The 57,243-nt window shown below is 71.7% G+C and carries 53 protein-coding genes (2 of these 53 only partly in view); 12 read left to right on the forward strand and 41 right to left on the reverse strand.

What is annotated here, in order from left to right:
* Positions 1-3,924, reverse strand: the 5' portion of a protein-coding gene (gltB, locus tag KZ829_RS09920) for a glutamate synthase large subunit (RefSeq protein ID WP_220143536.1). Its footprint begins 660 nt before the window's first position; the window shows 3,924 of its 4,584 coding nt (coding positions 1-3,924); the start codon lies at positions 3,922-3,924; its stop codon lies off the left edge, out of view.
* A gap of 163 nt (positions 3,925-4,087) precedes the next feature.
* Here gltB and KZ829_RS09925 point away from each other — a divergent pair, with 163 nt between their 5' ends.
* Complete coding sequence (locus KZ829_RS09925; RefSeq protein WP_220143537.1) at positions 4,088-4,960, forward strand: GNAT family N-acetyltransferase; 873 nt, start codon at positions 4,088-4,090, stop codon at positions 4,958-4,960.
* Positions 4,961-5,342: 382 nt separating this feature from the next.
* Here the strand turns inward: KZ829_RS09925 and KZ829_RS09930 are convergent, their stop codons facing one another.
* From KZ829_RS09930 to trpC, 5 genes are all read right to left on the reverse strand, one after another.
* On the reverse strand, positions 5,343-6,530 hold the full coding sequence (locus KZ829_RS09930) for an FAD-dependent oxidoreductase (RefSeq protein WP_220143538.1): 1,188 nt from the start codon (positions 6,528-6,530) through the stop codon (positions 5,343-5,345).
* 5 nt (positions 6,531-6,535) lie between these two features.
* Positions 6,536-7,606: a prolipoprotein diacylglyceryl transferase gene (gene lgt, locus KZ829_RS09935; protein ID WP_220143539.1), complete on the reverse strand. Its 1,071-nt coding sequence runs from the start codon at positions 7,604-7,606 to the stop codon at positions 6,536-6,538.
* Positions 7,607-7,683: 77 nt separating this feature from the next.
* Positions 7,684-8,481, reverse strand: a complete 798-nt coding sequence (trpA, locus tag KZ829_RS09940; protein ID WP_220143540.1) for a tryptophan synthase subunit alpha — start codon at positions 8,479-8,481, stop codon at positions 7,684-7,686.
* Entirely contained in the window at positions 8,478-9,719 is a 1,242-nt protein-coding gene (gene trpB, locus KZ829_RS09945) for a tryptophan synthase subunit beta (RefSeq protein ID WP_220143541.1), read from the reverse strand. The genes trpA and trpB overlap by 4 nt, the downstream gene beginning before the upstream one ends.
* Before the next feature lie 73 nt (positions 9,720-9,792).
* On the reverse strand, positions 9,793-10,596 hold the full coding sequence (gene trpC / locus KZ829_RS09950) for an indole-3-glycerol phosphate synthase TrpC (RefSeq protein WP_183218337.1): 804 nt from the start codon (positions 10,594-10,596) through the stop codon (positions 9,793-9,795).
* Positions 10,597-10,984: 388 nt separating this feature from the next.
* Between trpC and KZ829_RS09955 the strand changes: the two genes are divergently transcribed.
* Complete coding sequence (locus tag KZ829_RS09955) at positions 10,985-11,251, forward strand: hypothetical protein (protein WP_183217489.1); 267 nt, start codon at positions 10,985-10,987, stop codon at positions 11,249-11,251.
* A gap of 8 nt (positions 11,252-11,259) precedes the next feature.
* On the opposite strand, the gene KZ829_RS09960 is transcribed toward KZ829_RS09955, so the two are convergent.
* The 3 genes from KZ829_RS09960 to hisI all read right to left on the reverse strand — a co-directional run bounded on the left by KZ829_RS09960 (position 11,260) and on the right by hisI (position 13,737).
* A complete protein-coding gene (locus tag KZ829_RS09960) occupies positions 11,260-11,802 on the reverse strand; it encodes a Trp biosynthesis-associated membrane protein (RefSeq protein WP_220143542.1) in 543 nt (180 codons plus the stop codon).
* Positions 11,803-11,875: 73 nt separating this feature from the next.
* The gene (locus KZ829_RS09965) at positions 11,876-13,384 is read right to left on the reverse strand and encodes an anthranilate synthase component I (RefSeq protein WP_220143543.1); all 1,509 of its coding nucleotides are present in this window, start codon (positions 13,382-13,384) and stop codon (positions 11,876-11,878) included.
* On the reverse strand, positions 13,381-13,737 hold the full coding sequence (hisI, locus tag KZ829_RS09970; RefSeq protein ID WP_183217484.1) for a phosphoribosyl-AMP cyclohydrolase: 357 nt from the start codon (positions 13,735-13,737) through the stop codon (positions 13,381-13,383). The genes KZ829_RS09965 and hisI overlap by 4 nt, the downstream gene beginning before the upstream one ends.
* Positions 13,738-13,986: 249 nt before the next feature.
* Between hisI and KZ829_RS09975 the strand changes: the two genes are divergently transcribed.
* Entirely contained in the window at positions 13,987-15,519 is a 1,533-nt protein-coding gene (locus KZ829_RS09975) for a hypothetical protein (RefSeq protein WP_220143545.1), read from the forward strand.
* 125 nt (positions 15,520-15,644) lie between these two features.
* On the opposite strand, the gene KZ829_RS09980 is transcribed toward KZ829_RS09975, so the two are convergent.
* Entirely contained in the window at positions 15,645-16,379 is a 735-nt protein-coding gene (locus KZ829_RS09980) for a DUF2470 domain-containing protein (protein ID WP_220143546.1), read from the reverse strand.
* Between the two features lie 70 nt (positions 16,380-16,449).
* Here KZ829_RS09980 and rpsD point away from each other — a divergent pair, with 70 nt between their 5' ends.
* Positions 16,450-17,058 carry a 30S ribosomal protein S4 gene (gene rpsD / locus KZ829_RS09985; protein ID WP_220143547.1) on the forward strand — a complete coding sequence of 203 codons (609 nt, stop codon included), beginning with the start codon at positions 16,450-16,452 and terminating at the stop codon, positions 17,056-17,058.
* A 109-nt stretch (positions 17,059-17,167) separates the two neighbouring features.
* On the opposite strand, the gene KZ829_RS09990 is transcribed toward rpsD, so the two are convergent.
* Both KZ829_RS09990 and KZ829_RS09995 read right to left on the reverse strand, forming a co-directional pair.
* Positions 17,168-18,928: an ABC transporter ATP-binding protein gene (locus KZ829_RS09990; RefSeq protein ID WP_220143548.1), complete on the reverse strand. Its 1,761-nt coding sequence runs from the start codon at positions 18,926-18,928 to the stop codon at positions 17,168-17,170.
* Entirely contained in the window at positions 18,925-20,688 is a 1,764-nt protein-coding gene (locus tag KZ829_RS09995; RefSeq protein ID WP_220143549.1) for an ABC transporter ATP-binding protein, read from the reverse strand. Before KZ829_RS09995 ends, KZ829_RS09990 begins: the two co-directional genes overlap by 4 nt.
* A 116-nt stretch (positions 20,689-20,804) precedes the next feature.
* Here KZ829_RS09995 and KZ829_RS10000 point away from each other — a divergent pair, with 116 nt between their 5' ends.
* Positions 20,805-21,431: a TIGR03085 family metal-binding protein gene (locus tag KZ829_RS10000; protein ID WP_220143550.1), complete on the forward strand. Its 627-nt coding sequence runs from the start codon at positions 20,805-20,807 to the stop codon at positions 21,429-21,431.
* A gap of 66 nt (positions 21,432-21,497) precedes the next feature.
* A complete protein-coding gene (locus tag KZ829_RS10005; protein ID WP_220143551.1) occupies positions 21,498-22,775 on the forward strand; it encodes an APC family permease in 1,278 nt (425 codons plus the stop codon).
* A gap of 13 nt (positions 22,776-22,788) precedes the next feature.
* Here KZ829_RS10005 and KZ829_RS10010 read toward each other — a convergent pair whose 3' ends face one another.
* On the reverse strand, positions 22,789-23,664 hold the full coding sequence (locus tag KZ829_RS10010; RefSeq protein ID WP_220143552.1) for a carbohydrate kinase family protein: 876 nt from the start codon (positions 23,662-23,664) through the stop codon (positions 22,789-22,791).
* A 162-nt stretch (positions 23,665-23,826) separates the two neighbouring features.
* Between KZ829_RS10010 and KZ829_RS10015 the strand changes: the two genes are divergently transcribed.
* Positions 23,827-25,650 (forward strand): AMP-dependent synthetase/ligase, encoded by a 1,824-nt coding sequence (locus KZ829_RS10015; protein ID WP_220143553.1) that lies wholly within the window; start codon positions 23,827-23,829, stop codon positions 25,648-25,650.
* Positions 25,651-25,861: 211 nt separating this feature from the next.
* The gene (locus KZ829_RS10020; RefSeq protein WP_220143554.1) at positions 25,862-26,305 is read left to right on the forward strand and encodes a pyridoxamine 5'-phosphate oxidase family protein; all 444 of its coding nucleotides are present in this window, start codon (positions 25,862-25,864) and stop codon (positions 26,303-26,305) included.
* A 255-nt stretch (positions 26,306-26,560) separates the two neighbouring features.
* Here KZ829_RS10020 and yczR read toward each other — a convergent pair whose 3' ends face one another.
* Positions 26,561-28,015, reverse strand: a complete 1,455-nt coding sequence (gene yczR, locus KZ829_RS10025; RefSeq protein WP_220143555.1) for a MocR-like transcription factor YczR — start codon at positions 28,013-28,015, stop codon at positions 26,561-26,563.
* A gap of 59 nt (positions 28,016-28,074) precedes the next feature.
* Here yczR and yczE point away from each other — a divergent pair, with 59 nt between their 5' ends.
* The gene (yczE, locus tag KZ829_RS10030; RefSeq protein WP_246635329.1) at positions 28,075-28,737 is read left to right on the forward strand and encodes a membrane protein YczE; all 663 of its coding nucleotides are present in this window, start codon (positions 28,075-28,077) and stop codon (positions 28,735-28,737) included.
* Positions 28,724-29,152: a hypothetical protein gene (locus KZ829_RS10035; RefSeq protein WP_220143556.1), complete on the forward strand. Its 429-nt coding sequence runs from the start codon at positions 28,724-28,726 to the stop codon at positions 29,150-29,152. Before yczE ends, KZ829_RS10035 begins: the two co-directional genes overlap by 14 nt.
* Positions 29,153-29,176: 24 nt before the next feature.
* On the opposite strand, the gene hisF is transcribed toward KZ829_RS10035, so the two are convergent.
* Together hisF and KZ829_RS10045 are read right to left on the reverse strand one after the other, a co-directional pair.
* Entirely contained in the window at positions 29,177-29,938 is a 762-nt protein-coding gene (gene hisF, locus KZ829_RS10040) for an imidazole glycerol phosphate synthase subunit HisF (RefSeq protein ID WP_220143557.1), read from the reverse strand.
* The gene (locus tag KZ829_RS10045; protein WP_220143558.1) at positions 29,935-30,819 is read right to left on the reverse strand and encodes an EamA family transporter; all 885 of its coding nucleotides are present in this window, start codon (positions 30,817-30,819) and stop codon (positions 29,935-29,937) included. The genes hisF and KZ829_RS10045 overlap by 4 nt, the downstream gene beginning before the upstream one ends.
* Positions 30,820-30,892: 73 nt before the next feature.
* On the opposite strand from KZ829_RS10045, the gene KZ829_RS10050 reads away from it, so the two are divergent.
* Complete coding sequence (locus KZ829_RS10050; protein WP_220143559.1) at positions 30,893-31,801, forward strand: LysR family transcriptional regulator; 909 nt, start codon at positions 30,893-30,895, stop codon at positions 31,799-31,801.
* Here KZ829_RS10050 and priA read toward each other — a convergent pair.
* Genes priA through hisD form a run of 7 tightly spaced genes read right to left on the reverse strand, consistent with a single transcriptional unit; the run spans position 31,767 to position 36,659 of the window.
* Positions 31,767-32,486 (reverse strand): bifunctional 1-(5-phosphoribosyl)-5-((5-phosphoribosylamino)methylideneamino)imidazole-4-carboxamide isomerase/phosphoribosylanthranilate isomerase PriA, encoded by a 720-nt coding sequence (priA, locus tag KZ829_RS10055; RefSeq protein ID WP_220143560.1) that lies wholly within the window; start codon positions 32,484-32,486, stop codon positions 31,767-31,769. The genes KZ829_RS10050 and priA overlap by 35 nt on opposite strands.
* Positions 32,487-32,503: 17 nt before the next feature.
* Positions 32,504-32,821 carry a hypothetical protein gene (locus KZ829_RS10060; protein WP_220143561.1) on the reverse strand — a complete coding sequence of 106 codons (318 nt, stop codon included), beginning with the start codon at positions 32,819-32,821 and terminating at the stop codon, positions 32,504-32,506.
* Positions 32,818-33,435, reverse strand: coding sequence for an imidazole glycerol phosphate synthase subunit HisH (gene hisH / locus KZ829_RS10065; protein WP_220143562.1), 618 nt, complete (start codon positions 33,433-33,435; stop codon positions 32,818-32,820). Before hisH ends, KZ829_RS10060 begins: the two co-directional genes overlap by 4 nt.
* Positions 33,435-33,596, reverse strand: coding sequence for a CG2302 family histidine operon protein (locus KZ829_RS10070; protein ID WP_220143563.1), 162 nt, complete (start codon positions 33,594-33,596; stop codon positions 33,435-33,437). Before KZ829_RS10070 ends, hisH begins: the two co-directional genes overlap by 1 nt.
* The gene (gene hisB / locus KZ829_RS10075; protein ID WP_183217445.1) at positions 33,593-34,204 is read right to left on the reverse strand and encodes an imidazoleglycerol-phosphate dehydratase HisB; all 612 of its coding nucleotides are present in this window, start codon (positions 34,202-34,204) and stop codon (positions 33,593-33,595) included. The genes KZ829_RS10070 and hisB overlap by 4 nt, the downstream gene beginning before the upstream one ends.
* Complete coding sequence (locus KZ829_RS10080; RefSeq protein ID WP_308285416.1) at positions 34,201-35,355, reverse strand: histidinol-phosphate transaminase; 1,155 nt, start codon at positions 35,353-35,355, stop codon at positions 34,201-34,203. The genes hisB and KZ829_RS10080 overlap by 4 nt, the downstream gene beginning before the upstream one ends.
* A complete protein-coding gene (gene hisD, locus KZ829_RS10085) occupies positions 35,352-36,659 on the reverse strand; it encodes a histidinol dehydrogenase (RefSeq protein WP_220143564.1) in 1,308 nt (435 codons plus the stop codon). Before hisD ends, KZ829_RS10080 begins: the two co-directional genes overlap by 4 nt.
* A 121-nt stretch (positions 36,660-36,780) precedes the next feature.
* Here hisD and KZ829_RS10090 point away from each other — a divergent pair, with 121 nt between their 5' ends.
* Positions 36,781-37,476 (forward strand): LON peptidase substrate-binding domain-containing protein, encoded by a 696-nt coding sequence (locus KZ829_RS10090; RefSeq protein ID WP_220143565.1) that lies wholly within the window; start codon positions 36,781-36,783, stop codon positions 37,474-37,476.
* 148 nt (positions 37,477-37,624) lie between these two features.
* On the opposite strand, the gene KZ829_RS10095 is transcribed toward KZ829_RS10090, so the two are convergent.
* The 18 genes from KZ829_RS10095 to KZ829_RS10180 form a co-directional block, all read right to left on the reverse strand.
* Positions 37,625-38,443 (reverse strand): DUF2567 domain-containing protein, encoded by an 819-nt coding sequence (locus tag KZ829_RS10095; protein WP_220143566.1) that lies wholly within the window; start codon positions 38,441-38,443, stop codon positions 37,625-37,627.
* A 30-nt stretch (positions 38,444-38,473) separates the two neighbouring features.
* A complete protein-coding gene (gene dnaE, locus KZ829_RS10100; protein ID WP_220143567.1) occupies positions 38,474-42,010 on the reverse strand; it encodes a DNA polymerase III subunit alpha in 3,537 nt (1,178 codons plus the stop codon).
* 60 nt (positions 42,011-42,070) lie between these two features.
* Positions 42,071-43,633, reverse strand: coding sequence for a MinD/ParA family ATP-binding protein (locus tag KZ829_RS10105; protein ID WP_220143568.1), 1,563 nt, complete (start codon positions 43,631-43,633; stop codon positions 42,071-42,073).
* Between the two features lie 179 nt (positions 43,634-43,812).
* Entirely contained in the window at positions 43,813-44,820 is a 1,008-nt protein-coding gene (locus tag KZ829_RS10110) for a hypothetical protein (RefSeq protein WP_220143569.1), read from the reverse strand.
* Positions 44,821-44,837: 17 nt separating this feature from the next.
* Positions 44,838-45,722: an RluA family pseudouridine synthase gene (locus KZ829_RS10115; protein WP_246635408.1), complete on the reverse strand. Its 885-nt coding sequence runs from the start codon at positions 45,720-45,722 to the stop codon at positions 44,838-44,840.
* Positions 45,723-45,763: 41 nt separating this feature from the next.
* Positions 45,764-46,360 (reverse strand): signal peptidase II, encoded by a 597-nt coding sequence (gene lspA, locus KZ829_RS10120; protein ID WP_220143571.1) that lies wholly within the window; start codon positions 46,358-46,360, stop codon positions 45,764-45,766.
* The gene (locus tag KZ829_RS10125; RefSeq protein ID WP_220143667.1) at positions 46,333-46,755 is read right to left on the reverse strand and encodes a TraR/DksA family transcriptional regulator; all 423 of its coding nucleotides are present in this window, start codon (positions 46,753-46,755) and stop codon (positions 46,333-46,335) included. Before KZ829_RS10125 ends, lspA begins: the two co-directional genes overlap by 28 nt.
* 311 nt (positions 46,756-47,066) lie before the next feature.
* Positions 47,067-47,369: a DUF167 domain-containing protein gene (locus tag KZ829_RS10130; protein WP_220143572.1), complete on the reverse strand. Its 303-nt coding sequence runs from the start codon at positions 47,367-47,369 to the stop codon at positions 47,067-47,069.
* A complete protein-coding gene (locus KZ829_RS10135; protein WP_220143573.1) occupies positions 47,366-48,163 on the reverse strand; it encodes a hypothetical protein in 798 nt (265 codons plus the stop codon). Before KZ829_RS10135 ends, KZ829_RS10130 begins: the two co-directional genes overlap by 4 nt.
* 32 nt (positions 48,164-48,195) lie before the next feature.
* Positions 48,196-49,011: a DivIVA domain-containing protein gene (locus KZ829_RS10140; RefSeq protein WP_183217424.1), complete on the reverse strand. Its 816-nt coding sequence runs from the start codon at positions 49,009-49,011 to the stop codon at positions 48,196-48,198.
* Between the two features lie 43 nt (positions 49,012-49,054).
* Positions 49,055-49,360, reverse strand: coding sequence for a YggT family protein (locus KZ829_RS10145; protein WP_183217422.1), 306 nt, complete (start codon positions 49,358-49,360; stop codon positions 49,055-49,057).
* Positions 49,361-49,402: 42 nt separating this feature from the next.
* Positions 49,403-50,218, reverse strand: a complete 816-nt coding sequence (locus KZ829_RS10150) for a cell division protein SepF (RefSeq protein WP_183217420.1) — start codon at positions 50,216-50,218, stop codon at positions 49,403-49,405.
* A gap of 231 nt (positions 50,219-50,449) precedes the next feature.
* The gene (locus KZ829_RS10155) at positions 50,450-51,157 is read right to left on the reverse strand and encodes a YggS family pyridoxal phosphate-dependent enzyme (RefSeq protein ID WP_220143574.1); all 708 of its coding nucleotides are present in this window, start codon (positions 51,155-51,157) and stop codon (positions 50,450-50,452) included.
* Positions 51,158-51,194: 37 nt separating this feature from the next.
* On the reverse strand, positions 51,195-52,319 hold the full coding sequence (gene ftsZ / locus KZ829_RS10160) for a cell division protein FtsZ (RefSeq protein WP_220143575.1): 1,125 nt from the start codon (positions 52,317-52,319) through the stop codon (positions 51,195-51,197).
* 294 nt (positions 52,320-52,613) lie between these two features.
* Complete coding sequence (locus KZ829_RS10165; RefSeq protein ID WP_308285417.1) at positions 52,614-53,378, reverse strand: cell division protein FtsQ/DivIB; 765 nt, start codon at positions 53,376-53,378, stop codon at positions 52,614-52,616.
* Between the two features lie 5 nt (positions 53,379-53,383).
* On the reverse strand, positions 53,384-54,820 hold the full coding sequence (gene murC / locus KZ829_RS10170; protein WP_220143576.1) for a UDP-N-acetylmuramate--L-alanine ligase: 1,437 nt from the start codon (positions 54,818-54,820) through the stop codon (positions 53,384-53,386).
* Positions 54,821-54,845: 25 nt separating this feature from the next.
* Complete coding sequence (gene murG / locus KZ829_RS10175; protein ID WP_220143577.1) at positions 54,846-55,949, reverse strand: undecaprenyldiphospho-muramoylpentapeptide beta-N-acetylglucosaminyltransferase; 1,104 nt, start codon at positions 55,947-55,949, stop codon at positions 54,846-54,848.
* Positions 55,949-57,243 carry the 3' portion of an FtsW/RodA/SpoVE family cell cycle protein gene (locus tag KZ829_RS10180; protein ID WP_220143578.1) on the reverse strand. It continues 139 nt past the right edge of the window, so 1,295 of the gene's 1,434 nt are visible here — the last part of the coding sequence; its start codon lies off the right edge, out of view; its stop codon occupies positions 55,949-55,951. The genes murG and KZ829_RS10180 overlap by 1 nt, the downstream gene beginning before the upstream one ends.

Genomic DNA, 57,243 nt, shown 5'->3' on the forward strand with positions numbered 1-57,243 from the left:
GAAGGAGATGGTGTCGTCGGGCAGGCCGTTGCCGCCGAAGCGGCGGCTGACCTCGCCGCCCAGCATCGCGCCGACGCTGCGCTGGTCGTTGCGGGTGGTCAGTTCGGCGTGGACCGGCAGGCCGTCGGTAAGGGCCGGCTGGGCCAGGGCGATGAGCTGGTTGTCCAGCGCCTTGTCGAGGCCGTGGTCCTGGGCGACGACGCCGCGGCGGGCGGCGCCCTCGGGCAGCTCCGGCACGTACAGGACCGGGGCCAGGTCGAGGCCCTTGGCCTTCCAGTGGTCGACGGCCTGGACCACGTTGAGGACCTCGGCGTGGCCGATGGCCTCGTCGATGCTGCGGAAGCCCAGCTCGGCCAGGATCTCGCGGACCTCTTCGGCGAGGAACATGAAGAAGTTCTCGACGAACTCCGGCTTGCCGGTGTAGCGCTCGCGCAGCACCGGGTTCTGGGTGGCGATGCCGACCGGGCAGGTGTCCAGGTGGCAGACGCGCATCATGATGCAGCCGGAGACGATCAGCGGAGCGGTCGCGAAACCGAACTCCTCGGCGCCGAGCAGCGCGGCGACGACCACGTCGCGGCCGGTCTTGAGCTGGCCGTCGACCTGCACGGTGACGCGGTCGCGGAGCTTGTTGAGCAGCAGCGTCTGCTGTGCCTCGGCCAGGCCCAGCTCCCACGGAGTGCCGGCGTGCTTGAGCGAGTTCAGCGGGGACGCGCCGGTGCCGCCGTCGTGGCCGGAGATCAGGATGACGTCGGCCTTGAGCTTGGCCACACCGGCGGCGACCGTGCCGACGCCGATCTCGCTGACCAGCTTGACGTGCACCCGCGACATCGGGTTGACCATCTTGAGGTCGTGGACCAGCTGGGCCAGGTCCTCGATGGAGTAGATGTCGTGGTGCGGCGGCGGCGAGATGAGGCCGACGCCCGGGGTGGCGTGCCGGGTCTTGGCGATCCACGGCCACACCTTGTTGCCGGGCAGCTGGCCGCCCTCGCCGGGCTTCGCGCCCTGCGCCATCTTGATCTGGAGGTCGTCGGCGTTGACCAGGTATTCGCTCGTCACACCGAACCGGCCGGAGGCGATCTGCTTGATCGCGGAACGGCGCTCCGGGTCGTAGAGGCGCTCGACGTCCTCGCCGCCCTCACCGGTGTTCGACTTGGCGCCGAGCCGGTTCATGGCGATGGCCAGGGTCTCGTGCGACTCGGCGGAGATGGAGCCGTAGCTCATCGCGCCGGTGGAGAACCGCTTGACGATCTCGCTGGCCGGCTCGACCTCGTCGATCGGGACCGCGGTGCGGTCGGAGTCGAAGCGGAACAGGCCACGCAGGTGACCGGCCTCGGCCGACAGCTCGTTGACCTTGTCGGTGTAGCGCTTGAAGACGTCGTACTGCTTGCTGCGGGTGGCGTGCTGGAGCAGGAAGACGGTCTCCGGGTTGAACAGGTGCAGTTCGCCCTCGCGGCGCCACTGGTACTCGCCGCCGACCTCGAGGCGGCGGTGCGCCCGCTCGGCCCGGTTCGCCGGGTAACCCTTCTCGTGGCGGGCCTTGACCTCCTGGTGGATGCCGTCGAGGCCGACGCCGCCGATCCGGCCGGAGGTGCCGGAGAAGTAGCGCTGGAGCAGCTTGTTGTCCAGGCCGACGGCCTCGAACACCTGGGCGCCGCAGTACGACGACACGGTCGAGATGCCCATCTTGGACATGATCTTCAGGACGCCCTTGCCGAGCGCCTTGACGTAGTTGCGGACCGCCTTGCGCGGGTCGACGCCGACCAGGCCGCCGGTGGCGATCAGGTCGTCGACGCTCTCGAACGCCAGGTACGGGTTGACCGCGGCGGCGCCGTAGCCGATCAGCACGGCGGCGTGGTGCACCTCGCGGCAGTCGCCGGACTCGACGACCAGCGCCACCTGGGTACGCGTCTGCTCGCGCACCAGGTGCTGGTGGACCGCGGCGGTGAGCAGCAGCGACGGGATCGGCGCCAGGTCGGCGTTGGAGTCGCGGTCGGACAGCACGAGGATGCGCACACCGTCCTCGATGGCCTCCGACACGTGCCGGCAGATCTGGGTGAGCCGGGCCTTGATGCCGGCCGCCCCGTCGCGCAGCGGGTACAGCCCGGAGACCCGGACCGCCTTGAAGCCGGGCAGGTCGCCGTCCTCGTCGATGGACAGGATCTTGGCGAGCTCGTCGTTGTCGATCACCGGGTACGGCAGGACGATCTGCCGGCAGCTGGCCGGGCCCGGGTCCAGCAGGTTCGCCTCGGGGCCGATGGTCGTCGACAGGCTGGTCACCAGCTCCTCGCGGATGGCGTCCAGCGGCGGGTTCGTCACCTGGGCGAACAGCTGGTGGAAGTAGTCGAACAGCAGCCGCGGCCGGGTGGAGAGCGGCGAGATCGGGGTGTCGGTGCCCATCGAGCCCAGCGGCTCGGCGCCGGACCGCGCCATCGGCGCCACCAGGATCTTGAGCTCCTCCTCGGTGTAGCCGAACACCTGCTGGCGGCGGAGGACCGAGTCGTGGGTGTAGATGACGTGCTCGCGGGCGGGCAGGTCCTCCAGCTCGATCAGGCCGGCGTGCAGCCAGTCCGCGTACGGCTCGGCGGCGGCCAGCTCGGCCTTGATCTCGGCGTCGTGGACGATGCGGCCGGCCGCGGTGTCGACCAGGAACATCTTGCCCGGCTGGAGGCGGCCCTTGGCGACGACCTGCTCCGGCTCGAAGTCGATGACACCGGCCTCGGAGCCGAGTACGACCAGCCCGTCGGCGGTGTGCCACCAGCGGCCCGGGCGCAGGCCGTTGCGGTCCAGGACGGCGCCGATGACGGTGCCGTCGGTGAACGCCACGGCGGCCGGGCCGTCCCACGGCTCCATGAGGCTCGCGTGGAACCGGTAGAAGGCGCGGCGGGCCGGATCCATGTCCGGGTCGTTCTCCCACGCCTCGGGGATCATCATGAGCACCGAGTGCGGCAGGCTGCGGCCGGCCAGGTGCAGCAGCTCGAGGACCTCGTCGAAGCTGGCCGAGTCGGACGCCTCGGGCGAGTTGATCGGGAAGAGCCGCTTGATGTTGCCCGGGATCCGCTTCGACGACAGCAGCGCCTCGCGGGCCGCCATCCAGTTCTTGTTGCCGCGGATCGTGTTGATCTCACCGTTGTGGGCGATCAGCCGGTACGGGTGCGCCAGCGGCCACGACGGGAACGTGTTGGTGGAGAACCGGGAGTGCACCAGCGCGATCGCGCTGTCCACCCGGTCGTCGGACAGCTCCGGGAAGAACGCCGGCAGCTGCTCCGGGGTGAGCATGCCCTTGTAGGTGATGGTCCGCGAGGACAGCGACGGGAAGTACGCCGGGACGCCGCGCTGGGAGGTCTCCCGCTCGGCCTGCTTGCGGACGCAGAACGCCACCCGGTCCAGCTCCAGCCCGGACAGCTGCTCGCCGGCGGGGCCGGCGGGCGCGTCGACGAGCCGGTGCGCGGCCAGGAACACCTGGCGGATCGTGGGGCGGGCGTCCTCGGCGGTGGCGCCCAGGTCGGACGCGTCGACCGGCACGTCACGCCAGCCGAGCACCTCGCCGCCCTCGACGAGCACGTACTTCTCGAAGACCTTGATCGCACGGACCGCATCGTCGGGGTCCGTGGGCAGGAAGACGAGACCGGTCGCGTACTGACCGGCGGGCGGCAGCTCGAAGCCGACGGTCGCGCGGTAGTAGGCGTCCGGAACCTGGATCATGATGCCGGCGCCGTCACCGGTGTTCTGCTCGGCGCCGCGGGCGCCCCGGTGATCGAGCCGGATCAGCGCGGACAGACCCTTGGCCACCACATCGTGGGAGCGACGGCCGTGAATGTCGGCAACAAATGCGACACCACAGGCGTCTCGCTCCGACTGAGGGTCATAAAGCCCCTGGGGGTGCGGATATGCCACCGGGCCTCCTGTCGTCACTGGTGTTTCCATCTGAGGTCGGGACGACGTCGGCCCTGCAAAGTCTCTTGAGTCTACGTTAAGAGCCTCTGATCTCCGCCAGATGCGGATTGATCACACCTCGTACCGATCCTGCGCACCGATCGGCGGACGAACTGAATAGCACAGCAGGCGCATCGACCGGTAGTCTCGCGCGATGGCGCCAGTGGATTCCGACCTCTTCGACCGACTCGAGCGGTTCTACGACGCTTTGCCCCGCCCCTGGGCGCGGGTCGAGGAGTTCGGCACGCTGGTTCTCTTCGTCCGCGACGGTGAGGGCTGGCCCTACTATGCCCGCCCGGTCCGGGGTTCGCACACCCCTTCCGCGGCTGACCTCACCGCGGTCCGGCGCCGCCAGCGTGAGCTGGGGTTGCCGGAGACCTTCGAATGGGTTCACGAGACCACGCCCGACCTGCTCGCGGTGGCCCGCTCGGCCGGGCTGGACGTGCTGCTCGCGCCGCTGCTGGTGCTCGATCCGGCGGCCCTGGTGCCGGACCTGCCGCTGCGCGGCGCCACCACCCGGCTGCTCGATCCCGCCGCGCCCACGTTCGCCGCCGACCTGGGCGCCTCCCGGGCGGTGGCCCGCCTCGGCTTCGCCGCCCCGGCCTACCAGGCGCCCCTGGAGTCGGCGGAGAACGTGCTGCTCATCGGGGGTGCCGGCCCGGCCGAGCGGGACGCCGCGCCGCCGCCCACCGCGGAGGCGGTGCGGCACGCCCGGGAGCTGGCCGCCACCGGCGATTTTGTGACGGTGGTGGCCGAGACGCCGGAGGAGGGCATCGTGGCGACCGCGACCAGCCAGCGCCGCGGGGACGTCGCCGAGATCGTCGGGGTGGCGACCCTGCCGTCGGCGCGGCGCCGGGGCTACGCCTCCCAGCTCACGGCCACACTCGCCGGGCGGCTGGTGGCCGGCGGGACGCACCTGGTGTTCCTCTCCGCGGGCGACGACGACGTGGCGCGGCTCTACACCCGGGTCGGTTTCCGGCGGGTGGGCACGGCCTGCGTCGCCGAACCGGCCGCCGCGCCTCTCTGACGGTCAGCGCGAATCCCTCACACTTCCCAACATCTGGTACGCAGTAAGTGGCTATCTCAGGATCAGCCCTTACCGGATGGAGGCTCCCGGCCGCTCCGGGCCCAGGGAAACGACTGTTTCCAACAGGTCACAGGAAATGTGAGATCTTCCATCCTCCCGCGTCCTGCAATCTGAGCGTGCGACCCGGCCGGCTCTCGGAGCTGTCTCGAGCGCTGACAACCAGCCCGAACCACCGCTTCGCCCCGGCGGGCGCGTTACGGCCGGGACCCGGCAAAGGCTCGCGGTGCGCCACGGAACGGACGGGAATGCGTTTGTTAACGCTCACACGCGTACCGGAATAGGGGTTGGAAAAGAATGGGACGCGAGAAGGGAGAGAAATCCCTCAGTCCGGTGGGGTCCAGTCGGCGACCGGATCCAGATGACGGCCCAGCATTCGCGGGCGCATGTGATTGAGCGCGGCGTCGCGGGCGCGCAGCGCGAGCCGGCCGCGGGCCTGAACCACCGCGGACATCCGCCGGTTCTGCCGGACCACCGTGGTGGTGCGCGGGCGGCGCACCCGGCTGTACGTCTCGACGGCCGCGACGAGTTCCTCGCCCGGCCCGGCCGAGGCGGTCAGCGAGCGCAACGTCGCCACGTCCTCGAACGCCAGGCACGCGCCCTGACCCAGATGGTGCGGCATGGCGTGGGCGGCGTCACCGATCAGCACCACCCCACCGGAACCCGCGGCGAAACCGTAGGCGCGCGGCAGCGGCCGCAGCTCCCGGACGCCCTGCGGAACCAGATCCTCCGGCCGGGTCGCGTCCAGCAGCGCGCCGACCGGCTCGTGCCAGCCGGCGAACCAGCGGCGCAACAGGGCCAGCTGGGTGGCCGGCGACTCGGGGCGCGCCGCGCCGGCGGCCGTCGCCACCCAGTAGACACCGCCCCGGCCGGCGGCCCGGTCGCCGAGCGGGATCGCCACGAACCGGTAGCCGGCGCCGAGCGTCTCCCCGCCGAGGCTGCGGTCACCCTCCAGCCGCGGCACCCGGAACCCGGGGATGACCGCCTGCCAGGCGGCGAACCCGGAACCGACGGCCACCGCCTCGGGCGCCACCGCGGCACGGACCCGGCTGTCGATGCCGTCCGCGCCGACCAGCAGGTCCGCCTCGATCATGGTGCGGCCGTCGCCGACCACGGGCCGCTGCCGTGGGCCCACCCGGACCGTGGTCGCCTCGAAACCGGTGCGGATCTCGGCGTCCCCGAGACCCGCGACCAGCGCGTCGAACAGATCCTCCAGGTGCACGGCCGCCGGGGCCGGGCCCGCGCCGGGCCGGGTCCGGGGCGCGACCAGCCACTGCCCGTCCGGGCGGCGCACGCCACCGTCCGGCAGCGGCGACGCGATCGCCGTCCAGCCGCCGTCCGGATCCAGCGCCTCCAGGGCCCGCAGGCCGGTGGGCCAGAGCACCACCGCGGCCGGCGGCGCGGCCACCCGCTCCGCGCGTTCCAGCACGGTCACCCGCCAGCCGGACCTCGACAGCGCGCCCGCGGCGGCCAGGCCGGCCATCCCGGCGCCCACCACCACGGCCGTACGCATTCCGGTCAGCTTTCGTCGGAAGAAGGGGTGTCGCTGACCGTCGCCGGCACCGTGACGTTCTTCTCCGCGGGCGGCAGGATGCCGGTGCTCTGGTACTCGTCGAACCGCTCCCGGCTGACCACCTGGTAGGCGATCGGCATCTTGCGGGCGGCATCCTTCTCGTCACCGGTCACGTCGACCTGCGAGACGTCGCTCTCCGGCGCGCCGGACGGCTCGGGGGCGGTCTCCGGGGCGTCGATCGGCACCACGTACTCGCGGGGGCCCTTCACCACGAGGAAGTAGATCAGCGCGCCCACGAAGACGACGATCGAGACGAACACGTTGAGACGGATGCCGAAGAAGGTGTTCGCCTCGTCGACGCGCAGCATCTCGATCCACAGGCGGCCGGCGGTGTAGGCCATCACGTACAGCGCGAAGGCCCGGCCACGGCCGAACTTGAACTTCCGGTCCAGCAGCCAGACCAGGGCGGCGACACCGAGGTTCCAGATCACCTCGTACGCGAACGTCGGGTGGTAGAGGTCCGGCTTGGTCACCGCCTCGCCGTCGATCACCGTGGCGTGGCCCGGGTTCGCCGAGTCCATCTCGTGCACCTCGAGGCCCCACGGCAGGGTGGTGACCTTCCCGTACAGCTCGTTGTTGAACCAGTTGCCGAACCGGCCGATCGCCTGCGCCACCGGCAGCGCGGGCGCGAGGGCGTCGGCGAAGACACTCAGCGGCAGGCCGATCTGGCGCGACGCGATCCAGGCGCCCACCGCGCCACCGGCGACCGCGCCCCAGATGCCGAGGCCGCCCTCCCAGATGTAGAGGGCCCGGACCGGGTCACCGCCGGCGCCGAAATACTCCTGCGGGGAGGTGATCAGGTGGTAGATCCGGGCGCCGATGATGCCGAACGGCACCGCCCAGACCACCATGTCCAGCGAGGTCCACGGCGCCACCCCCCGGTGGCGCAGCCGCTGCTCCATCAGCAGGGTCGCGACGACCATGCCGGCGATGATGCAGAGCGCGTACGCCCGGATCGGGAACCCGAGGAGGTGCCACACCGACTCGGTGGGACTGGGGATGGCGGCGATGTTCACGGGTGCACACGCTACCGCTGGAGAACCGATATGTGATGCCCAGGGCACCGGCTATTTCTCGCCGGTGCCCTTCTCGCTCAGCGGTCCCGGACGCCTTCGGCCAGTTCGGCGCTCAGGGCACGCAGATCGCGCAGACCGGTGGCCCGGTCGGGCGCCTCCAGCACGGACCGGATCAGGGCGCTGCCCACGATCACGCCGTCGGAGAAGGCGGCCACCTCGGCGGCCTGCCTGCCGTTGCCGACGCCCAGGCCGACACCGACCGGCATCTCCGGGTCGATCGACCGGATCCGGGCGACCAGCTCGGGGGCCTGCGACGACACCGCCTTGCGGGCGCCGGTGACGCCCATCAGCGCGGTGGCGTAGACGAAGCCCCGGCAGTTCTCCAGGGTCATCGCGATCCGCTCGTCGGTCGACGACGGCGCCACCAGGAACGTCCGGTCGATCCGGTGGGCGTCGGACGCGGCGATCCACTCGGCCGCCTCGTCCGGGATCAGGTCCGGCGTGATCATCCCGGTGGCCCCGGCCGCGGCCAGGTCCCGGGCGAACGCGTCGACACCGTACTTCTCGATCGGGTTCCAGTAGGTCATCAGCACGACCGTGGCGCCCGCGGACGCCACCGCCTCGATGATCTTCAGGGTGTCCCGGGTGCGGACGCCGTTGGCGAGCGCGATGTCGCTGGCCTTCTGGATGACCGGGCCGTCCATCACCGGGTCCGAGTACGGCAGCTCGACCTCGATCACGTCGCAGCCGGCCTCGTGCATCGCGATCATCTGCTCGATGCTGTGCTCGACCGTCGGGAACCCGGCCGGCATGCAGCCGACCAGCACCGACCGGTTCTCCGCCTTCGCCTTCGCGAACGTCTGCGCGATACTCACGTGTTCTCCCCCGGTACGACCGTCTCCACCTGGTCCAGCAGGCCGAAGTAGGCGCCGGCGGTGTGCACGTCCTTGTCGCCGCGACCGGACAGGTTCACCACGATCGTCGGGGTCCGGCCGAGCTCCTCGCGCAGCCGCGGGGCGATCTTCGCGGCGCCGGCCAGGGCGTGCGAGCTCTCGATCGCCGGGATGATCCCCTCGGTACGGCAGAGCAGCTGGAACGCGGCCATCGCCTCGGCGTCGGTGACCGGCTCGTAGACCGCCCGGCCGGTGTCGTGCAGCCAGGCGTGCTCCGGGCCGACACCCGGGTAGTCCAGGCCCGCCGAGATCGAGTGCGACTCGATGGTCTGGCCGTCGTCGTCCTGGAGCAGGTAGGTGCGGTTGCCGTGCAGCACGCCGACCGACCCGCCGGTGATCGACGCCGCGTGCCGGCCGGTCTCCATCCCGTCGCCGCCGGCCTCGAAGCCGTACAGCCGGACGCTCTCGTCGGGCACGAAGGCGTGGAAGATGCCGATCGCGTTCGATCCGCCGCCCACGCACGCGGCCACCCCGTCCGGCAGCCGGCCGAGCTGCTCCAGGCACTGGGCCCGCGCCTCGACGCCGATGCCGCCCACGAAGTCACGCACCAGCTCCGGGAACGGGTGCGGCCCGGCCGCCGTCCCGAGCAGATAGTGGGTGGTATCGACGGTGGAGACCCAGTCGCGCAGCGCCTCGTTGAGCGCGTCCTTCAGGGTGCGCGAGCCGTTGGTCACCGGGATCACGGTGGCGCCGAGCATCCGCATCCGGGCCACGTTCAGCGCCTGCCGCTGGGTGTCGGTCTCGCCCATGTAGACGACGCACTCCAGATCCAGCAGGGCGGCCGCGGTCGCGCTGGCCACGCCGTGCTGGCCGGCGCCGGTCTCGGCGATCACCCGGGGCTTGCCCATCCGCTTGGCGAGCAGCGCCTGGCCCAGCACGTTGCGCACCTTGTGCGCGCCGGTGTGGTTCAGGTCCTCCCGCTTCAGCAGGATCTCCGCGCCCAGCGCCTCGGACAGCCGGGTCGCCCGGTACAGCAGCGACGGGACGGCCGCGTAGTTGAGCAGCAGGTCCTGGAAGCGGGCCTGGAACTCCGGGTCCCGCTTCGCCGACCGGTACGCCGCGTCCAGCTCGTCCAGCGCCTTGATCAGCGCCTCGGGCACGAACCGTCCGCCGAACCGGCCGAAGTGCCCGGCCAGGTCCGGCAGACTCGGCGCGGTCATGACGCGACGGAGCGCAGCGGAGACGCGTTATGACCGCGCGCGCTCTGGTTCATGGTCTTCTCCAATGATTCAGTCATCGAACGGGCCTCGGGGTCGCCGGGTGGTTGCCGGCGTTGACCAGCTCGGCCACCGCGTCGCGCGGCGACTTCTGGGTCACCAGGCCCTCACCGACCAGCACCGCGTCGGCGCCGGCCGACGCGTACCGGATCAGGTCGTGCGGGCCTCGCACACCGGACTCGGCGATCTTCACGACGTTCTGCGGCAGGCCGGGCGCGATGCGCTCGAACACCGACCGGTCCACCTGAAGGGTGCGCAGGTCCCGGGCGTTGACGCCGATGACCTTCGCGTTCGCCTCCAGAGCCCGATCCGCCTCCTCCTCGTTGTGCACCTCGACGAGGGCCGTCATGCCCAGCGACTCGATGCGCTCGAGGAGGCCGACCAGAACGTTCTGCTCCAGTGCGGCGACGATCAGCAGGACCAGGTCGGCACCGTGCGCGCGGGCCTCGTGCACCTGGTAGCTGGAGACCACGAAGTCCTTGCGCAGGACCGGGATCCGCACCGCGGCACGGACCGCGGCGAGGTCGTCGAGCGAGCCGCCGAACCAGCGGCCCTCGGTGAGGACGCTGATGCAGCGGGCACCGCCGGCCGCGTACTCCCCGGCCAGCTCGGCCGGGTCCGGGATGTCGGCGAGTGCGCCCTTGGACGGCGACGCCCGCTTCACCTCGGCGATCACCGCCACCCCCGGCTTGCGCAACGCCGCGTACGCGTCGATCGCGGGCGGCGCCGCCGCCGCGAGCTCACGCACCTTCTCCAGGGGCATCGCCGCCTGCCGCGCCGCTACGTCCTCGCGGACGCCGGCGAGGATCTCCTCGAGCACGTTCTGCGAAGCCGCTCCGCGCGCGGGTCCGCCACTGCCCGCTTCCGCCTGATCGGATGTCACCTAATGACTCCCCTCTCCGGGTGTCTTCGGCCTGATGCTAGGAGGTGACAGGGGGTGACGGCCTCCTGGGGGTATGGCGCGCCTCACGGAATGGACTCCGGCATAATGCCAGGCTGCCCCGCGCCGATGTCTCATCCCTCACATGGTGACGCCGCTCGCGCCCCGCTGTACTGGGGAACCTCCTCCATTCGGCCGATGCCACTCCACGTTGACACGGGTGTCACCGTGCGGAAATAGGACTCGGCCATCATGTGACTCGGGCAGACTTGTCCCGGCGCCGTCAGGACGCCGTCAGCCAGCCGGACGATTGATGCGGAGTCGACCCATGGCCACCGACATGCTGAACCAGCCGATGAATTTCGCCGCCGTCTCACGGGTCCTGGTGTCCGTCGCGGCCGAGGTCGCCACCGGGGTGCAGCGCGCCGTCGTCGGATCGGACAACGTGCGGACCGCGCGCGACAACGCGTGGGACGCCATCCAGGCCGACCGGGCCCGGGCCGCGGCCCGCGCGGAGACCGCCCGCGCGGTCGCCGCCATGATCGCCACCCGTCCGGCGTCCCGGCCCCGCCGCGCCCGCTCGCTGGCCGTCTGACCTGACTCTTACGGGTGATCCGGGCCCCGCGCGGTCGGATCATCCCCCCGATCGAGGGCGTCCCACAGTTCCCGGGTTCCGTCCATCGGCTCCGCGGCGGTGGGTGCGGCGCGCTCGTACCGGGCGGACATGGCCGGCCAGAGATGGCCGTGCCGCGCCGCCAGCAGGCCGCCCACCCCGACGGCCGCGCCGCCCAGCACGCACAGCACCGGCCAGATCGAGCCGGCCGTCCCGGCCGCGCCGGGGTCGAGCGTGACCCGGGCCAGCACGGCGCCCGCCACGATTCCCGCCGCCGCCCCGATCAGCAGCACACCGAGCAGCCGCCGGGCCACACCGCGGGTGGCCAGCAGCGCGCCCGTCCCGGCGAGCGCCACCACGGCCAGGCCGATCAGCCAGGGCTCCACGTCGGCGCCGGTCTGCTCGGTCCGCAGATCGGACAGGCCCGGCCGCCGCTCCACCTGGACCGCCCACACCCGGGTGGCCGCGTAGAGCGCGAGACCGGCCCCGGCCAGGCAGGACACGACCGCGGCCAACGGACCCCTACGGCTCATCGCGGCGCCTCCGCTGCGCTCCGGCGCCGCGACGAGAGCTGCACTGAGCTGACCGATTCGCTCGCAAGCTCGCTCATCTGGCGGCGCGCAGGGTTTCGGCCGAGGCTATGGCGGCCAGCACGGCGGCGGCCTTGTTGCGGGTCTCCTGCTCCTCGGCGGCCGGGTCGGAGTCGGCCACGATGCCGGCGCCGGCACCCACGTACGCCACCCCGTCCTTGATCAGCGCGGTCCGGATGGCGATGGCCATGTCCATGTCCCCGGCGAAGCCGAAGTAGCCGACCGTCCCCCCGTAGAGACCACGCCGGGTCGGCTCCAGGCTCTCGATGATCTCCATGGCCCGGACCTTCGGCGCCCCGGACAGGGTGCCGGCCGGGAACGTGGCGGCCAGCGCGTCGAACGCCGACCGGTCCTCGCGCAGCCGCCCGGTAACGGTCGACACGATGTGCATGACGTGGCTGTACCGCTCGATCCGGGCGAACTCCGGCACCTCGACGCTGCCCGGCTCGCAGACCCGGCCCAGGTCGTTGCGGCCCAGGTCGACCAGCATCACGTGCTCGGACCGCTCCTTCGGGTCGGCCAGCAGCTCGGCGGCGAGCGCCGCGTCCTGTTCCGGGGTGGCGCCGCGCCAGCGGGTGCCGGCGATCGGATGCAGCAGCGCCGTCCGGTTCGCGCTGACTTTGAGATGCGCCTCCGGCGACGAGCCGACGATGTCGAAGTCGTCGAAGCGCAGCAGGTACATGTAGGGACTCGGGTTGGTGGCCCGCAGCACCCGGTAGACGTCCAGCGGGTCGGCGTCGGTGGGCCGCTCGAACCGCTGCGCCACCACGATCTGGAAGCACTCGCCGGCCCGGATCGCCTCCTTGGCCTCCTCGACCGCCTTCTGGTACTCCCCCGGCAGGGTGCGGCTGACCGGCTCCCCGGCCGGGCGGCGCTCGACCGTGGACACCATCGGCGGCGTGGGCCGCGACAGCGCGGTGGTCATCGCGTCCAGCCGGCCGACCGCCTGGTGGTAGGCCGCCCGCCGGGCCGCGTCGTCGGCGTCCTCCGGCAGCACCGCGTTGGCCACCAGCAGCGCCGAGCCCTCGTGATGGTCCAGCACCACCAGGTCGGTGGCCAGCATCATGCCGAGCTCGGGCAGCCGCAGATCGTCGGCCGCGGTGGACGGCAGCCGCTCGAACCGGCGGACCAGGTCGTAGCCGAGGTAGCCGACCATGCCCCCGGTCAGCGGCGGCAGAGCGCCGTCGGCGGCCGGGCCACCGGTCAGCGCGGCCACCGTCTCGCGCAGGGCCACGACCGGATCACCCCCCAGGGGTACGCCGTCCGGAGGAGTACCGAGCCACTCCGCCTGGCCGTACCGCTCGACCAGGGTGGCCGCGCTGCGCACTCCGACGAACGAGTACCGGGACCAGGCCAGGCCCTGCTCCGCCGACTCGAGCAGGAAGGTGCCCGGGCCGCCGGCCAGCTTGCGGTAGACGCCCACCGGGGTCTCGCCGTCGGCCAGCAGCTTGCGGGTGACCGGGACGACCCGGCGCCTCGTGCCGACGAAAGCCGCCTCGTCGGGGACGGTCACTCCGCTGGTCACTGTGCCTCCAACAGATCGTCGGTGAAGCAGGTGTGGGTGCCGGTGTGGCAGGCGGCGCCGGTCTGCACCACGGTGACCAGCAGCGCGTCGCCGTCGCAGTCCAGCGAGACGCCCTTGACGTGCTGGTGGTGGCCGGAGGTGGCGCCCTTCACCCAGTACTCCCCGCGGCTGCGCGACCAGTAGGTGGCGCGGCCGGTGGTCAGCGTGCGGCGCAGCGCCTCGTCGTCCATCCAGGCGAGCATGAGCACGTCGCCGGTGCCGTGCTCCTGCACGATCGCCGCGACGAGACCGTCGGGCGTGCGCTTGAGGCGGGCGGCGATCGCCGGGTCGAGGATGGTCTCAGCTTCGGGCACGGACTGGATTCTCCCCCATCGTCTTCGCATCCTGTAACGACCCGCTCCAGGGCCCACGATCCGGTAACCGGGGATGTGCGGGACGATCCGGGGCGGTACCGTCGCCGGGAGCGCCCGCCCTGCTCCACCACAGCGGCATACGGCAATCCCGGCGGGCGCCGCCTCGCGACGGGAGTGGTGAACCCCATGGAGCCGACGTCCAGCCAAGACAACACGCGGCCCTCGCACGGCCTCGCACGGTTCTGGCAGGTGCGACCGGATACGGACGATCCGGTGGCCCCGGAGCCGCCCCTCGCGCCCGAGCCCCTGGAGACGCCGGCCGATCTGCTCACCGGGTCGAAGCTGGGCACCTTCCGCAGCCGTCCCATCCCGCCACTGGCGCCGATCGCCTCGGCGGGCGGCCCGGCAGACCCGTTCGGGCTGAACCGTGCGGCCGCCCGGAGCGGGTCCGCCGGCGGCCGTCCGGCACCCGCTCCACCGGCCCGGGAAAGGCACGGCGATCCTGATCACTCAGTGCCTCCGGACGACGGGCCGGAGCCGCCGCAGGACGTAGAGTCCTCCGAGCCCGAGGGCGTCGGGGGCTTCGGCCTCGGCGGGCGTGCCGGGAGACTCCTCTTCGGCGGCCGGGACGGCGACGATCCCGCGACGGTGGCGGAGGACGGCGACGAGGAGCCCGAGGCCTCCCCGGACGGCCAGGAGCCGGCCGGCGAGGCGACGGCGGACGCCGACGCCGATCAGGACGCCGCCGAGGTGGCGGAACCCAGCGACGAGAACGGACGTGAGGACATGAACGGACGGGCAGGGGCGCCCGGCTACGCGCAGGCCGCCGACGCGGTCGCGGACACGGCGGCCGAGGAGACGCCGGGCCAGGTCCCGGCGGAGCCGCAGCGGCCCGCCGCCGGCTGGGCCAGCGTTCCCGGCACCGTGCAGCCGGTCACGCCGATCTCGGGCGGGCCGGTCTCCGGCGCCCCGGTGTCGCCGGCCTACGCGCCGAACCCGTACACGGTCGCCGACTTCACCCCGGACCATCCGGCCGGCACCCTGCATCCGGTCTCCGGCCAGCCGGGCGGCCCGGAGGGTCAGAGCGCCGAGCCCGCCGATCCGGCGGTGCCGGCCCCGGTGTCGCCGGCGCAGGTGCAGATCCCGGCCACCCGGCCGCCGGCGGAGGACACCTCCGGCTACCCGGACCTGCCGCCGGCCACCGACGGCGGCTTCGGCTTCGCCTCGTCCGGCTACAGCCTGGGCCGGCCACCGGAGGCGTACGGCGTGGCCTCGGTCACCCCGGCCGCTCCCGCCCCGCCGGAGTTCCCGTCGTTCGCCGGCGGTGACGCCCTGGGCGGCCTCACGGTGAGCATCCCGGGCCTCCGCGCCCGGGAGGAGACGGTCGTCGAGGAGCAGATCCCGTCGGCGCGCCGCTCGGCCAGCCTGGAGGACATCGAGCCGGTGCGCCGCGCGGGCCGCCGGGCCCGTGAGGAAGAGGAGGAGCCGGCCGCCGAGGAGTCACGGCCGGTGATCGGCCGGACCGTCTGGGACGAGGACGCGGCCCGGCACTTCCGGGCGGCGTGGCACGAGGTGAAGGCCGAGTTCGTCGACGACCCGGAGCGGGCCCTGACCCGGGCGCACGACCTGCTCACCGACGCGGTCAACGAACTGACCGAGGTGCTGCTCGCCGAGCGCGACGAGCTCGACCCGCTGCGCGGCACCGGCACGCCGGACACCGAGAGCATGCGGATGGCGATGCGCGGCTACCGGGAATTCCTGGACCGGATCCTGTCCCTGTGACGGGAATCGCGGAAGAGTAAGGGCCCTGCCACCCGCGGCACCGGGTGGCAGGGCAGAGGCCGGGCTCCCACGGCCTGACGGCGGCAGAAGGTTGGGCCGCGGGAGCCCGCCTCGTTCAGGGGTCCTCAGGCCGCGTTGTCGCAGCAGCGGCGGCAGAGGACCGGGTGCAGCAGGTGTGCCAGGTCGTGCCGGTCGGTGACCGGGCGGGGGAAGGCGAGGCGGGCGCTGCGGCCGCCCATGCGGACCAGGAAGCCGTAACGGTCCATCCGTACGACCTTGGGCTCGTCGCCCGGGCGGGCGGCCTCACCCAGCTGACGGCGTACGTAGTCGCTCATCTCGGCCATGTGGTGATCGGCCAGATCGGCGATCAGATCGAACTCGACGGTCCGCAGCGGGTCCGGGGTCGCCTCGGCGTAGTCGTCCGGGTCGATCTCGACGAGCTTGTCGTTGCGCTCGTGACGGACCTCGGCGACCTCCATCCGGTAGAGGCGCTGACCGTCGCCGATGTCCAGCAGGTCGCCGCAGGCGTCGGTGTCGGCGTAGTCCAGGGCGGCGACACGGGCGTCGTCACCGGACAGTTCGGCGGCCCAGCCGGAGACCCAGATCCGGCCCAGCGAGGGCGAGGACGCCATCGGCGGGACGTCCCGAATGTCCAGGACCAGGGCGGTGTCGTCGTTGCCCTCCTGTGGGCGCAGAGCGCCGGCGAGGGTACCCTCGCTAGGCACTAGCAGAAGCACGCGTCCCTGTGCATCGGTGACGTGCCGGACCGGAATCGGGCCGGGACGGCAGGCGATGTGGGCGACGGCGGGCAGGTGACCGGCGGCGAGCGTGCGGGCGATCTCGGCGGGACTGGGTTGCATGACGAGCACCTCCGGGCACCGGTTAGGCTTACCTAAGTTAGGCAAGGCTTACCGTAACAGGAGATCGCAGTTGAACAACTCTCGACCCAAAGCCAAGCTCTCCCGAGCTCTCGGCATCCCTCTGACGCGTAAGTGCGTCAAGTACTTCGAGCGGCGCCCGTTCCCGCCGGGCGTGCACGGCCGTGGCCGGCGTAAGAGCTCGGACTACCAGGTCCGGCTGCTCGAGAAGCAGCGCCTGCGCCACCAGTACAACATCAGCGAGGTCCAGATGCGGGCCGCGTACGACGCCGCCCACAAGGCCGAGGGCAAGACCGGCGAGACGATGGTCACGCTGCTCGAGCGCCGGCTGGACGCCACGGTGTTCCGCGCCGGTTTCACCCGGACCATCTACCAGGCCCGCCAGCTCGTCGTGCACGGTCACTTCACCGTGGACGGCAAGAAGGTGGACCGCCCCGGCTACAAGCTCAAGCCGGGTCAGGTCATCGAGGTCAAGGAGACCTCCCGTTCGAAGCCGCCGTTCCAGATCGCCGCGACCGGCACGCACATCGACGGCCCGACCGCGCCGTACCTGTCGACCGTTCTCGAGGAGCTGCGCGCCACGGTGATCCGTGCCCCGCAGCGCTCCGAGGTCCCGGTGCTCTGTGACGAGCAGCTGGTCGTCGAGTACTACGCCCGATAAGCAACAGGCTCTTGAATCGCTGAAATGGCGGGCCTCTCGCCGCGGCTGCGCGAACCGTGCAGCCGCGGCGGGCGACGCGCTCATCTCACCGGCGCACCACGAAAGCCGGTCAGCGTGTTTGTTCCAACCAGCTGGCGTAGAGCTTGGCGTAGATCGAATCCTCCTCGGTGAGGAGGACGGAGTGCGGGCCGCGTTGTACGACGCGGCCCGCATCCACCACGATGACCTCGTCGGCGGCCTGGGCCGTCGACAGGCGATGCGCGATGGCGACCGTGGTCCGGCCCCGGGTCACCAGGTCGAGCGCATGCTGGAGGCGGACCTCGGTGGCCGGGTCGACGGCACTCGTCGCCTCGTCCAGCACCAGCAGGTCGGGGTCCGCGACGTACGCCCGGACCAGCGCGACGAGCTGGCGCTCCCCGACGCTGAGCGCCTCCCCGCGCTCCCCCACCGGGGTGTCGAGCCCGGCCGGCAGGCCGGCGAGCCAGTCCCCCAGCCCCAGTTCCGTGAAGGCCTCCCGCAGCTCGCCGTCGGTGAGCGCGGGCTCGGCGAACCGGATGTTCTCGGCGATCGTCGCGTCGAACAGGAATCCGTCCTGGGGCACCATCACCACCCGCGACCGCAGTGACGAGAACCGCACCGCGGTCAGCGGCACCCCGGCGAGCAGGACCGTGCCCTCGGCCGGGTCCATCAGCCGGGTGAGCAGCTTGGCGAAGGTGGTCTTGCCGCTGCCGGTCTCGCCGACCACCGCGTACTTGCGGCGCGCCCCGAGTTCCAGGTCCACGCCGGAGAGCACGATCGGGCCGCCCGGATAGCGGAACGACACGTCCTGGAAGCGCACCGACAGCGGGCCGGCGGGCAGTTCCACACCCTCGTCGTCGGGGTCGGCCACGTCCGGGTCGACGTCCAGCACGTCCAGGATGCGCCGCCAGCCGGCCACCGCGTTCTGCGCCTCGTTGAGCTGCTCGGTGGCGATCTGTACGGGCTGGATGAAGAGCGTCACCAGGAACAGGAACGCGGTGAGCCGGCCCACCGTCATGTCGCCGTCCACCCCGAGCAGGGTGCCGACGACGACCACCCCGGACAGGGCCAGGCCGGCGCCGATCTCCCCGCTGGAGAAGCTGGTGACGCTGGTGCGCATGGCCCGCTGCTGGGCGGTCCGCAGATCGTCCACGGCGGTGTCGATGCGCTTCTCGGTCCGCCCGGCCACCCCGAACGAGCGGATCACCGTGGCGCCCACCACGCTCTCCGCGACGGTGCCGAGCAGCACGCCGCTGCGCTCGCGGACCGTCCGATAGACCGACGCCAGCCGCTTCTGGAACAGCCGGATCACCGCGACGGCCGGGCCGAAGGCGAGCAGCACCACGAGGGTGAGCTGCCACGAGTACGCGAACATCACCACCGAGGAGACGATCAGCTGACCGCTGGCGAGCATCAGCTGCACGCCGCCGGTCTGGAGGAACACCGAGATCTGGTCCACGTCGCCGGTGACCCGGGAGACCATCGAACCGCGCCGCTCGGACTGCTGGTGCAGCATCGACAGGTCGTGGATGTGCCGGAAGGTCCGCGACCGCAGCCCGCCGAGCGCCGTCTCGCTGACCGTGAACAGCCGCCGGGTCATCAGGAAGCCGCAGAACGTCGACACGGCCAGCACCATCAGGGTGATCGTCACGTAGCCCAGCACCAGCCGGGTGTCCGGGCCGGACGGGCCGTTGATGCCGTGGTCGATGCACTGCTGCACGGCGACCGGCACCGACACCCGGCCGGCCATCTGGAGCACCGCCAGCGCGATCGTGCCGGCCAGCCCGGTCCGCAGTTCCGGCGACAGCGCCAGCCCACGCCGCAGGGTGCCCAAGGTTCCGACGTCGCTCACTTGTCCGCCTTCTCGTACGCCGTGACCAGTTCCCGGTACCCCTCCTGGGTGGCCATCAGCTCCTGGTGCGTGCCGGTCGCCACGACCCGGCCCTGATGCAGGTAGACCACCTCGTCGGCGAGCGCGATGCTGGCCCGCCGGTACGCCACCACCAGCAGCGACGTCCCCGCCGCCCGGAGCGCGCCGAGAATGGCCGCCTCCACCCGCGGGTCGACCGCGCTGGTGGCGTCGTCGAGCACCAGCAGCCGGGGCCGGCCGGCCAGCGCCCGGGCGAGGGTGAGCCGCTGCCGCTGCCCACCGGACAGCGAGGTGCCGCGCTCGCCGACCGCGGTGTCCAGCCGCTCCGGCAGCCCGCCGGTGAACCGCTCGGCCTGGGCCAGCCGCAGCGCCGCCCACACCTCGTCGTCGCCGACGCCGGGCCGGTCCAGGGACACGTTGCCGCGGACCGTGTCGTCGAACACGAACGGGATCTGCGGCACCAGCGCGGCCGCCCCGGCCAGTGCGTCCGCCGACAGGTCGGGCAGTTTCACCCGGTCGAGGGACACACTGCCGGAGTCCGGGTCGACCAGGCGCAGCGCCAGCGCGGCGATCGTCGACTTGCCGGAACCGGTCGCGCCGACCAGGGCCACCGTCCGGCCCGCCGGTACGGCGAAGCTCACCTCGGACAGCACCGGCGGCCCGTCGGCGTACCGGTAGCCGACCCGGTCGAACCGCAGCTCGGCCGGTCCGTCGCCGGGCAGCTCGCCGTCGCCGTACCGGAGATCGCCCTCCGCCGACAGCACCGCCTGGACCCGGTCCCATCCGGCCACGCTGCGCGGCAGCTCGCCGATCACCCACCCGATCGCGCGCACCGGGAACGCCAGCACCGTGAACAGGAAGGCCACACTGATCACCTCGGACACGGTGACCGCGCCGTTCTGCAACCGCCAGGTGCCCAGCACCAGCACGGCCAGGGTGCCGACGCTGGGCAGGCTCTCCATCAACGGGTCGAAGACGCCGCGCAGCCGGCCGACCGCGACCAGGCCGTCGCGCAGCTCGGTGACGAAGACGGCGAACCGGCGCGACTCGTCGGCCTCCCGGCCCATCGTCTTGACCACCAGCGCGCCGTCGAAGCTCTCGTGCGCCACGGTGGCGACCTTGGCCCGCATCCGCTGGGCGTGGATCTGCCGCGGCGACATCCGCCGCGAGTAGAAGAAGTTCAGCGCGAACAGCGCCGGGAACAGCGCGACACCGACCATGGCCAGCACCCAGTCGGTGACGAAGAGCGCGATCATCGCGCCGAGGAGCATCACGATCGTGCCGACCGCGAACGGCAGCGGCGCGATCGGCGCGAACGCCGCCTCGACGTCGGAGCTGGCGTTGGACAGCAGCGAGCCGGTGGCGTGCCGCTGATGCCACTCCGGCGGCAGCGACAGATAGCGGCGGGTCACCGCCCGCCGGTACCGCGCCTGGAGCCGGAACTGCATGAACCCGGCCCCGAGCCGGCGGGCGAAGATGCTCGCCACCCGCAGCGCGCTGATCCCCAGCAGGGCCGCGACGGCCAGCGCGAGGCCCGCGGCGCTCACCCGGTGTGCCGCGAAGGCGGGCGCCACGACATCGCCGATCAGAGACCCGACGACGTACGAGTTCGCGATGATGAGGAGTCCGAAGAGGCTGCTGCCGAGCGAGCTGACGACGAAGAGCCGTGGCTCCGCCCGGATCGCTTTCCCGAGCACCCGCAGTCCCCGTCCCAGCACGTCGTTGCCGGTACCGCTGCTCAATGTCCTACCTGACTGGTAAGTGTTCGCCGGGAGGACCGGCCTTACCCGTCCATCCTGCCGCCCATACAGGTTGTTTACAGTGTGGCCACAATTACATCGAGGCCTACCATCGATCCATGACCAACTACGCCCGGGCCGAGCGGGCCACGCTGGCCGACCTGCTCCTGAGCGAGGGACCGGACGCGCCGACGCTCTGCACCGGCTGGACCACCCGGGACCTGGCCGCGCACATCGTGGTCCGGGAGCGCCGTCCGGACTCCGCGGTCGGGCTGCTGATCCGCCCGCTGGCCGGGTACGGGGAGAGGGTGCGCCTGGCCCGCGCCGCCATGCCGTACCCGGATCTGATCGCCCAGCTGCGCACCCCGCCGGTGTGGAGCCCGGTGAGCAACCCGCTCGTCGATCCGCTGGCCAACACCATGGAGATGTTCATCCATCACGAGGACGTCCGGCGCGGCGGCGGCACGTGGCAGCCCCGCGTCCTGGACCGGGAGCTGGAGGCCGCACTCTGGCGCAACGTCCGGCTGATCGCCAGGGCCGGGCTGCGCCGCCTCGGTGTCACCGCCGCGATCGAGCCGACCGGGTTCCCGGCGGTCCGCGACGGGGACGGCCCGCAGGTCCGGGTCGCCGGTGAGGTCGGCGAGCTGGCGGTGTTCTTCTTCGGCCGGCAGCGGGCCGCCCGGGTCACCGTCGACGGCGCACCCGAGGTGGTGGAACGGCTTCGAACGGCCCGCCTGGGCATCTGAGTGGCCCATCACGGGTGCCGGGAAATGGCTCGATCGACAGGCCGGACCGGTCCTAGGTTCGACACCATGTCCGCTCGCTCCAATCTGTCCGTCGCCCAGGGCGCCGCGCTCTCCGTCGGTGCCGTCCTGGGCACCGGGCTGATCTCGCTGCCCGCGCTCGCCGCCGAGGCCGCCGGCCCGGCCTCCCTCGTCGCCTGGCTCACCCTGATCGTCCTGTCCGCCCCGCTGGCCTGGACCTTCGCGGCACTCGGCGCCCGCTACCCGGACGGCGGCGGGGTGTCCACCTACGCGCAGATGGCGTTCGGCCGGCGGGTGGCGGCCGTGGTCGGTTGGTGCTTCTACTTCGCGGTCCCGCTCGGCGCGCCGGTCGCGGTCGGCTTCACCGGCGGGTACGTCTCCGACATCCTGGGCGGCGGCCGGCTCACCGAACTGGCCGCCTTCCTGGCGATCGTCGGCACGGCGTACGCGATGAACTGGTTCGGCCTGCGCGTCTCCGGCCGGGTCCAGCTGGCCCTGTCGATCTCCCTGGCCACCCTGCTGGTGGTCACCGTGGTGGCCGCCCTGCCGCACGCCGACCTCGCGAACCTCACCCCGTTCACCCCGCACGGCTGGACCGGGATCGGCGCCGCCGCGGCCCTGCTGGTCTGGGGTTTCGCCGGCTGGGAGGCGCTGTCCTCGCTGTCCGGGGAGTACCGCGACCCGCGCCGCGACGTCCCCCGCGCCACCCTGATCGCGGTCGCCGTGGTGGGTGTCCTCTACCTGGCCGTCGCCACCGTCAGTGTGCTGGCCCTGGGCCCGGCGCTGGCCGGCAGCCGGGCGCCGCTGGCCGACCTGCTCGCGATCGGCCTGGGCGGCCCGGTCCGGATCGTCACCGCGATCATGGCGGTGGTGCTCACCCTCGGGGCGGTCAACGCGTACTTCGCCGGGGCGAGCCGTCTCGGCGCGGCGCTGGCGGCCGAGGGCTCCCTGCCGGCCCGGGTGTTCGGCACCCAGCGCCGGTCGCTGACCTTCATCCTGCTGGGCAGCATCGTGGCCGTCCTGCTGCCGCTCGAGCTGCACACCGCCGCCCTGCTGGTGACCGGCTGTTTCACGCTGGTCTACGTGATCGGCACGGCGGCCGCGCTGCGCCTGCTGCCGGCCGGCTGGTCCCGGGTGGTGGCCGGGATCGCGTTCGTGGCGGTGACGGGGCTGCTCTGGCTCAACGGGTGGCCGGCACTGCTCAGCCTGGTGATCGCCGGCGGCGCGGTGCTCTATCAGGCGGTCAGCGGCCGCGGGAGGGCCAGGCCCTCCCCGGTCAGCGCGCCGGCGGCCCCGGAGATGGCCTGCGAGGAGTCCTCGGCGTAGGCGGCCGCGACGATCAGGCCCATCGGGCGGTCAGGGTGTCCCGGTCGATGAACGAGCCGGCGCCGACCGGGGCGGTGCACGCGTACGCCCCGGCGATGACCGCCCGGTCCATGCACGCGTCGTCGCCGGCGCCGGACAGCCAGGCGGAGAGGAACGCCGCCGCGAACGCGTCACCGGCGCCGTTGGTGTCCACGATCGGCGCGCCCGGGTCGGCCGCGTCCCGGTGGGTCAGGCCGCCGGCCGTGTACAGGTCGGCGCCCTTGCCGCCGTTCGTCACCACGACCCTGGTGGCCACGCCCTCGGCCAGGATCCGCTCGGCGGCGCCGTCGGCGAGTTGCACACCGCTCACGAAGACGATGTCGGCGCCGAGCGCGAAGTCCAGGTGGTGCGGGTTCTCGCCGTCCCAGTCGTGCAGGTCGGTGGAGATCGACACACCGGCCGCACGCAGGTCGGGCAGCAGATGCCGGGCGTAGTCCATGATCGTCACGTGGACGTGCCGGACGTCCGCCGGCAGCGGCTGGTGGTACTCCACCGGAAGCCGGTATCCAGGGACGTCGCGCCCGTCGTACAGCGACAGCCGCCGGCCGTCCGGGCTCATCAGGTTCACCGCCCGGCGGGTGCCGGCCGGGGCGGGCGCGGCACGCAGACCGATGCCCCATTCCGCGAAGGCCGCCCGGACCCGGCCGCCCGGCTCGTCGTCACCGACCGTGTCGATCACCGAGACCCGCTCACCGAGCGCACGCAGCGCGAGCGCCACACAGGTCCCGGTGTGTGAGACGTGATCGAGGATGGGCCCCTGCGGCCGGGCCGAGTCCGCGCCGAGCACGGGCAGGTCCGCCACGGGCACCACGGTGTCGATGCCGGTGCCGCCGATCACCAGGAATGTCATGGCGGCAACCTAATGCGAGATGTGCGGTGCTCTGGACCCGGCCCGTCCGCTGACTAGGATGGGTGCGATTGATACAGACTCTTCCCGTGCTGCCGTGCGCCCATTACTGTGCGGTAACACTCACGTTACCTACCCCCCGTTCAGGTTGAAGGCGGTCGCCCGATGGCTCTCGAGGTTCCCTACCGGTCGATCCCGGACATGCTCTTCCAGCGCGTGGCCAAGACCCCCGACGCCCAGGCCCTGGCCGGGCCGAACGCGACGGACACCGGCGCCGACTGGCTGACCTGGCGACAGGTGGGCGAGCGGGTCAAGGCGATCGGCGCCGGCCTGCGTGAGCTCGGCGTCGGCCTGGAGGACCGGGTCGCGATCCTGTCCAACACCCGGCTCGAGTGGATCCTCGCCGACCTCGGCATCAACGTGGCCGGCGCGGCCGCCACCACGGTCTACCCGACCACCGAGCCGGAGGACACCGCGTTCATCGTCTCCGACTCCGGGTCGAAGATCCTGATCGCGGAGAACGCGAAGCAGGCCCTGAAGATCTCCGGCGCGGAGACCGCCATCACCAAGGTGGTGCTGATCGACGGCCCGGCCGACGCCGGCGCCACCCCGCCGCAGATCACCCTCGCCGACCTGGAGAAGCTCGGCGCCGAGGCGCTGACCCGCGAGCCCAGCCTCATCGACGACGTGGTCGCCCAGCTCGGCCCGGACACCCTGGCCACCCTGATCTACACCTCCGGCACCACCGGCCGGCCCAAGGGCGTCGAGCTGCTGCACCGCGGCTGGACGTGGGAGGGCGTCGCGCAGGAGAGCCTCGGCCTGTTCTCGCCGACCGACCTGCACTACCTGTGGCTGCCGATGTCGCACGCGTTCGGCAAGACGCTGCTCTGCGGCATCCTGCACGTCGGCGTCCCGACCTACGTCGACGGCCGTGTGGACCGGCTGATCGACCTGCTCGCGGTGATCAAGCCGACCCTGATGTGCGCCCCGCCGCGCATCTACGAGAAGGTCTACAACAAGACCGTCACGAGCGGCCTCTCCGGCACCGGCCTGAAGCCGAAGATCTTCAGCTGGGCGGTCGCCACCGGCAAGAAGCGGGTGGCTCTCCAGCAGGCCGGCAAGCCGGTCCCGGCGAGCCTGGCGTTCCAGTACTCGATCGCCGAGAAGCTGGTCTTCTCCAAGCTCCAGGCCAAGCTCGGCGGCAACATCAAGGTCCTGGTCAGCGGTTCGGCCGCGCTCAGCCGCGACATCTCCGAGTTCTTCGCGGCGGCCAACCTCCAGATCCTCGAGGGCTACGGCATGACCGAGGCCTGCGCCGCCAACTTCGTGAACCGCCGCGGAAAGCTCAGGATCGGTTCGGTCGGCCAGCCGCTCGGCGACCTCGAGGTCCGCATCGACACCGACGGCGAGGTGCTGATGCGCGGCGCCCCGGTGATGCGCGGCTACCACAACCTGCCGGAGGCCACCGCCGAGGCGTTCACCGAGGACGGCTTCCTGCGCACCGGCGACATCGGCGAAATCGACGCCGACGGCTACCTCAAGATCACGGACCGGAAGAAGGACCTGGTCAAGACGTCGGGCGGCAAGTTCATCGCCCCGTCCGCGATCGAGGGCTCGTTCAAGGCGGTCTGCCCGTACACCTCGCAGGCGGTCGTCATCGGCCAGAACCGCAACTTCGTCACCATGCTGATCGCCCTCGACGAGGAAGCCATCGTCACGTGGGCGGCGTCCGGCCCGCTGGCCGGCAAGTCCTACGCCGAGATCGTGGCCGCGCCGGAGACGATCGCCCTGGTCGAGGGCTACATCCAGGAGCTCAACGGCAAGCTGAACCGCTGGGAGACGATCAAGAAGTTCACCCTCCTGCCGCGCGACCTGAGCATCGAGGCGGGCGAGGTCACCCCGTCCATGAAGATCAAGCGCCGCAGCGTCGAGGCCAACTTCTCCGACGAGATCGACAAGATGTACGAGGGCAGCCTCGCCCAGATCTGACCCGATCCTCGCGACGGCCGGCGGTCCATCAGGGCCTGCCGGCCGTCGTTCGTTTCCAACCCCATTCCCGGTACGGCGTACGCCGCCCCCGCCGAAACCTGACCGTCCCGCCGGCGCCACGCGATCACCTGCCGTCCCCAGCCCGTGCCGCGCCCGCCGGGCGCAGATCGGTGGCCGGGCAGGATCGGGAGCGCGTCTAGGCTTGGCGGCCATGAGCGATGTCGTGAGAACACGAGCCCAGCGCAAGGCCGACACCCTCGCCCGTCTCGCCGCCCCCACTGTGGACGCGTGGGTGGCGACCGACGGGCCGTATCTCGTGCCGCTCACCCTCGCCTGGTACGAGGACCGGATCGTCCTGGCCACCGACCGGGAGTCGCCGACCGCCCGCAGCCTGATCGCCACCGGCAAGGCACGCGTCGGACTCGGCCCCACCCGCGACGTCATCATGATCGACACCGTGCTGGACCGCTGGCTTCCGGTCTCCGAGGCGCCCGGGATCGGCGAGGCCTACGCCGGTCAGAACGACTGGGATCCGCGCACGGCCGGTCCGTCGTACATCTTCCTGATCCTGCGCCCGGACCGCGTCCAGGCCTGGCGCGAGGTCGACGAGATCCGCGGCCGCACCCTGATGCGCGACGGCGCCTGGCTGATCTGACCGGCAAGCTTCCAGAGCCGGCTGGACCACTGACTGGCCGGCGGGCGCGCCGCGGCCTTGGGGCGGCAGGTGATCGCGGGAAGCGGGACCACCGATCTGAGCCCGGCGGGCGCGGCACAGGCCGGGGCACGGCAGATGCTCGCGCGGCGCCGGCGGGACGGCCACGATTCGGCAAGGCGGCGCACGCCGTACCGGAAACGGGTGTGAAGAAGCGCGAGGAACCGCGGAGAGTGGGTGGCCTGCCGGAGAGGGAGGTCAGGCGATGACGGCGGGTGAGCGCCAGGACGGGCCGGGGGCGTGGTCGAGGTCGTGGCGGACGGAGGCGATCCGGCGGACGGCCTCGACCAGGTCGTCGGCCGGGAGGGTGAAGGGTAGGCGCAGGAAGCGTTCGAGGGTGCCGTCGAGGCCGAAGCGGGGACCGGGCGCCAGTCGGACGCCGACGTCCTCGGCGGCGCGGGAGAGGGCGCTGGAGATGGGGCCGTCGAGTTCGGCCCAGAGGGTGACGCCGCCGGCCGGGGTGATGAAACGCCATTCGGGGAGGCGGTCGCGGAGTTCGGCGACCAGGGCGTCGCGGCGGAACCGCAGCTGGGCCCGGCGTGCCGCGACGATCTCCGCGGAGTTGCGGAGCAGGTGGACCGCGACGAGCTGTTCGAGAACGGGACTGGCCATGTCGACGCCGACCCGGATGGCGGCCAGCCGCTGCACGACCGGCGCGGACGCGCGCACCCAGCCGATCCGCAGGCCACCCCAGTACGCCTTGCTCATGCCGCCGATCGAGGTGACCCGGGAGTGCCGGTCGAAGACGGCGACCGGCGGCGGCATCCGCGCCCCGTCGAGCGGAAGGTCCACGAACGACTCGTCGACGATCAGTTCGGTGCCGGTCGCGTGTGCCGTGGCGACGAGGCGTTCGCGCAGCGAGGCCGGCATCAGGTGGCCGGTGGGGTTGTGGAACTCGGGGATCACGTAGGTCATCCGCGGCCGGGTCTGGCGCAGCGCGCCGAGCAGCATCTCGCCGTCCCACCCGGCCTCGACGTCGAGGCCGTGGGTGCTGATCCGGGCGCGGCGGGCGGCGAGGGCGGCCAGCGCGTTCGGGTAGGTGGGCGTCTCCACGAGGACCGGCGCCCCGACCGGCACGGACAGGCGCAGCACCAGGTCGAGGGCCTGCTGGGTGCCGCTGGTGATGAGGATCTGCTCGGCCGAGGTGGGCACGCCCCGGACCGAGTAGGCCTCGGCGACGGCGGCCCGCAACTCGGGGAGCCCGGCCGGGTGGTAGCCGGCGCTGCCCAGGTAGCGGGGCAGGTCGTCGGCGGCGGCGCGGGCGGCCGGGACCAGCTCGACCGGCGCCGCGGAGGCCGCCACCCCGAGGTCGATCATGCCGAGGTCGTCGTCGGGCGTCCACAGGCCGGAGGTGGCCACCCGGTGCCCGTGCGGCAGGGTGGTCCAGCTTCCGGCGCCACGCCGGCTGGTGAGGTGGCCGGTCTCGCGGAGGTTCCGGTACGCCGCGGACACGGTGGTCCGGCTGACCGCGAGCGCCTCGGCCAGCTCCCGTTCGGCCGGCAGCCGGACACCCAGCGCGAGCCGCCCGTCGGACAGCAGCCCGCGGACGGCGGCGGCCAGGGCGGCGTAGTCGGGGCTGCGGCGCCGGCCCGGCAGTGCGTGCCACCGGCCGAGCAGGCGGGCCAATTGGTCTCCACGTACCGACGTCGTCATAGCCACCTCCGATGAATTGGCACTTTAGCACCGACCGATTGGCATGAAGAGTGGCTGTCATGAGCCTGCTGCGCCGTGTCCCCCAACTGTTCGCCGGTCTCGTCCTCTACGGAGCCAGCATGGCCCTCATGGTGGAGTCGGGCCTCGGCCTCAACCCGTGGGACGTCTTCCACCAGGGCGTCTCCGAGGTCACCGGAGTCAGTTTCGGCTGGGTGGTGCTGCTGACCGGCATCCCCGTGCTGCTGCTGTGGATCCCGTTGCGGCAGCGGCCCGGGTTCGGCACGGTGGCCAATCTGGTCGTGGTCGGCTTCGCGGCGGACGCGGCCCTCGCGGTGCTGCCGTCCGCCGCCACGATGCCGGGCCGGGTCGGCTATCTGGTCGGCGGCATCCTGGTGAACGGGTTCGCGACCGGCCTCTACATCGGCAGCCGGATGGGGCCGGGGCCGCGCGACGGGCTGATGACCGGGCTGGCCGGGCGGTTCCCGCGGGTGTCGCTGCGGGTGATCCGTACCGGCATCGAAGTGACCGTGCTGGGCGCCGGTTTCCTGCTGGGTGGGACGGTCGGGGTGGGCACTGTCGCGTACGCGCTGGCGATCGGTCCGCTGGTGCACCTGTTCCTGCCGTTGCTGACCGTCCGGCGACCGGCCGGCAGTGATCTTCCGGACACATTCGCTTCCGGGTACGCCGACGGCACGGCATCATTGCGGCATGGGGGCCGGTGACTGGAACTGGAACGACGCTTGGATCTTCGTCTCCGCGGTCATCGCCGAGCGCCTGGAGCGTGACCGGGCACTGCACGCGGCGCTGCCGGTGACCGGGGCGACGCTGGCCGACCTGCTGGCCGCGGCGGATTTCCTGCACCACAGCGTGCCCGCCCGCGAGGATCTCGAGGAGTCGATCCGCCGGCTGTCCGGGGCCGGGCTGATCACCGTGGACGACGACGTGTTCGAGGTCGCCCCGGCCGGTGAGCAGCTCTGGCGGACCCGGCCGTTCAGTGGGCTGTCGTCGGCCGTGATGACGTTGCAGACGCAACTCAACCGCGCGGCCCGGCCCGGCTGGACCGAGTGGACGCTGGACGAGCGGGCCTACAACGCCGCGGTACGCGAATATAGTCTCCGGCTGGCAGATGGGCGCTGATTCAGCCTCCGGCTGGCACGGCCGCTAGCGGACCGGGTTTCCGGCCGCCCGCAAGCTGTCCTTGACCTCGCCGATGGTGAGGTCGCCGAAGTGGAAGACGCTGGCGGCGAGCACCGCGTCCGCCCCCGCCTCGACGGCCGGCGGGAAGTGCTCGACCGCGCCCGCACCGCCGCTGGCGATCACCGGGATGTCGACGACCGCCCGCACCGCCCGGATCAGGCCGAGATCGAAACCGGCCTTGGTGCCGTCGGCGTCCATCGAGTTGAGCAGGATCTCCCCGGCGCCCAGCTCGGCCACCCGCGCGGCCCACTCGATCGCGTCGAGCCCGGCGCTGCGGCGGCCGCCGTGCGTGGTGACCTCCCAGCCGCTCGGCTGCTCGCCGGAGCGCCGCACGTCCAGCGACAGCACCAGCACCTGGTTGCCGAACCGTTCGGCGATTTCGGAGATGAGCGCGGGACGGGCGATGGCCGCCGTGTTCACCCCGACCTTGTCGGCGCCGGCGCGCAGCAGCACGTCCACATTTTCCGGGGAGCGGACGCCGCCGCCCACGGTGAGCGGGATGAAGACCGTCTCGGCGGTGCGCCGGACCACGTCGAGCATGGTGCCCCGGTCGTCGGAGGACGCGGTCACGTCGAGGAAGGTCAGCTCGTCGGCGCCGGCCGCGTCGTAGGCGGCGGCCAGCTCGACCGGGTCGCCGGCGTCGCGCAGGTCGACGAAGTTGACACCCTTCACCACCCGGCCGGCGTCCACGTCCAGGCAGGGGATCACACGCACGGCGACCGTCATGCTCCCACCCTAACCAGCTCCGGTTTCCGGGCCGGGCGGGACCTGACCAGTCCCAAAAGCACGCCGCAGACCACGAGCGCGCCGCCGGCGACGTCGGCGCCGTGGATCCGCTCGCCGAGGAACAGGGTGGCCGAGGCGATGCCGAAGAACGGGACGAGCATCGAGAACGGGGCCACGGTCGATGCGCCGTACCGCCGCATCAGGTAGCCCCAGCCGGCGAACCCGGCGAGGGTGGAGATCAGTGCGATGTAGAGCAGCGCCAGCACCGCCTCGGTGTCGACGGCACGCAGCGCGGCCAGGTCGGCGGCCGGGCCGTCGACCAGCAGGGTGAGGATGATCAGCGGGCCGGTGGCCAGGGCGCTCACCCAGACCATGAAGCGCAGGGTGTCCGGCGGCGACGCCTTCCGGGTGGCGACGTTCGACACGCCCCAGGCCGCGGCCGCGCCGATGACCAGCAGGAAGGCGGGCAGGTTCGCGGTCATCCGGGTGGCCACCACGGCGATTCCGGCGATCGCCACCGCCAGCCCGGCCAACTGCACCGGGCGGGGGCGCTCACGCAGGAACAGCGTGGCGAAGAGCATCGTGAAGATCGCCTGGCTCTGGAGGACCAGCGAGCTGAGGCCGGCCGGCATCCCGGCGTGCATCCCGATGAAGAGCAGGCTGAACTTGACCACGCCGAGGACCAGGGCGACCGTGACGAGCCAGCGCCACGGCACCTGCGGGCGGCCGACCAGCAGGAGCGCCGGGAAGGCGGCCAGGCCGAACCGCAGGGCGGAGAAGAGCAGCGGCGGGAAGTGCTCCAGCCCGGCGTCGATGGCGACGAAGTTGAATCCCCAGACGGCCGCCACGGCGACGGCGAGGGCGAGGTCACGCGGTCTCATGGGGCCCAGCCTCGCCCGGCCGGAACGTTAAGCACCAGCAAAATAAGCTACACCGTCGATGTAGCATCGCTACATGATTGACGTGGGGAGGCTCCGGGCGCTGCACGCGGTGGCCAGCTACGGCACGGTGCTCGCCGCCGGCCAGGCGCTGCACTGCACCCCGTCGGCGGTCTCCCAGCAACTCTCCAAGCTGGAGCGGGAGACCGGCGCCACGCTGGTCGAGAAGGACGGGCGGCGGCTGCGGCTCACCGAGGCCGGGCGGGTCCTCGCCGATCATGCCGAGCGGGTGCTGACCAGCCTGGACGAGGCGGAGACGGCGCTCGCCGCGCACCGGGACACGGTCACCGGGCGGCTCACCATGACGGCCTTCGCGACCGCCTGCCGGGCGCTGATGCCGCACGCCCTGCGCCGCCTGGCCACCGATCATCCGCAGTTGACCACCGGGCTGATCGAGGTGAATCCGCACGAGGGGCTCGACCTGCTGCGCCGCGGCCATGTCGATCTCGCGGTGCTGGACGACTGGCCGGAGGTGGCGCTGCGCTATCCGGACGGGGTCTCGAAGATCACGCTCGGGGAGGATCACGCCGACCTGGTCGTGCCGCATGATCATCGCCTTGCCGGGACCATCGCCCTGGAGGAAGCCCGTCACGAGCGCTGGATCGGCGTCCGGGCGGGCGACGTCTGCTATGAGTACCTGATCCGCCAGCTGCCCGGGGTGGTGCCGGATTTCCAGGTGGGCGAGTTCGAGACGCAGTTGACGCTGATCGCCGCCGGGCTCGGGGTCGGGCTCATTCCTCGGCTGGCACGCTCTTCCCTGCCGGAGGGCATCCGGATTGTCCGGATAAATCCGACACCTACTCGCCGCGTGGTTCTTGCCTGGCGCGACTCCTCAGCGGCCCGGCCCGCCATCCGGGCCGCTGAGCAGGCACTACGTGAGGCTTGGAAGATCAACCGAGAACGGCAAGAGCTTCTCGTACGGTGAACGCGCCCGCGTAGAGCGCCTTGCCCGCGATGACCCCCTCCACCCCGACCGGCTCCAGGGTGGCCAGGGCCCGCAGATCGTCCAGGGTGGAGACGCCACCACTGGCGATGACCGGCTTGTCGGTGGCGGCGCACACCTCGCGCAGCAGGTCCAGGTTCGGGCCGCGCATGGTGCCGTCCTTGGTGATGTCGGTGACGACGTAGCGGGACGCGCCCGCCTTGTCCAGCCGGGCCAGCACCTCGTACAGGTCGCCGCCGTCACGGGTCCAGCCGCGCGCCGACAGCGTCCGCCCGCGCACGTCCAGGCCGATCGCCACGCGGTCGCCGTACTCGCCGCAGATCCGGTCGCACCACTCCGGGTCCTCCAGCGCGGCGGTGCCGATGTTGACCCGCTGGGCGCCGGTGGCCAGCGCCCGCGTCAGCGACTCGTCGTCGCGGATGCCGCCGGACAGCTCCACCTTCACGTCGAGCCGCCGCACCACGTCGGCGAGCAGGCCGGCGTTGGAGCCACGGCCGAACGCCGCGTCCAGGTCGACCAGGTGGATCCACTCGGCGCCGTCGTTCTGCCAGGCCAGCGCGGCCTCCAGCGGGTCGCCGTAGGCGGTCTCCGAGCCGGCGGCGCCCTGCACCAGGCGGACGGCCTGGCCCTCGGCGACGTCGACGGCGGGCAGCAGTTGGAGGGTCATGTTTCTCCTGATGGAAGCTAAGCCCGGCGGCCGAGCACCACGACGACGAGGGCCGGCACGGCGAGAACGAGCATGGCGGTGAGGATGATGCGAAGTGGCAGGTCCGGGATGAGCGTCCAGACGGCGGCGACGGCCAGCAGTGTGACGACCACGATGCCGATCCGCTGCCGGCGGCTGCGGTGATAGAGCCGCCCGTCCCGGCCGAACCGTGGTTTCAGGGATCGCAGGAAGACGCGGCGCCGGTCCCGGCGGGCCACCCGGCGGGCACGGACCGACTTCTCCCGCTCCTGGACGGCGAGCCGCTCGGCCCGGCGCCGGGCACGTTCCTTGCTCAAAGCGTCGCGACCCAGTTGCTCAGCAGCAGGTAACCGGAGTCGGCCGACTTCTCCGGGTGGAACTGGGCGGCGCTGAGCGCGCCCGCCTCCACCACGGCCACGAACGGCCGGTCATGCGACGCGGTGGTCACCCGGGCGTGGTCGAGAAGATCAAGATCCTGAGCGGCGTACGAGTGGACGAAGTAGAACCGTGCCCCAGCGGGAAGGTCGTCCAGCAACCGGGAGCCCGCCGCGACGTCGACCGTGTTCCAGCCCATGTGCGGGATCCGCTGCGCGGACAGCTTCGTGACCGAACCGGGCAGCAGGCCCAGCCCCTTGGTCTCCACCCCGTGCTCCACGCCGGACTCGAAGAGGATCTGCATGCCGACGCAGATGCCCAGCACCGGCTTTCCGGCCGCCACCCGTTCGGCGATCACCGGTCCGGCGTTCAGCGCCTCGATCCCGGCCATGCAGGCCGCGTACGCCCCCACGCCGGGCACCACGAGACCGTCCGCCTCGGCGGCCACCGCCAGATCGCTGGTGACCGTCACATCGACCCCGGTACGGGCGACCGCCCGCTCCGCCGACCGCAGATTCCCCGAGCCGTAGTCGAGGACGACCACACTCTTCGCCATCACGCCTCCCCCGAGGGCCACCAGGCGAACCCGCCGGCGACCGCGAGCACCGCCAGCACCGCGGTGATGCCGATGCTGAACCGGGTCGCCCCCGACTTGACCAGCTGGATCACGCCGCCGAGCAGGATCCCGGCGAGCGCGAACAGCACCAGCGAGATCACAGCACCCCCTTGGTGGACGGCAGCGAACCGGCGTTGCGCGGGTCGATCTCGACAGCCTCCCGCAGCGCCCGGGAGAACGCCTTGAACTGGGCCTCCACCACGTGGTGCGCGTCCGGGTGACCGCCCGGACGGCAGGCGCGGAGCACGTCCACGTGCAGGGTCACCTTGGCGGCGTGGCCGAACGCCTCGAAGATGTGCCGGGTCATGCTGGTCGCGTAGACCGGCCCGATGTACGGCGTGAGCAGCGGCTCGTCGTGCACCACGTAGGGCCGGCCGGACAGGTCCACGGCGGCCCGGACCAGCACCTCGTCCATCGGGATGGTGGCCGACCCGTACCGCCGGATGCCCCGCTTGTCGCCGAGCGCCTTGGCGAACGCCTCGCCGAGGGCGATGGCGGTGTCCTCCATGGTGTGGTGCGAGTCGATCTCCAGGTCGCCCTCGCAGCGCACCGTGAGGTCGAACCCGCCGTGCTTGGCGAGCTGGTTGAGCATGTGGTCGTAGAAGCCGACCCCGGTGTTCAGGTCGCCCTTGCCGGTGCCGTCGAGGTCGATCTCGATGAGCACCTTGGTCTCGTTGGTGACGCGATCGATGCGGGCGGTACGGCTCACAGCCCCTCCTCACTTCGTTCTTCGGGGCTGTGAGCCGCGTTCGCGGCGCTGCGCCCGATGGGCTCGCTTCGCTCGCCGGACAGGATCTCCTCGGCGGCGTTCAGGAATGCGGTGGTCTCGTCCCCGGTGCCGGCGGTGACCCGCAGCCAGCCGGTCAGCCCGACGTCCCGGATCAGCACGCCCCGGTCCAGGAACGCCTGCCAGTCGACTTTCTGGTCCGGGCCGGTGGCGAACAGCACGAAGTTCGCGTCACTGTCGGCGACCTGCACGCCGCGCCCACGGAGAACCTGGACGATCCGGTCGCGCTGCTCCTTGATCGCCTCCACGGTGGCCAGCAGCGACGCCCGATGCACAACGGCCGCCCGCGCGGCCGCCTGGCTGATCGCCGACAGGTGGTAGGGCAGGCGCACCAACTGCACGGCGTCGACCACGGCCGGGTCGGCGGCCAGATAGCCCAGCCGTCCGCCGGCGAAGCCGAACGCCTTGCTCATGGTCCGGCTCACCACCAGGCGCGGGTGGTGCGGCAGCAGGGTCAGCGCGCTCGCGGTGCCGGGCCGGGAGAACTCGGTGTACGCCTCGTCGACGATCACCATGCCGCGGGCTCTGTTCAGAATCGCATCGATCACGGCCGGGTCGAGGGCCGTGCCGGTCGGGTTGTTCGGCGAGCAGACGAACACCAGGTCCGGGTCGTGCTTCTCGATCTCGGCGACCGCGGCCTCCGGGCGCAGGCCGAAGTCGGGGTCACGCAGCGCCCCGATCCACCGGGTGCCGGTGCCCTGCGCCAGCAGCGGGTGCATCGAGTAGGAGGGCCCGAAGCCGAGCGCGCTGCGCCCCGGGCCGCCGAAGGCCTGCAACAGCTGCTGCTGCACCTCGTTCGACCCGTTGGCGGCCCACACGTTCGCCGTGGTCAGGCCGTGGCCCAGATAGCCGGCCAGCTCGTTGCGCAGCGCGATCGCGTCCCGGTCCGGGTAGCGGTTGAGGTCACGCAGCTCGGCCTGCACGGCCTTGCCGATCGCCTCGACCACGTCGTCCGGCACCGGGTACGAGTTCTCGTTCGTGTTCAGCTGCACCGGAACGTTCAGCTGGGGTGCGCCGTACGGCGACTTGCCCCGCAGATCGTCCCGGATCGGCAGATCGTCGATGGTCGTCACTGGAACCTGGCCTTCACCGCGTCACCGTGGGCGGGCAGGTCCTCGGCGTTGGCCAGGGCCACCACGTGCCCGGCCACATCGCGGAGAGCCTCCTCGGTGTACTCCACGACGTGGATGCCCCGCAGGAACGACTGCACCGACAGCCCCGACGAGTGCCGGGCGCACCCGGCGGTCGGCAGCACGTGGTTGGACCCGGCCGCATAGTCGCCCAGCGACACCGGCGCGTACGCCCCCACGAAGATCGCACCGGCGTTACGGACCCGCATGGCCCACTCGCGCGCGTCCCTCGTCTGGATCTCCAGGTGCTCCGCCGCGTACTCGTCCACCACGCGCAGGCCCTGCTCCAGGTCGTCGACCAGCACCACACCGGACTGCCGGCCGGTCAGCGAGGTGCGCACCCGCTCCTGGTGCTTGGTGGCCGTCACCTGCTTCTCCAGCTCGATCTCGACCGCGTCGGCAAGCTCCAGCGACGGGGTGACCAGAACCGAAGCGGCCAGCGGGTCGTGCTCGGCCTGGCTGATCAGGTCGGCCGCGACGTGCCGCGGGTCGGCGGTGTCGTCGGCCAGGACGGCGATCTCGGTGGGGCCGGCCTCCGCGTCGATGCCGACGGTGCCCTGGAGCAGCCGCTTGGCCGCGGTCACCCAGATGTTGCCCGGCCCGGTGATCACGTCGACCGGCGCACAGCGGTCGCCCTCGTCCACCCCGTCGGAGCCGTAGCCCAGCATCGCGATCGCCTGCGCGCCACCGACGGCGTAGACCTCGGTGACGCCGAGCAGCGCGCACGCGGCCAGCACCCGCGAGTCGGGCAGGCCGTTGTTGGAGGCCTGCGGCGGCGACGTCACCACCAGGCCCTCGACACCGGCCTCCTGGGCGGGCACCACGTTCATCACCACGGTCGACGGGTAGACGGCCAGACCGCCCGGCACGTAGAGGCCCACCCGGCGCACCGGCAGCCAGCGCTCGGTCACCGTGCCGCCGTCGACCACCTGGGTGGTGACGTCGGAGCGGCGCTGGTCGGCGTGCACCTTCCGGGTCCGCCGGATCGCCTCGACGAGGGCGGCCCGCACCTCGGGGTCGAGCGTCTCGGCGGCCGCGGCGATCGCCTCGGCCGGCACCCGCAGGCGCTCCAGGGTGACGCCGTCGAACCGCTCGGTCGCCTCCCGGATCGCACTGAACCCATGCTCATGGACCGCCTCGACAAGCGGGCGAATCCTCTCGACGGCAACGGAGACGTCGAGCTGGGCACGGGGCAGCAGACCGCGCGGGTCCCGGCGGGAGCCGCGCAGGTCGATCCGATTCAGCACGCCACCCAGTCTAGGTTGCCGCCCAACCGGGTTCACATGCGCGACTCCCCAGGCCCAGGCGTTGAGACACCCGCACGCCGCGCCGGGTTGACCATGGTCGGGTGGGGACTAGGCTGAACGCGTGAGCGATCGGCTGCCGGTCTTCCCGCTGAGCACGGTGCTCTTCCCCGGTCTGGTGCTGCCCCTGCACATCTTCGAGGAGCGATACCGCACCCTGGTGCGCGAGCTGGTGGCCGCGTCGGAGGAGACACCGCACGAGTTCGGCGTGGTCACCCTCCGGCATGGCAGTGAGGTCGCCGAGGACGGCGACTCCCCCCAGGGGCCGGTCACCGCCACCGACGTCTACGAGGTCGGCTGCACCGCCGAGCTGCGCCACGTCACCGAGCTGCCGGACGGCCGCTTCGACATCATGACGGTCGGCCGCCGCCGGTTCACCGTCCTCAGCGTCGAGCAGGGCGCCGAGCCCTATCTGACCGCCCACGTCCGCTGGCTCCCCGACGAGGAGGAGCCGAGCGGCAACGCCACGCTGCTGGCGCCCCGGGTGCTCACCGCGTTCCGCGCCTACCTGGAGTTGCTGCGCCCCAACAGCGAGACCCTCGAGCAGGTGCCCGACGACGCGACCGTCCTCTCCCACCTGGTCGCCGCCACCGCCCAGCTCACCGTCGAGGAGCGCCAGATGCTCCTGGCGATGCCGGACACCGCGAGCCGCCTCCGCGCCGAGCTGCGCATCCTCAACCGCGAGGCCGGCCTGCTGGCGAGGGTCCGGGCCGTTCCGGTCCCACTCTCCGACCTGGCCCGGCCGGCAAGCCCCAACTGACAACCCCCTCTCCGGTACGGGCTACGCGCACCCGCCGTACCAGACCCGCGAGGCGGGTGGGTGGTCCAGACCATGCCGCGCGCGCCGGGCGTGAGTGGGTGGTCACCCGGACCCGATGGCCCGTGCAGGGCCAGCCGCACGGTCAGATTCAGGCGGGAGGGTGCGGCTCGCGGTGGGGGTGCTCGCCGCCATCCGTGATCCGTTCGCCCGGCACCGTGCCGTTGGCCGTCGACTCGGCGTCCGTCACCAGTTCGTACTCGGCGACCGCGGCATCCTGGTGATCCACATAGGGCGGCTCGTAGGCGTGGTTCGGCCCCCACCCGGGCTGGGCGCCCGGATGGTCCAGGTCGGGATCGTTGGACCAGCCGGCCAGCAGGGTGAGCAGGATCGCCGCCACGAAGGCCGGGATCAGGGTCGGCCCGAGCGACTGCACCTCCGGCGGCGCGAGATAGGTCGCGCCGATCTGTGCGGTCGCCTTCCACTCCTCGTACGCGCCGCGCCCGAGCAGCTCGCCCACCGAGGGCGCCACCCAGTGCCCGGCCACCAGGGTGCCGACGACCACACCACCGAGGAGGTACGGCCCCCGGTCCCGGCGCAGAATCAGCCAGGCCCCGAGCGTGACGAGCACCCCGAAACCCAGCCCGAGCAGGGTCATCCAGCCGTCGGCCGCGACGTACCGCTCGGACATGTCGTAGGCCTGCGCTTTCCCGGCGCCGGTGAGGACCACCGGGACGGTGGGCGTGAGCCACGCCCAGAGCAGCCCGAGGAGCACCCCGAGCACCGCGATCGTCCCGGCGGCGCCGGCCGCGACGGCCAGCGAACGCCGCCACGGGCGCCGGCTGCCCTCGTTCAGCCGCCACATCTGCTGCCAGGCCTGGTTCAGGCCGGCGCCGACCGCGACGGGCCGAGGGCCGTCCTCCGGCGTGGAGGGTCCGGACGGCCCGGCCGGCTGTTCACTCGGGTACACCCTGCGATCCTTCCAGATCAGCCGACACTGTCAGGCGACGGCCGACGGACCGAGGATCATCTTGAGGTCGGCGCGTAGGGCCGGCGTCGCCGCGACCCGCACCCCGCCCAGCCGCATGATCGTGGTCCGGCTGCCGTTCTGGAGATGGACGTGCACCTCGGTGTCGCCCGGGTGGCTCACCAGGATCTCCTTGAGCTCGTCGACCAGCGGTGGCGTACACCGGGTGATCGGCATCGTCAGGGTGACCGGCTTGGTGTCCGGGTTGTGGGTGATGTCGGGGATCGACATGTCCATCGCCATGATCCGGGCGGCGCCGTCGCGGCGTTCGATCCGGCCCTTGACCACCACGATGGCGTCCTCGGCGATGTACTGGCCGACCAGCTCGTACGTGTTCGGGAAGAACAGCGCCTCGACGCCACCGGCCAGGTCCTCCAGCGTGGCCGACGCCCACGACCGGCCCTGCTTGGTGATCCGCCGCTGGACGCCGGTGAGGATGCCGGCGAGCGTGACGACCTGGCCGTCCGGGACCGAGCCCTCCTCGTTGAGCGCCGCGATGCTGGTGTCCGCCGAACTCTGGAGCAGGACCTCGAGCCCGGCGAGCGGGTGGTCGGAGACATACAGCCCCAGCATCTCCCGCTCGAAGGCCAGCTTGTCCCGCTTGTCCCACTCGCTGTCGCCGATCGGGGGCATGGTGACCGCGGCCGACCCACCGGCACCGGCGTCGTCCCCGAACGCGCCGAACAGGTCGAACTGCCCGGCCGCCTCGTTGCGCTTGACGTCGGCGTAGGCGTCGATGGCCTCGGCGTGCACGGCGAGCAGGCTCTTGCGGCTGTGCCCCATCGAGTCGAAGGCGCCGGCCTTGATCAGGGATTCGATGGTCCGCTTGTTGCAGGCCACCGCGTCGACCTTGGACAGGAAGTCGTAGAAGTCGCCGTACTCACCCTTCTCCTTACGGCAGCGGGCGATCGCCTCGACCACGTTGGCGCCGACGTTGCGGACCGCGCCGAGGCCGAACCGGATGTCGGTGCCGACCGGGGTGAACGGCCCGGCGGACTGGTTGACGTCCGGTGGCAGCACCTGGATGCCCATGCGGCGGCACTCCGCCAGGTACATGGCCATCTTGTCCTTGTCGTCGCCGACGCTGGTCAGCAGACCGGCCATGTACTCGGCCGGGTAGTGCGCCTTCAGATAGGCCGTCCAGTAGGAGACCAGCCCGTACGCCGCGGAGTGCGCCTTGTTGAACGCGTAACCCGCGAACGGGACCAGGACGTCCCACACGGCCTGGATCGCCTCGTCGGAGTAGCCGTGCTCGCGGCACCCGTCCCGGAAGGGACCGAACTCCTTGTCGAGGATCTCCTTCTTCTTCTTACCCATGGCCCGGCGGAGCAGGTCGGCCTGGCCGAGGCTGTAGCCGGCCAGGATCTGCGCCGCACGCTGCACCTGCTCCTGGTAGACGATCAGGCCGTAGGTGGGCTCCAGGATCTCCCGCAGCGGCTCCTCCAGCTCCGGGTGGATCGGGGTGATCTCCTGGAGCTTGTTCTTGCGGAGCGCGTAGTTGGTGTGCGAGTCGACACCCATCGGGCCGGGCCGGTAGAGGGCCAGGACGGCGGAGATGTCCTCGAAGTTGTCCGGCTTCATCAGCCGCAGAAGCGACCGCATCGGCCCACCGTCGAGCTGGAACACGCCCAGCGTGTCACCGCGGGAGAGCAGCTCGTACGCCTTCGGGTCGTCCAGCTCCAGACCCAGCAGATCGAGCTTCTGGCCGTGGTTGAGCTCGATGTTCTTGTTGGCGTCGTCGATGATCGTCAGGTTCCGCAGGCCGAGGAAGTCCATCTTCAGCAGGCCGAGCGTCTCGCAGGTCGGGTAGTCGAACTGCGTGATGATCGCCCCGTCGGCGTCCCGGCGGGACAGCGGGATGTGGTCGATGATCGGCTCGGCGCTCATGATGACGCCGGCGGCGTGCACACCGGTCTGCCGGATCAGGCCCTCGATGCCCTGCGCGGTGTCGATGACCTTCTTGACGTCCGGGTCGGTCTCGTAGAGCCCGCGGACCTCGCCGGCCTCGTTGTACCGCTTGTCGTCCTTGTTGAAGATGCCGCCGAGGGTGATGCCCTTGCCCATGACGTCCGGCGGCATCGCCTTGGTGATCTTGTCGCCGACCGCGAACGGGTAGCCCAGGACCCGGGCCGAGTCCTTGATCGCGGCCTTCGCCTTGATCGTGCCGAAGGTGGCGATCTGCGCGACCTTGTCCTCGCCCCACTTCTCCGTCACATACCGGATGACCTCGCCGCGCCGGCGCTCGTCGAAGTCGATGTCGACGTCGGGCATCGAGATGCGCTCGGGGTTGAGGAACCGCTCGAAGATCAGGCCGTGCTGGATCGGGTCGAGGTCGGTGATGCCCATCGCGTACGCGATCAGGGAGCCCGCCGCCGAGCCACGGCCCGGGCCGACCGCGATGCCGTTGTTCTTCGCCCACTGGATGAAGTCGGCGACGACGAGGAAGTACGCCGGGAAGCCCATCTCGAGGATGACGCCGAGCTCGTACTCCGCCTGCTTGACGTGCGACTCGGGGATGCCGCCGGGGAACCGCGCCCGGAGGCCCTCGAAGGCGACGTGGCGGAAGTACTCCGGCTCGGTGAACCCGTCGGGGATGGGGAACCGGGGCATCAGGTTCTTGAAGGTGAACATCCCGTCGATGTCCACCTTCTCGGCCACCAGCAGGGTGTTGCGGCAACCCTCCTGCCAGGCCTCGGACGAGTCGACGGCACGCATCTGGTCGGGCGACTTCACGAAGTAGCCGGAGCCGTCGAACCGGAACCGGTTGGGGTCGGCGACGTTGCTGCCGGTCTGCACGCACAGCAGCACGTCGTGCGCGGCGGCCTGCGCCTCGTGGGTGTAGTGCGAGTCGTTGGTGACGAGCGGCGGGATGTTGAGCTTCTTGCCGATCTCCAGCAGGCCGTCACGGACCCGCTTCTCGATCGACAGCCCGTGGTCCATGATCTCGAGGAAGTAGTAGTCCCTGCCGAGCGCCTCCTGGTAGCGCGCGGCGGACTTGAGCGCCTCGTCGAAATGGCCGAGCCGCAGCCGGGTCTGCACGATGCCGGACGGGCAGCCGGTGGTGCCCATGATGCCCTCGGCGTGCTCCGCGATGATGTCGAAGTCCATCCGCGGGTACTTGCCGAGCTGGCCCTCGATGGAGCCCCGCGAGTTGAGCCGGAACAGGTTCTTCAGACCGACCGCGTTGCGTGCCCACATGGTCATGTGCGTATACGCACCGTTACCGGAGACGTCGTCCGATTTCTGCTCCGGACGGCCCCACTTGATGCGCTTCTTGTCCAGCCGGGACTCCGGCGCGACATAGGCCTCGACGCCGATGACCGGCGTCACACCGGCGTCTTTGGCCTGCTTGTAGAAGTCGTAGGCCCCGTGCATGTTGCCGTGGTCGGTGATCGCCGCGGCTGGCATGCCCAGCCGCTTCGCCTCAGCGAGGAGTTCCTTGATCCGGGCCGCCCCGTCGAGCATTGAATACTCTGTGTGCACGTGAAGGTGCACGAACGAGTCAGACACCCGGAACCCCCTCTTCCCCGAACGGTGCCGTGAAGCCTAGCCCCGCCGTACGACAGAAACCTACTCCGCGAAGGGCTCCAGCATGGTCGACGCCGCGCGGAGCCAGGCCTGCCGGGTCTCCTGTTGCAGGTCGCCGTACTCGATCGAGGAACCGACCTCCAGGGCCGGGTCGTAGGGCACCACGGCGACCGCACGGGTACGCGTCGCGAAGTGCTTCTTGAAGTCCTCCAGCAGCGGCAGATGGCCGGCCGACGGGCAGGAGATGAGCGTCACGGCGTTGGACACCATGTCGCCCATCCCGCTCTCCTCGAGCACGTCGAGCATCCAGTCGGCGGTGAAGGCGGCGTCCTCCCGGGGCACCGTGGTGATCACCAGCTGGTCGGCCGAGCGCATCACGGTCTGCCAGTTGACGCTCTCCACGTTGTTGCCGGTGTCGACGCAGATCACGTCGTGGGTACGGCGCAGCAGGTCCATCACCCGCCGCACGGTGCCCTGGTCCAGCCGCTGGGCGAACCGCGGGTTCTCCTCGCCGGCCAGCACGTCGTAGGAGCCGTCCGAGGCGTGCCGCAGGTAGGCGTCGAGCTCCTGGAGCAGCACGTCGCCGTGCAGGCTCTCGATCCGCATGAGGTCGGCGAGGAGGTGTTTTATGGTCCGGGCGTGCCGGGCGCTGCCGGCCCGCAGGCCGAGGGTGCCGCGCAGCTCGTTGTCGTCCCAGGCGAGCACGCCACGGCCGCGGACGCTGCCGATGGTGGCCGCGGCGAGCACGGTCGCGGTGGTCTTGTGCACCCCGCCCTTCGGGTTGGCGAACGCCAGCACCCGGGGTTTGCCCAGCTTGCGCCGCATGATCGAGACGGCGCGGTCCATGCCGTCCTCGGTGCGGCTCTGCCGCCACTCGATCCGGGCGGCGGCGGGCGCCGGCGAGACCGGCGCGGGCTGAGCGGCAGGCTGCCGGACCGGCGCGGGCTGAGCGGCAGGCTGCCGGACCGGCGCCTGCGGCGGGGACGTCTGCGGGGGTACGGGCGGCGGCGCGACCGGGGCCTGGGGGTACGCGGCGGCCTGCGCCCCGTACGCACCGGCGGGCGGGGCGTAGCCGTTCGCCGGCGGCGGCTGGTAGCCGTTACCGGGCGGCGGGTAGCCGTTGTTCTGCTGGGGGTAGCCGGTGGGCGCGCCGTACTCCCGCGCGGGCGGCTGAGCCGGCGGCTGGGCCGGCTGCTGCTGCGGGGTGCGCGGCGCCGGCTCGAAGAAGCTGTGCTGCTGTTCCGGCTCGCGGCCACGCTGCCAGCGCGGGTCGAGCGGGTTGATGGGCCGCTGCGGAACGGCGCGCTCGGCCGGCGGTTCCGGTGCACGGCGCTCGAAACCGCCCGGCTGCGGCTGCCCCTGCTGCCGGCCGTCGAGCGCGGCCTGCCGCGGGTCCAGCGGGTTGAACGGCCGGCGTTCGACCGCGGCCGAGCCACGACTCGGCTGCTGCTGCTGGTTCCACTGCTGCTGCGGGGGTGTCTCCGGCTGCTGCGGAGTCTCCTCCGACTCCTCGCCGCGGCCACCATGCCGAGCCCGGTCGAGCAGCGCCCGCCAGCGCGGGGCTGGTTCCGCAGGCCGGCCCCAGCCGGTCTCGGTCCCGTCCACGGCTCGTCCTTTCTGCGCCTACCCGATCATTCACGGCGATGGTCTCGCCCCTGACAGGCTACGGAGGAGAACCCTATTCGGGCCACCGGCCGAGTGCCCATCCCCCGGTCGTTCTTGATCACATGACGGAACCCCGGTCGTGCACGTGCGTCCACCCGAACGTTTCGCGGACGGAAAACCTAACGGCCGGAATCGCCGGTGGATGCTCCCGATGACGCATCCGGACCGTCATGAGCAGGACTCGCGTCCGACGCCGAGGGTACGGCAACAGGATCCTTGGTAGGCAGTACGGCCGCGGACGGCGTACGGCCTGAACTTTGCGGTGAGGGGGATGTCACATGGACCCCGATCGACGACGGTAACGGTCCGATGGCATCGGGGGCAACGCCGGAATTCCCGGATGGCACGGCCGACGGCGACGGATCCGCCGGCGCCGCCTCCAGCTCCTCGGGCCGCAGCGGCCGGAACTCGGTACGGTCCAGCCGGCGCACCTCGGGAGCCGGATCCACCACCCGTACCCCGGGCCGGTCCGCGATCCCGTCGAGCGCGGCCGGGGTGCCGCGCACCACCGCCGCGAAGACGCACGCACACCCGGCCCGGTACGCGGCGGCCTCCTCGGCGGCGATCCGGGCGGCGCTCTCGTAGGCCGCCCGCAACCGCGTCTCGGTGCGCCCGTCGCCGGTCAGCGCCCGGCCGAGCCGTTGATAGTCGGCGCGCTCGCGTTCCCGGGAGACGGCCGCCGAGATCATCCCGGCGGTCACGTCGTCCGGCAGCCGGTAGACCGGGATCCGGTTCACCGCGGTCCGCGAGCCGGTCAGCGGCACCCGCGTGTACACCTGCGCCACCTGCGCCCCGGACAGCAGATCGGGCAGCCCGCCGGGCGCCGCGTAGCGCCGGAAGGCCACCAGCGCCCAGGTGTCCCCGGCGGCCGGGGCGGACGGGTCGGTGAGCCGCGCCAGCTCGTCCCGGGACGCCGTCAGGTAGCCGCCCACCGACTGGCCCTCGACCACCCCCACGCGGAGCACCTCGCCGGGCTCGGTGCCGGCCGGCGGCTCCCGGTCGGCCCAGAACACCGCGAGCACCAGCGCGACGGTAGCCGCCAGCGCCGCTCCGGTCATGATCTGCAACCGGAGCGAGGCGCCCCCGAACCCGACGAGGACTGCCCGCATGCGGTGCGCGCGGCCCACGGTGATGCTCCCGACGGTCAGCCGGCGTCCTGGAGGACGTCCAGCGCGTGTTTCAGGTCAGCAGGGTAGTCGCTGACGAAGCGGACCTCATCGTGCGTACGGGGGTGCGCGAACGCCAGCTCCCGTGCGTGCAGCCACTGCCGGTCCAGTTCGAGGCGGGCCGCCAGGGTCGGATCGGCCCCGTACGTCAGGTCGCCCACACACGGGTGCCGCATCGCCGAGAAGTGCACCCGGATCTGGTGCGTCCGCCCGGTCTCCAGGCGCACGTCCACCAGGCTGGCCGAGCGGAACGCCTCGACCGTGTCGTAGTGGGTGACGCTCGGCTTGCCGCCGGACATGACGGCGAACCTGTAGTCGGCCGTCGGGTGCCGGTCGATCGGGGCGTCGATGGTGCCCCGCAGCGGGTCCAGGTGCCCCTGGACCACCGCGTGGTACCGCTTCTCCACCTCGCGCTCCTTGAAGGCGCGCTTCAGGACGCTGTACGCCATCTCGCTCTTGGCCACCACCATGAGGCCGGTGGTGCCCACGTCGAGCCGGTGCACGATGCCCTGCCGCTCGGCGGCCCCGCTGGTCGCGACGTTCTGCCCCATCGCGGCCAGGCCACTGACCACGGTCGGGCCGGTCCAGCCGGGACTCGGGTGGGCGGCCACGCCGACCGGCTTGTCCACCACCACGATGTCGTCGTCGCTGTAGATGATGCCGAGGCCGTGCACCGGCTCGGCGACCACGGCGGGCGCGGCCACCGGTGACGGCAGGGTCACCTCCAGCCAGGAGCCGGCGACCACCTTCTCCGACTTGAGCCGGGGAACGCCGTCGACCAGCGCGTCACCGGCCTCCACGAGGGTGGCCGCGGCCGTGCGGGAGAGCCCGAAGAGCCGGGAGACGGCCTGGTCCAGCCGCATCCCGTGGAGCCCGTCCGGGACCGGCAGAGAACGCTGCCCGCTCACGCCTTCTCCTCCGTCTGGGTGCCGGTCACCGGTTTCTCCTTGGTGATCCGGGTGCCGTCGCGCTGGCGGCCGGTCAGTTCCAGCAGCACGGCGAGGCAGACCCCGACGGTGAGACAGCTGTCGGCGATGTTGAAGACCGCGAACCTCTCCCCGTACGGCGCGAAGACGCTGATCATGTCGACCACGTGGCCCTGGAACGGGCCGGGCGCACGGAACAGGCGGTCGGTCAGGTTGCCCAGTGCGCCGCCCAGCACCAGACCGAGCGCCAGCGCCCACGGCACCGAGCGCAGCTTCGTGGCGAGCCACACGATCACCCCGACGACGACCAGGGTGATGAGCGGGAAGATCCATGTGTGACCGCTGCCGAAACTGAACGCCGCTCCGCTGTTGCGCAGCAGCGACAGGTAGATCAGGCCACCGAGGAGGCGAACCGGCTCGCGGGGATCCAGGTTCTCGGTGGAGAGGTGCTTGACCCACTGGTCGACCGCCACGGCGACCGCCGTGGTGACGGCCAGGACAGCGACCGCGCGGGGTGCGAACCCCGGCGCGGCCTGTTCGTCGGCGTTCAGCGTCGTTCCTCCAACTGCTTGCACGAGACACAGAGGGTGGCGGAGGGGAACGCAGCCAGCCGCTCGACCGGAATCTGGGTGCCGCACCGCTCACACCAACCGTAATTGCCCGACCCGAGCCGATCGATCGCACGTTCGACCTGTGTGATCCGCTCGAGCAGGTTGTTGGCCAGCGTGATCTCCTGCTCCCGCTCGAACGTCTTGGTGCCGGTGTCGGCCTGGTCGTCCCCGGCCGAGTCGGCGAGCCGCTCGCGCTGCAACTCGGTGATCTCACTGAGCGACTGATCGTACTCGGCCTGCAGTTCGTCACGCCGCGCGACCAGCGCCGTCCGGATCTCCTCGGTCTCGGCGGCACTGCGGTTGCGCTCAGCGGCGGACGTACCGGTCGAACCGGGCCGGATGTCGGTTGCCTTGGCCATCGTCGCTCCCTCGGCCGCGCGCGTGGCGCGGCGGTCAGCGGTCTGCGGAACTCCGGCGGCGCCGGCCCGCCGGGCCGTGCCGTCCGTCCCCTTGTCTGGTCCCCGTGCCACCGCGACGACCGCGGTAGATCTTGCCCCACCTGCACAAACGGCGCGGCTGAAAGGGGCGGCCGCGCACTCGGTGAGGTTGGCAAGGATACGGAACGTGAAGTATCCCGACAACCCGGCGCGAACCGCGGAAACGACAAACGGCCACGAAGCGCGCACAGAGGCGTCGGATAACCGACGATACACCCATCGTGATGGAAAGATCACCCGTTGTCGTCGCGCAGGTCGGCGAGCCGCCCCTCCCACTCCTCCGGCGGCGCCGCCACGGTGAAGACCTTGTCCCGGCTGGTCGCCCCGAGCCGCAGGGACACCTCGGCGGCACGGACGCCCAGTGCGGCCGCGAGCGCCCGGCGCACCGCCTCGGTGGCCTTGCCGTCCACCGCGGGCGCACCCACCGCGATGATCAGGGCTGGACCGTGCGGGCCCTCGTAGCGGCCGCCCACCCGGGTCCGGCCGGCGCCGGGACGAACCCGCACCGGCACCGAGACGCCCGCCGGGCCCCTCAACGCTGGTGGGCCACGGCGGCCACCAGCCGGTCCACCGGCCGGCACAGGCCGCACGGGCTGAAGCCGAGCTCGACCGCCTCGTTCACCGGCAGCGACTCGGTCAGCCGGCCGACAAGGTGCGGGCAGTCCGCCATGTGGTAGCGGGGCCGGCCGTCCACCACGAGCACCTCGGTGTCGAACCGCGCGACCAGCACCGCGTCGGCCGGCCGCACCGACTGGGGCAGCGGCTCGTCGTCGGGGTCGTCGGCGTCCGGTTCGTCGAACTCGTCCGGCTGCTCCACGGCGGCCCCGGCGGGGGCCGGGCGCCACGCCTGCTCGTCGGACTCCCCGGCGAGCGGTGGGACGTCCGCCGAATCCGGGGTGGAATCCGCCGCGGAGTCAGAATCGGCATAGTCTGCGCGAGCAGGCCCGGCGGGCTCCCCGACGTCGCCCGGATGAGTGTCTCCGGCCGCCCATACCTCGTCCACATCGGCCGGATCGGGCTCGTCATAGCTGCGGGATTCGCCTGCGGCGGCCACCGGCTCGGGGGCAGAATCGCTAGCGTTGGTGGCGGCGGGAGCCGGCGACACCGGTTCGTCGAACTCGGGATCTCGGCGAGCGGGGCGCGGCGGCACCTCGAAGGCGCCCTCGGCCGCTCGCCGCGTGGCGGCCTGCCGGGTCCCGATGACGAGAGCGACCGCGGCCAGCAGGCTGACCACGATCGAGGCTATGAGAAGGCTGCTCGAGCCGTTGACCAGCCCTAGCGCGAGAAACAGAACCGCGACGGGGATGAGCAGGAGACTAGCAACGATCATGGCTCATCCTCGTCGCGGTGCGGGGGGCTGTGTCAGCGACCCGATTCGATGGAGTTGGTCCGGCTGCCGCCGTACGATCCGGCGAGACCGGCCGCGGCGAGACCGCCCGAACCGCCCACGGCCCGGTTGGAGTCGGCGCGGGTCAGCTCGGCCTCGAGGCCCTGACCGCGGCCGTCCAGGTCGCGGAGCTGGCTCTCCAGGTAGGCCTTGAGACGGGTGCGGTACTCCCGCTCGAACTGCTTGAGCTCCTCGATGTGCTTCTGCAGCGCGGTCCGCTTCGCGTCCAGGCCGCCCATGGCCTCCTGGTGGCGCTGGCGAGCGTCGCGCTCGAGGGCATCGGCCTTGGCCCGGGCCTCGCGGGTGACCTCCTCCGCCTTGGAGCGGGCGTCGGAGAGAAGCTTGTCAGCCTCGCGGCGGGCGTCGGCCACGTGGTCGTCGGCGGTGCGCTGGGCCATCATCAGCACGCGCAGGGCCTGCTGCTCGCCGTCCGCGGCGCTGGCGCCGGCACCGGCGCCCGGTCCCTGCGCACGGACCTGCTCCAGCTCGGCCTGCATCTGCCGGGCGGCCTGCTCCGCCGCGGTCTTGTCACGCTGGACACGGTCCAGCTGCGCCTTCAGCTCGTTGAGCTCGGCCGCCAAACGGGGGTCAGCCGCGGGACCGGCGGGAGCGCCGCCCCGGCCACCACGCTCGACCTGGGCACGAAGCTCTGCGTTCTCCTCGATCAGACGGGCGAGCTCGCGCTCCACCTCGTCCAGGAAGGCGTCGACCTCCTCCTCGTCATACCCCCGCTTGCCGATCGGGGGCTTCTTGAAGGCGACGTTATGAACGTCGGCCGGGGTCAGCGGCATCGAAACTCCTCGGGTCAGTCGCGGCCGCGGTTGGGGCTGCTGTCTAGCTGTACTGCACGATCAGTCTTGCCAATACGAAGTCCATGAGCACGAACAGGATAACCAGCAGCACGATGGAAGCCAGGTCCAAACTCACGTTACCAATGCGCAGCGGTGGGATCACACGCCTCAACGCGTTGAGGGGCGGATCCGTGACGCTCCACACGGCTTCGAGTGCGGCCGAGGCGCCCCGGCTCGGTTGCCAGCGCCGTCCGTACTGGAGCACCGCACTCAGCACAAACCTGGCCAACAGCACCATGAAGAAGAGATACAGCAATATGTAGAGGATCTGGAACACGATCGACAGCACGTCAGGCGGATCCCTCGTTCGGGTCAATCAATTCCGGGTCGATCAGCTCGAGGTGAAGAAGCCACCCTCAGCGATCTTCGCCTTGTCCTCCGCGGTGACCTGCACATTCGCTGGAGAGAGCAGGAAGACCCGGTTGGTCACGCGCTCGATCGTACCCCTCAGGCCGAAGGCGAGCCCGGCGGCGAAGTCGACCAGCCGGCGAGCGTCCGACTCATCCATCTCGGTCAGATTGATGATGACCGGGACGCCGTCGCGGAAGTGCTCGCCGATGGTCCGCGCCTCCCGGTACGTGGTCGGATGCAGCGTGGTGATCTGGTACCGCTGCTCCTCCTCGACCTGGCGCTGGCGGACCGGCTCCGGATGCGCGGGCTGCGGCTTGAGTGCCAGGTTGTCCCGCGTGGAGTAGGTCAGGGCTCCGGACGGCTCGGGCGCGACCGACGGCCGGGTGATGGAGCGGACGCTCGCCCGATCGAGGCGCTCGCTCTCCTCCCGGTCCAGGTCGGCGCGCGACGAACGGTCCAGGTCACCGCGGGACGAGCGGTCCAGATCGGCGCGGGACGAACGGTCCAGATCGGCGCGGGACGAACGGTCCAGGTCGCTGCGGGACGGCCGGTCGAGGTCACCGCGGGACGAGCGGCGGTCGGAACGGGCCCGCGGAACGGCGCGCTCCTCCTCGTCCTCGTCCTCAGCGAACTCGTCGGAGTAGCGGTCGCTGGAGTAACGGTCGGGGCGCTCGCGCTCACGCTCGCGCGAACGGTAGGAGCTCTCCCGGTAGTTACGGTCCTCGTAACCGCGGTCGTCGTCCTCCTCGACGAGGCCGAGCCACACGCCCGCCTTGCGAAACGCGCCTCCGCTCATGCCTGAGCCCCCTCTTCCTGCCGAGAACCCATGGCCCCCACCTCCGTCCGCTGTTGCGGCCCGCGCCCCCTGGCGTGCCGCGTCCCCCCTCACGAGCCGGAAACCAGGTCCGATTCGGACCCACGACCCGTTGCGACGCCGCGTCGTCGGACGCACCGGCCGCGGTGTGGATCATGACCCGCGACAGGTCGCGTAAAACAACACCTGTGTAGTTTGCTGCCCGCGGCAAGGCTACCGCAGCGAGTTTCGCATCCCGAGTAAAGATGTACCGATCCGTACGTGTGTCGCCCCGTGCCGGACGGCGGCCTCCAGATCGCCGCTCATCCCCGCCGAGACGGTCGTCGCGCCGGGATGTTCGGAGGCCATCCGGCCTGCGATGACGGCCAGCCGGGCGAAGGCCGCGCCGGGGTCCTCACCGAGCGGCGCGACGGCCATCACGCCGCCGAGCCGCAGGTCCTCCGAGGAGGCCACCGCGTCGGATACCCGCCAGAGATCGTCTTCGGTCACGCCCCCGCGCGCCGGGTCGGCGTCCAGGCTCACCTGGACGAGCACCTCCAGCGGGACCTCCCGTCCCACGGCGGCCTTCGCCAGCGCGCCGGCGAGGCGGAGCGAATCGACCGACTCGATCACGTCCGCGTACCGGATCACCGATCTGACCTTGTTGCGCTGCAACTGGCCGACGAAGTGCCAGCGCGGGCGCACACCGGCGGCATGCACCTCGGCCGCCTTGGCGGCCGCCTCCTGGTCCCGGTTCTCCGCCATGTCGGTGACACCCAGCCCGGCGAGCAACAGGACGTCGCTCGCCGGGTAGGTCTTGGTCACCGCGGTCAGCGTGACCGCCCCGGGCGGCCTTCCGGCCGCCACGCAGGCACGCGCGATGCGCTCCCGCACCTGTTCGAGAGAGGCGGCGAGCTCAGCGCGCCGTCCGGGGTCGGTCAAGGTTCAACCTTCTTGGAGGTACGGGAGAGGGCGTGCCTCAGGAGCCGTTCTTGAGGAAGTCCGGCACGTCCACGTCGTCGAAGAGCACCCGGCTGCGCGGCGGCGGGGTGCTCGCCGGCGGCGGGGCGACCGGCGGCGGGACCGGCGGCAGCGAGGCTCCCCCGGTGGTCGGGGCCGGCACCTTGCGCATCGGCTCGGCCGGCTTGTAGGAGGGCGAGCCCGCGTCGAAACCGGCCGCGATCACGGTGACCCGCACCTCGTCGCCGAGAGCGTCGTCGATGACCGCGCCGAAGATGATGTTCGCGTCCGGGTGGGCCGCGTCGGTGACCAGCTGGGCCGCGTCGTTGATCTCGAAGAGCCCCAGGTCGGAACCACCGGCGATGGAGAGCAGCACGCCGCGGGCACCGTCCATGCTCTGCTCCAGCAGCGGGCTGGAGATCGCCTTCTCGGCCGCCTCGACCGCGCGGTTGTCGCCGCGCGCGCTGCCGATGCCCATGAGCGCGCTGCCGGCGTTGCTCATCACGCTCTTGACGTCGGCGAAGTCCAGGTTGATCAGACCGGGCGTGGTGATCAGGTCGGTGATGCCCTGCACACCGGAGAGCAGCACCTGGTCGGCCTGACGGAACGCGTCCATCATGCTGATCCCGCGGTCGCCCAGGGCGAGCAGCCGGTCGTTCGGGATCACGATCAGGGTGTCGCACTGGTTGCGCAGCTCGTCGATGCCGGCCTCGGCCTGCACCTGGCGGCGCTTGCCCTCGAAGTTGAACGGGCGGGTCACCACGCCGATGGTGAGAGCGCCCAGCTTGCGGGCGATGTTGGCGACCACGGGCGCGCCACCGGTTCCGGTGCCGCCGCCCTCGCCACAGGTGACGAAGACCATGTCGGCGCCCTTGAGCACCTCTTCGATCTCGTCCCGGTGGTCCTCGGCGGCGTTCTTGCCGACCTCGGGCTGGGCGCCGGCGCCCAGGCCACGGGTCAGTTCCCGGCCGACGTCGAGCTTGACGTCGGCGTCGCTCATCAACAGGGCCTGTGCGTCCGTGTTGATGGCGATGAACTCGACGCCCTTGAGCCCAACCTCGATCATGCGGTTCACAGCGTTCACGCCGCCGCCGCCGATGCCGACGACCTTGATGACCGCAAGGTAGTTGTGTGGAGGTGTCATCGGGCTCAGCCATCCCTTCCAGGGTTGGCGGACGTCGACGGCCCCTGCGGTCCCGGGAACCGCACTTCGACATCCGCTGCCGTACAAGGGAGGGCGAGGAAACCCTCACCCTCTACTAGAGGTTCACAGTTATGTCAACCATTCGAACCTCTCGGGGCAACGTATGCGGACATGCGGCCTCAACCAAAGACCCGGAGCGGCGTGTCGCGTCCGCTTACGTGGTGAGTATCCGACTGACCCGTAACCTTGAACTATTTATTGCGTTCGTGATGTTTTGTCCGTTTAGCGGCATGACTAGCGAATGGTGACCACCGACGGGGCGCTCACGTCGATCTCGTCGCCCTTCTCCCGCAGCAGCGCGGTGGCCACGATGCTCTTCTGCTTGCTGGCGGTGTCGTCACCCCAGATGACCACCCGGCCCTTGCGCAGTTCCAGGCGGATCTGCACCGGCGAGGCCACCGAGATCGCCACCAGTTGCTCGCGCAGTTCGTCACTGAGCGCGGCCAGCACGGTCAGCGCCGAGCCGGTGTTCTCGTCGTTGCGGCCGGGTGTCGCCACCCGGGCCAGTGGCAGGCCCTTCGGCGTGGCGACCGCACGGAACGGCACACCCTCGTCGTCGATCAGCAGGAACTGCTCCCCGGCCGGCACCGCGGCCAGCGGGCTGCGCTCCACCAGCTGAATCTCCACGGTCGACGGCCAGCTGCGGGTCACCAGCACCCGGTCCACCGGAGGCAGACCGCGCACCGCGGCGGCCACCGCGTCCAGGTCGACCCGGGCCAGCGGGCGGTCCGGCTCGACCGCGGCGGCGGCCCGTACCTGGTCGGCGGTGAGCACCTGGGCGCCCACCACCCGGACCTCCCGCACCCCGAACAGCGAGGTGCCGTAGACCACCCAGGCCAGGCCACCGGCCAGCAGCAGGACGCCGGCCCCGGTCAGCCAGGGCATGGCGGCACGCAGGCGCCGCTCCCTGGCGCGGGCCATGAACCGCCGGGCCGACGGCGGCACCGCGTCGGTGTCCGCCCGGACCAGCCGCCAGTTGCGCGTGCCCCCGCCCGCCACCGGAACTACCGGGCCAGGTCCGGCTGCTGGTCCGCCTCGGCGAGCGCGGCCAGCAGCTCGTCGCCCATCAGCGAGATCGGCGGCGCGCCCATGGTCACCACCACGTCGCCCGGACGGCTGCGCCGGACCACCTCGGCCGGCACGTCCTGCCAGTCCGGCACGAAGACCTTGTGCTCGTCGGGCAGGTCGATCGCCGCGGTCAGCGCCCGGCCGCCCTCGCCCGGGCCGCGGGTCTCGCCCGGACCGAACACCTCCATGCAGATCACCTCGTCGGCCACCTGGAGCCCGTCGGCCAGCTCGGCCTCCAGGTCCCGGGTCCGGTACACCCGGTACGGCTGGAACACCACGAGCAGCCGGCCGTCCCCGGCCACCTCCCGCAGCGTCCGGAGCGCGGCCTTCACCGAGGTCGGGTGGTACGCGTACTCGTCGTACACCCGCACGCCCGCCGCGATGCCCTTGCGCTCGAAGCGCCGCCGGACCCCCGGGAACGACTCCAGCGCCTCGGCCACCTTCTCCAGCGGCAGGCCCAGCTTCAGGGCGGTGAGCACGGTGGCCGCGCTGTTCAGGCCCATGTGCGTGCCGGGCAGCGCCAGCTTGAACTCGCCGAGCGGCGCACCGTTCAGCTCGGCCCGGTAGCGGACCCCGCTCACCGACGAGACGACGTCGAAGATCCGCAGGTCCGCGCCCGCCGACTCGCCGTACGTGTAGACGGTCTTCCCGGCCGCCCGCAGCCCGGCGATCAGCTCCTCGGTGCCCGGCCCGTCGGCGCAGGTCACCACGAACCCGTCGGCCAGCGAGCCGAACTCGAGGAACCCGGCCTTCAGCGTCTCCAGGTCACCCCAGTTGTTGAGGTGGTCGCCCTCGATGTTGGTGATGATCGCGACATGCGGCCGGTAGATGAGGAACGAGCGGTCGTGCTCGTCCGCCTCGGCCACGAAGTGCGGCCCGGTGCCGTGGTGCCCGTTCGACCCGGCGGCCGACATCTCGCCGCCGATCACGAACGACGGGTCGTGCCCGGCGTGCTGCAGGATCACCGTCATGATCGACGTCGTGGTGGTCTTGCCGTGGGTGCCCGCCACCGCGATGGTCTGCCGGTTGGTCATCGTCGCGGCCAGCGCCTCGGAGCGGTGCAGCACGCGCAGCCCGCGGCGGCGCGCCTCGACCATCTCCACGTGGTCCTGCGGGATCGCGGTCGAGTAGACCACGGTGTCCACGCCGTCCAGGTTGGACGCCTCGTGTGCCATGTGCACCGTGCCGCCGAGCGCCCGCAGGGCGGCCAGGGCCGGCCACTCCCGCAGCTCACTGCCGGAGACCGGTACGCCCCGCGTCAACAGGAGCCGGGCCAGGCCGGCCATGCCGACCCCGCCGATCCCGATCAGGTGCACACTGCCCAGGTCCTCGGCGGTCATCTCACCGGCCGGCGTCAGCTCCGCCGTGTTCACAGTTCCACTCCCTCAATCCGCAGCATCAGCTCACCGCTTCGAGAACGAAGCGCAGGAGCTGCTCGTCACCGTCACGCCGGCCGTAACCCGCCGCCGCCGTGCCCATCTGGGCCAGCCGCTGCCGGTCCCGCGCCAGCGGGATGATGTTGCGCTCGATCCAGTCCGGCGTCAGCTCGCTGTTGTCCACCAGCAGGCCACCGCCCGCCTCCACCACCGGAAGCGCGTTGCGGCGCTGCTCCTGGTTGCTGAACGGGTACGGCACATAGATCGCCGGCATGCCGAGCGCGGTGGTCTCGGCCACCGTGATCGCACCTCCCCGGCAGAGCATCAGGTCGGCGGCAGCGTAGCCGAGCTGCATGTCCGACAGGTAGGGCACGACGACATAGGGCACGGGCAGGTCGTTCGGCACCTCGAACGGGTCGTTGCGCCCGCCCTGCACGTGCAGCACCTGGATGCCGGCGTGGGCCAGGCGCTTGGCCGCGGCGGCGACGGCCAGGTTGATCGTACGGGCGCCGGAGGAGCCGCCGGAGACGAAGAGCACCGGCAGGTCCGGCCGCAGTCCGAAGTGGTACAGGGCCTGGGGGCGCAGCGCCGGCCGGTCCATGTGGGTGATCCCGGTGCGCAGCGGCACGCCGACCAGCCGGGCGTTGCGCAGCGCCTCGGCCTGCTCCAGCTGGTGCGGGAACCCGACGGCGACGCGCTTGGTGAACTTCATGCCCATCCGGTTGGCCACGCCCGGCGGCACGTTCACCTCGTGGATCACGATGGGCAGCTCCCGGCGCCAGGCGGCCAGGTAGGCGGGCACCGACACGTAACCCCCGAAGCCGACCACCACCTCGGCCTCCACCTCGTCGATGATCTCGCCGGCCGCGTGGGCGGACCGGTACATCCGGTCCGGGGTGCGCAGCAGGTCGAGGTTGAGCGACCGGGGCAGTTGGAACGCCGGGATGGACCGCAGATCGTAGCCGGCGGCCGGGATCAGCTGGTTCTCCATGCCCTTGGGGCTGCCCAGCGTGGTGATCCGGATCTGGGGGAAGTGGCGCCGCAGAGCATCGGCGAAGGCGAGCAGCGGATAGATGTGCCCACCGGTGCCTCCTCCGGCGAGAACGACCGACCGCAGCGAACCCATCACCGTCTCCTTCCGCCCCCCGAGGTTTCGGGTGCCCTGCCGGCCTTCTTCTGGGCAGGCGGGCGCTGCTGTCCCGGCCGCCGCGGCGGGGGGAGCGGCGGCAGCGGGGCCCAGACTAGCCGCACCCATCGCGGCGTCGGACGGGCGTTCAGGGCACGGGACGCGTCCGGTTCCGCACGGGCGAAGGACGCCAGCATGCCGATCGCCGCCATGGTGACGATCAGGGCACTGCCACCTGCGGAGATGAACGGTAGCGGAAGGCCGGTGATGGGCAGCAACTTCACCACGCCGCCCATGTTGATCACGGCCTGGGCGACCAGCCAGCTGGTGATCGCGGTGGCCGCGAGGCGGCGGAACGGGTCGGTCACCCGGCGGGCGATCCGGAAGCCGGTGTACGCCAGCACCGACAGCAGCACCAGCACCACGCCGCAGCCGACGACGCCCAGCTCCTCGGCGACGATCGCGAAGATGAAGTCGTTGCCGGCCTCCGGGACGTAGCCCCACTTGAGCGCGCTCTTGCCCAGGCCGACCCCGAACCAGCCGCCCTCGAAGATCGCCGACCGGCCCTGGATGAGCTGGTAGCACCAGCGCCCGGCCTCGGTGGTGGTGTCGCAGTTCTCCAGCGGCTCCATGAAGGCGGTCAGCCGGCGCCAGCGGTAGTTCTCCGCGTCCGCCGCGCCCGACCCGGCGCCGCGGGAGGCGGCCGCGATCAGCAGGCCGACACCGGCCAGGCCCAGCACACCCAGCGCGCCGAAGACCCGCATCCGGACCCCGGCCGCCCAGAGCAGGCCGACGATCAGCGCCAGCAGCACCAGCATGGTGCCCAGGTCGTTGTAGCCGACCAGGACGAAGAGCAGGCCGATCACCGGAAACAGCGGTATGGCCAGCTCCCGCCAGTGACCGAGCAGCGGTCCCTTGCGGGCGATCACGTCAGCGCCCCACAGAACCATGCCCAGCTTCGCCAGCTCACCCGGCTGCATGCTGACCGGGCCGAAGTACAGCCAGTTCAACCTGGCCACGAGCGGGCCGAGCATCGGGTTGCCGTCGCCGTTCCGGCTCAGCACCCCCAGCGAGGCCAGCGCGGTCATCCCGGCGAGGAGGGCGAGCAGGAGCACGGATAGGACGAGCAGACCCCGGCCGAGCACCCGCAACGTGACCGCGGGCAGCCGCTGGCAGATCCAGAAGGCGACCAGGCCGAGCAGCGCGTACACCGCCTGGCTGCTGATCTCCGTGAAGGCGTTGCCCTTTTCGGCGTACGCCTTCACGGAGGTCGCCGAGAAGACCATGGTGAGGC

The organism is Actinoplanes hulinensis (assembly GCF_019429605.1).
Taxonomy (GTDB): domain Bacteria; phylum Actinomycetota; class Actinomycetes; order Mycobacteriales; family Micromonosporaceae; genus Actinoplanes; species Actinoplanes campanulatus.

What these genes read in the sequence shown, in the direction of transcription:
- KZ829_RS09930 (WP_220143538.1), bottom strand. Translation starts at nt 6,530, where the DNA reads ATGCGTACGGCCGTGGTGGTGGGCGCCGGGATGGCCGGCCTGGCCGCC.
- KZ829_RS09980 (WP_220143546.1), bottom strand. Translation starts at nt 16,379, where the DNA reads ATGCAACCCAGTCCCGCCGAGATCGCCCGCACGCTCGCCGCCGGTCAC.
- KZ829_RS10150 (WP_183217420.1), bottom strand. Translation starts at nt 50,218, where the DNA reads ATGAGCGGAGGCGCGTTTCGCAAGGCGGGCGTGTGGCTCGGCCTCGTC.
- murG (WP_220143577.1), bottom strand. Translation starts at nt 55,949, where the DNA reads ATGGGTTCGCTGCGGTCGGTCGTTCTCGCCGGAGGAGGCACCGGTGGG.
- priA (WP_220143560.1), bottom strand. Translation starts at nt 32,486, where the DNA reads ATGACCCTCCAACTGCTGCCCGCCGTCGACGTCGCCGAGGGCCAGGCC.
- trpB (WP_220143541.1), bottom strand. Translation starts at nt 9,719, where the DNA reads ATGACCGCGCCGAGTCTGCCGGACCTGGCCGGGCACTTCGGCCGGTTC.
- yczE (WP_246635329.1), top strand. Translation starts at nt 28,075, where the DNA reads ATGAGCCTGCTGCGCCGTGTCCCCCAACTGTTCGCCGGTCTCGTCCTC.
- KZ829_RS09955 (WP_183217489.1), top strand. Translation starts at nt 10,985, where the DNA reads ATGGCCACCGACATGCTGAACCAGCCGATGAATTTCGCCGCCGTCTCA.
- KZ829_RS10125 (WP_220143667.1), bottom strand. Translation starts at nt 46,755, where the DNA reads ATGGCCAAGGCAACCGACATCCGGCCCGGTTCGACCGGTACGTCCGCC.
- KZ829_RS10005 (WP_220143551.1), top strand. Translation starts at nt 21,498, where the DNA reads ATGTCCGCTCGCTCCAATCTGTCCGTCGCCCAGGGCGCCGCGCTCTCC.
- KZ829_RS10045 (WP_220143558.1), bottom strand. Translation starts at nt 30,819, where the DNA reads ATGAGACCGCGTGACCTCGCCCTCGCCGTCGCCGTGGCGGCCGTCTGG.
- KZ829_RS10140 (WP_183217424.1), bottom strand. Translation starts at nt 49,011, where the DNA reads ATGCCGCTGACCCCGGCCGACGTTCATAACGTCGCCTTCAAGAAGCCC.
- KZ829_RS10135 (WP_220143573.1), bottom strand. Translation starts at nt 48,163, where the DNA reads ATGATCGTTGCTAGTCTCCTGCTCATCCCCGTCGCGGTTCTGTTTCTC.
- KZ829_RS10050 (WP_220143559.1), top strand. Translation starts at nt 30,893, where the DNA reads ATGATTGACGTGGGGAGGCTCCGGGCGCTGCACGCGGTGGCCAGCTAC.
- KZ829_RS09925 (WP_220143537.1), top strand. Translation starts at nt 4,088, where the DNA reads ATGGCGCCAGTGGATTCCGACCTCTTCGACCGACTCGAGCGGTTCTAC.
- KZ829_RS10010 (WP_220143552.1), bottom strand. Translation starts at nt 23,664, where the DNA reads ATGACATTCCTGGTGATCGGCGGCACCGGCATCGACACCGTGGTGCCC.
- hisF (WP_220143557.1), bottom strand. Translation starts at nt 29,938, where the DNA reads ATGACGGTCGCCGTGCGTGTGATCCCCTGCCTGGACGTGGACGCCGGC.
- KZ829_RS10115 (WP_246635408.1), bottom strand. Translation starts at nt 45,722, where the DNA reads ATGCGGCTGGACCAGGCCGTCTCCCGGCTCTTCGGGCTCTCCCGCACG.
- KZ829_RS10035 (WP_220143556.1), top strand. Translation starts at nt 28,724, where the DNA reads ATGGGGGCCGGTGACTGGAACTGGAACGACGCTTGGATCTTCGTCTCC.
- KZ829_RS10020 (WP_220143554.1), top strand. Translation starts at nt 25,862, where the DNA reads ATGAGCGATGTCGTGAGAACACGAGCCCAGCGCAAGGCCGACACCCTC.
- KZ829_RS10000 (WP_220143550.1), top strand. Translation starts at nt 20,805, where the DNA reads ATGACCAACTACGCCCGGGCCGAGCGGGCCACGCTGGCCGACCTGCTC.
- KZ829_RS09960 (WP_220143542.1), bottom strand. Translation starts at nt 11,802, where the DNA reads ATGAGCCGTAGGGGTCCGTTGGCCGCGGTCGTGTCCTGCCTGGCCGGG.
- yczR (WP_220143555.1), bottom strand. Translation starts at nt 28,015, where the DNA reads ATGACGACGTCGGTACGTGGAGACCAATTGGCCCGCCTGCTCGGCCGG.
- ftsZ (WP_220143575.1), bottom strand. Translation starts at nt 52,319, where the DNA reads ATGACACCTCCACACAACTACCTTGCGGTCATCAAGGTCGTCGGCATC.
- KZ829_RS10015 (WP_220143553.1), top strand. Translation starts at nt 23,827, where the DNA reads ATGGCTCTCGAGGTTCCCTACCGGTCGATCCCGGACATGCTCTTCCAG.
- hisH (WP_220143562.1), bottom strand. Translation starts at nt 33,435, where the DNA reads ATGGCGAAGAGTGTGGTCGTCCTCGACTACGGCTCGGGGAATCTGCGG.